Source organism: Pseudomonas sp. F-14 TE3482 (genome assembly GCF_053629455.1).
Genome location: NZ_JBRJII010000001.1, coordinates 5,860,377 through 5,916,740 on the forward strand (window position 1 = coordinate 5,860,377; position 56,364 = coordinate 5,916,740).

Genomic DNA, 56,364 nt, shown 5'->3' on the forward strand with positions numbered 1-56,364 from the left:
CGGGGCTTTTTAGTGCGCGTCGATCAGGGTTTCGATGCGAGGGCTTTCTCCACCGCCTCGATGAACTCGGGATTATCCGGCTTGGTCAGGCTGGAGAAATTGGCGATCACCTTGCCCTGGCGATCGACCACGTACTTGTAGAAATTCCACTTCGGCGAACTGCTTTGTTCAGCGAGAACCTTGAACAAATGCGTTGCGTCATCGCCGCGGACCTTCTGTGGCTCGGTCATGGTGAAGGTGACGCCGTAGTTCACGTAACAGACTTTGGCAGTCTCTTCGCCATCCTTGGACTCTTGCTTGAAGTCATTGGATGGAACACCCACCACCTCAAGCCCTTGATCCTTGTAACGCTGATACAGTGCCTCAAGGCCTTTGAATTGCGGAGCGAAGCCACAGAAACTCGCGGTATTGACCACCACCAGCGGCTTGCCGGCAAAGCGCTGGCACAGATCGATGGATTCCTTGGCGCGCAGCTTGGGCAAAGAGCCTTGTAGCAACTCCGGGCATTCTGCCGCCTGGGCCAGCCCGGTAAAAGCCATCAACAATGCGGGAACTGCAAGCCAGCGCATCAGCATGTCGGTGCATCCTTGAACAATCGTCAGAAAACGAAATTACTCGCCTTCGCCGCTCGCTAGCAAGCACCCATGCCCAGCTGCATCAATGCCAGGCCACCCTGATGCCAGCCCCACCATGCCAAGGCCAGTAACAATATGCCGACGCCGATAGCAGCCATCTGCGGCCAGAGACTGTTCATGCAGCACTCATCCGGGTTTGCAGACGCGCCACCGGCTGCTCGCGCACCGGCCAGTTCAGAGCTGCGGCCACCAGACTCAAGAGAATCGCCACTTGCCAGATCAAGTCGTAGCTCCCGGTTCGGTCATACACCACCCCACCCAACCAGCCGCCGAGGAACGAGCCGAGCTGATGGAAGAGGAAAACGATCCCACCGAGCATGGACAAATTTCGTACACCGAACAAGGTCGCCACCGTGCCATTGGTCAAGGGCACCGTAGACAACCAGAGAAACCCCATCGCCATGCCGAACAGATAAGCCGTGACCTGAGTGACCGGCGCCCAGAGGAACAGCACAATCACCACCGCCCGCAACAGATACAAACCAGTGAGCAAGCGCGGCTTGGACATCCGCCCGCCAAGCCAACCCGCCGTATAAGTACCGAAAATATTGAACAGACCAATCAGCGCCAGCACCGTGGTGCCGACGGAGGCTGGCAAGTGTTGGTCCACCAGATAAGCCGGCAAGTGCACGCCGATGAACACCACTTGAAAACCGCAGACAAAAAAACCGAACGCCAACAGCCAGAATCCTGAATGGGAACAGGCTTCGCGCAGCGCTTCAGAGAGGGTTTGCTCGTGTCCGAGAACCGGCAGCGGCTTGTCCTTGAGCATGCTCACCAGCGGCACGATCAGCGCCACCACCAGACCCAACACCAGCAATGCCGCAGACCAGCCAAGCCAGCCGATCAACCCCAGCGTGCCGGGCAACATGGCGAATTGACCGAAAGAACCGGCGGCGCTGGCGATCCCCATGCCCATGCTGCGTTTTTCCGGTGGCACGGCACGACCGACCACGCCGAGGATCACCGAAAACGAGGTGCCTGACAGGCCGATACCGATCAACAGCCCCGCGCTCAAGGACAAGGTCACCGCCGAATCGGACAGCCCCATGAACACCAGACCCAGGGCGTACAGAACACCACCGATCAACACCACCTTCGCAGCGCCAAAGCGGTCGGCCAGTGCGCCGGTGAATGGCTGGGCCAGGCCCCAGATCAGGTTCTGCAAAGCAATGGCGAAGGCAAACACTTCGCGACCCCAGCCGAACTCGGCACTCATGGGTGCCAAAAACAGCCCGAAGCCGTGTCGCACACCCAATGACAACGCCAGAATCAGCGCACTCCCCAACAGAACCCAACCGCATGTACGCCACATCGATGTCATTCTTGTTCTCCGGTAGCGGGTATATACCCGCTTAAGATCGAACAAACTGGCCTCAAGCCAGTTCATCCAGCAACTTCAGCAAAATTTCACGCTTCTCGGCACCCAGGCGATCGATCAACCGCTGCTGCGCCGCTTCCCAGGCTGGCAACGCCGCCGCCAGGCGTTCGCGGCCTGTCTCGGTGAGCAGGACGATGCGATTGCGCATGTCCTCGCCTTCAACCAGCGTCACCAGACCTTCGCCCTCCAGCACCCGCAGATTACGCCCGAGAGTGCTGCGATCCAGGCCCATGGCTTCGGCCAGGGACGAGATGCTTGGCTGATCCAGACGCTGCAGATTGCACAGCAGAGAATACTGGGCAACGTTAATCCCGAAGCCGTCGAGGGCGCCGTCGTAATGCCTGCTGACGCCACGAGCGGCGCGACGCAGGTTAGTGCACAAACATTGAGAAGGAAGCATAGTGCGTGTATATACCCGCGGTTAAATGAAAGCAAATCTTTCGATACATATTACCTGTAGGAGCGAGGCTTGCCCGCTCCTACAGGGGCTCAGAGCAGTGCAAGCCCCACCAGTACCGCCACCTCCAGCAATTCCAGCAACGCCCCCGCCGTATCGCCCGTCGTCCCGCCCAATCGTCGCACCATCACTTGCCGCAACCAGACAAACACCGCTGCCGCCAGTGCAAGCGCCCATACGGCGCTGAGGCCAGCCATCAGCACACAGGCCACCGCACTGATCACCAACACCTGTTTGCCGGCCAAACGCGGCAGATGATCGGCCAGCGCCTGCCCCAATCCACCGGGACGCACGTAAGGAGTGGAGAGGAATAAGCCCAGTAACGCGCTGCGGCCAAGCAGTGGAACGATGATCAGGGCCACGCTGTGCTGTTGCTCGATCAACGCCAGCAACGCGGCGAACTTGAGCAGCAACACCAGCACCAGCGTCACCACGGCGATCGGCCCGCTGCGCGGGTCTTTCATGATGGTCAAGGTGCGTTCACGGTCGCCGTAACCCCCGAGCCACGCATCGGCGCTATCGGCCAGGCCATCCAGGTGCAACGCGCCGCTGAGCACGACCCAAACACTGAGCAGCAGTGCGGCGTGAAGCAATAATGGCGTGCCCAGCAATAGCCAGTTCAGCCCCCACAGAATCACGCCAAACAGCAAACCGACCAGCGGATAAAACAGCAGCGACCGGCCCAGTTCCTCTGGCGTCGGCATACCCGGCAAACGAATTGGTAGGCTGCTCAAAAATTGCAGGGCGATCCAGAACGGCAACATGATCAGATCGCTTCCCTTAACAAGACGCCGGGTTCGACCGACAACGAGAACAACGCGCCGTGGCCGACTTCAACGTTGAGCAACTGCTCACGCGGCAATCCGCGCGCTTGAGCCAGCAACAAACGCATGACGCCGCCATGGCTGATCAGCAAGATCCGCTCACCGGCATAGGCCGTGTGCAGCCGTTCGATGGCCGCCAACACTCGCGCAGAAAAGTCCGCCACCGGCTCACCGTCTGGCGGCGTGAACGAATAAGGATCGGCCCAGAACAAGCCCAACGCCTCGGCACTGGTTTCCATCAACGCCGCGGCGCTCTGCCCTTCCCAGGCGCCGAAGTGTAGTTCTTGCAGATCCTTATCCAGTTGCACCGGCAACCCCAGTTGCGCCCCAAGCTCTTGCGCAAAGCGCGCGCAACGCTGCAACGGCGAACTGACCAGTCGATCCCAGGGCCCCTGCTCGATCACCGCGGCGCGCATCTGCGCCCAACCCTTGCCGGTCAGCGCATCGTCGAGGCTGCCGCGCAAACCGCCGCCGAGTTCGGTTTCGCCATGGCGCAACAGGTCCAGGCGCAAGGTCATGCCGGGCGATCCGCCACTGCGGCTTCGGCGAACGTCGCCATCTGCCCGTGCAGGTCGCAGGCCAGACGCAACAATGGCACGGCCAATGCCGCACCACTGCCCTCGCCCAGTCGCAGGCCAAGGTCCAGCAACGGTTCGGCGTTCAGGGTTTCGAGCACATGGCGATGGCCTGGCTCGGCGCCGCGATGACCGAACAGTAACCACTCACGGCAGGCCGGATTCAAACGCACCGCCACCAGCGCGGCGACGCTGCAAATAAACCCGTCGACCAACACCGCGATACCTTCCTGAGCACAGGCCAGGTACGCGCCGACCAGCGCAGCGATTTCGAAACCGCCGAGGTTGAACAAAGTTTGCAGCGCATCTCCACGCTGAGCGCCATGCAACACCAAGGCACATTCAATGACTTGGGCTTTATGGCTGACACCCGCCGCGTTCAATCCAGTACCCGGGCCAGCCAGATGCACCACCGGGCAATCGAGCAACGCACAGGCCAACGCGCTAGCCGCGGTGGTGTTGCCGATGCCCATTTCGCCACCGATGAACAACTGCGCGCCGGCTGCGATGGCGCGCTGCACACTGTCGCGGCCGGCCTGCAAAGCGAGTTCACCCTGAGCCTGAGTCATCGCCGGCCCCTGAACGAAATTCGCCGTGCCCGGGCCGATGTTCAGGTGACGCACACCCGGCAGGTTCAACGACGGCGTCACGGTGCCGAGGTCGACCACTTCCAGGGAAACCCCCAACTGCCGAGCCAACACGCTGATCGCCGCGCCGCCGCTGACAAAGTTGTGCAGCATCTGCCCGGTGACTTCCTGAGGAAACGCCGACACGCCTTCAGCAACCACACCATGGTCACCGGCAAAAATCGCAATCCACAGCTGATCGAGCGTCGGCTTGACCTGCCCCTGCAATCCGGCCAGTTGCACCGCCACCGATTCGAGCCGGCCGAGTGAGCCGGCAGGTTTGGTCAGTTGCTGTTGACGCGCCTGCGCCTGTTCGACCGTTTGAGCGTCGATGGGCTTGCACGGGTTCAGCCACCAGGCATGAGTCATAACGCAGTTCCTTTCAAAGTCAGGGGCAGACCGGCGACGGTCAGGACGACTCGCTGACAGCGCTCGGCCAAGGCTTGATGCAGCCAACCGGCTTCATCGACATAGCGGCGAGTCAATTCGCCCAACGGCACGACACCCATGCCGGTCTCGTTGCTGACAAAAATGATTTCACCCGGCAATGACGCCAGGCATTCCAGCAGGGCTTCGCGTTCGGCCGACAAGCGCTCGGCATCGTCGAGCATCAGCAGATTGGTTAGCCACAACGTCAGGCAATCCACCAGCAAGCAACGATCGGCACTGGCGTTTTCGCGCAGCACACGGGCGAGCTCCAGCGGTTCTTCGATCAATGCCCATTCGGCCGGACGACGGGCGCGGTGATGGGCCACCCGTTCGTTCATTTCACCGTCTTGAGATTGGCTGGTGGCGATGTAGGTGGCTATATAAGTGACTTGGAGCTGACTGTCTGTCGCCAGTTTTTCAGCCAGACGGCTTTTGCCGGAACGGGCGCCGCCGAGGATCAGTTGCAGCATGGTTTATTCCTTAAAATCTTCGGTGTCGGGACGGGCCTCATCGCGGGCAAGCCCGCTCCCACAAGGATCGAGGCTGTTCACAGATTTTTGTCTACCCACGAAACCTGTGGGAGCGGGCTTGCCCGCGATGGGGCCTGTGCAACCACCTCAAAACCCACAGAGCTCCCGCAACAACCCGGTATCCAGATGCATCTCCACCAGATCCGCCAGCCGTTCGATGTCACGCTCGCGCAAGGCGTGGTAATCCACTTCCTGCACATCCTGCAAACCGGCCCAGCGCAACAACGCACTGCACGCCGCCGGTGACTCGAACAGGCCATGCAGGTACGTGCCGAATATCTGCCCATCGACACTTTGCGCGCCATCGCAGCGACCATCGTCGAGCTTCACCGCGGCATTTTCCAGCGCCGCCCCGGTGGTCACGCCGGCATGAATTTCATAGCCGCTGACCTGCGCATCTTCCAGCGCCAGGCGCCCACGCACATTGCGCAACTGCTTCTCTTCTTCGAGCTGCGTTTCGAACGCCAGCAAGCCCAAGCCGGCACTGGAACCCGGCGCGCCTTCAAGGCCCAGCGGGTCGTGCACGTGCTCGCCGAGCATTTGCAGACCGCCGCAGATCCCCAGCACTTTTCCGCCGTAGCGCAAGTGCCGCGAGATCGCCGTGTCCCAACCGTTGGCTCGCAAGTATGCGAGGTCACTGCGCACGCTTTTCGAGCCAGGAAGAATGATCAGGTCGGCCGGCGGAATCGCCTGACCGAGGCCGATGAATTGCAGGTCCACTTGCGGATGCAGGCGCAACGGATCGAAATCGGTGTGGTTGCTGATGCGCGGCAGTACCGGCACCACCACGTTGAGTACCTGATCGGCCTTGTCGGTCTGCCGCTGATCGAGACCATCCTCGGCCTCAAGATGCAGGTCCATCACATAAGGCAAAACGCCAATCACCGGTTTGCCAGTGCGCGCCTCCAGCCAATCGAGGCCTGGTTGCAGCAAGGCGATGTCGCCGCGAAACCGGTTGATGATGAAGCCTTTGACCCTTGCCTGTTCGCTGGGGGACAGCAGCTCCAGCGTACCGACCAAATGCGCGAAAACTCCACCGCGATTGATGTCGGCGATCAGCACCACCGGGCAGTCCACCGCCTCGGCAAAACCCATGTTGGCGATGTCGCCGGCCCGCAGGTTGATCTCTGCCGGCGAACCCGCCCCTTCGACCATCACCACCGGATACGCCGCACTCAACCGCTCATGGGAGGCCAGTACCGCTTGCATGGCGATGGCTTTGTAGTCGTGATAGGCGACAGCATTCATGGTGGTGACCGCGCGACCATGAATGATCACTTGGGCGCCGGTATCGCTATTGGGCTTGAGCAGCACCGGGTTCATGTCGGTGTGCGGTTCAAGGTTGGCGGCCTGGGCCTGCACCGCTTGAGCGCGACCAATCTCGCCACCGTCAGCGGTCACCGCGCTGTTGAGAGCCATGTTCTGCGGCTTGAACGGCACGACGCTGACACCCTGGCGCGCAACCCAGCGGCATAGCGCCGTCACCAGTGTGCTTTTACCGGCGTCCGATGTAGTGCCCTGCACCATCAAAGTCGCGCCCTGCACCATCAACGTAGTCATTGCGCTTCCTTAACGTAGGCTTCAAGCGCTTGCTCAAGACGCAGCCAATCCGCTTCATCGGCGGGCAAGCCAAACCTCAGGCTGCTGTTGTGGGTGAACAACCGCAGCAGAATGCCGCGCCGGGCCATGAATTCGTGCAGTGCTTCGGCGCACTCGATGATCAGCCATTGGAACAATGCGCAACCGCCCTGGGGTTTGAGACCGTACTGTTCAAGCAGCAACGCCAGACGCTCGCCGGCCTCGTCAGTACGAATGCGCTGTCGGGTGTGCCCGTCCGTATCCGTCAGGCACGCCTGGCCCAGCACTCGGGTCGGCCCACTGACCGCCCAGGGTCCGACCTGTTCGGCCAGTAGCTTGAGCAACTTGCGCTCGGCCAGCACAAACCCCAGTCGCACACCGGCCAGGCCGAAGAATTTGCCGAAGGAGCGCAGCACGATCAAACCGATCTGATTGGCAAACGGCGCCAGGCTCAAATGCGGGGTGTTGTCCATGAACGCCTCGTCCACCACCAGCCAGCCACCGCGCTGGGCCAGCCGAGAATGCCAATCCAGCAGACGAGCCGGCGTCAGGCTCAACCCTGTGGGATTGTTCGGGTTGACCACCACCAGCACATCGAGGCTGTCGAGAAAGAAATCGACTTCCGACTCCAGCACTTCACGCACGATGTACCCGTTGCGACGCCAGGCTTGGGCGTGTTCGGCGTAACACGGCGACAGCACGCCGACCTTGCCGGCCCGGCGCAACCGCGGCAGCAACTGGATCGCCATTTGCGACCCGGCCACCGGCAACACCTGAGCCGCACCGTAATAGTCGCAGGCAGCCTGCTCCAGACCGTCATCGGTTTCTGGCAACCGCGCCCAGGCCCGCAGCGGGATGTCCGGAACCGGGAATGGCCAAGGCGCCAGGCCACTGGACAGGTCGAGCCAATCGGCTTCGGCAATGCCGTATTCAAGCGCCGCATTGCGCAAGCGGCCACCGTGTTCAAGCATAGAATTCAGCCCCCACGCAGAGAATCAGCAGCCATAACCATACCCCGCGCTGGACCAATTGCCAGCCACGGTCGATGGAATCGGCATCCGCCGGCACCCCTTCGCCCAATTGCGGACGCTGATGCAGTTCACCGTGATAAATCGCCGCCCCGCCCAACTCGACACCCAGCGCGCCAGCACCGGCCGCCATCACCGGCCCGGCATTCGGGCTGTCCCAGGTTGGGCCCTGGATACGCCAGCACTTCAGCGCCAGTCGGGTTTTACCCAGCAGCGCGTAGGTCAACGCCACCAGGCGTGCAGGAATGTAGTTCAGAACATCATCGATCTTCGCCGCAGCCCAACCGAAACGTTCGAAGCGATCGTTGCGATAACCCCACATCGCATCAAGCGTGTTGCTCAGGCGATAGAGCACCACGCCGGGCGCACCCGCCACGGCAAACCAGAACAGCGCGGCGAACACCGCATCGCTGCCGTTCTCCAGCACCGACTCGGTGGCGGCGCGGGCGACTTCGGTTTCATCCAGTTCGCTGGTCTGACGGCTGACCAGATAACCCACACGTTTGCGCGCCTCGATCAGATCATCGCTGCGCAGGGCCTTGGCCACCGGCTCGACGTGCTCGCCGAGACTGCGCATGCCGAGGGCACAATAGAGCAAGAGAATCTCGACAATCCAGCCAACGTAAGGCGCCCAGGAAAGTGCGGTGGCCAACAAGGTCAGCGGCACGACCGCCATCACCCAGGCCGTAACGCCGTGACTGCGCCAGCCGCGGCCACCGGAGTTGAAACGTTGCTCGATGCGATCGGCAAAACGACCGAACGCCACCAGCGGATGCCAGCGTTTGGGCTCACCCAGCAGCGCATCCAGCGCGACCGCGGCGACACTCAACAACGCCACACTCATTGACTCACTCCCCAATAATTTTCATACAGCAATTCGCTGAGTGGACGCGCCTGCGCCCAACCTTCGAGTACCAACATCGGCGCCGGGTAGAATTCCTTGACCGGCCCCAGACAAAGAACGGCCAAAGGCTTGGCCCCGGTCGGTAAACCCAGCAAGTCCGCCAGCGCTTGTGGCTCGAACAATGACACCCAGCCCATGCCAAGGCCTTCGGCGCGGGATGCGAGCCAAAGGTTCTGGATGGCGCAGGACAGCGAGGCCATGTCCATTTCCGGCAATGTACGACGGCCGAAGATATGCCGCTCACGATCGTCCATCAGCGCGGCGACCAGCACCTCGGCGCAGTCGTTGATGCCTTCGACCTTGAGCTTCATGAATTCGTCGGAGCGCTCGCCGAGGGCTTCGGCGGTGCGGATGCGTTCTTCTTCCACCAACTGCTGAATCTTGCCGCGCAGTACCCGGTCGCTGATGCGGATGAAACGCCAGGGCTGCATCAGGCCGACACTCGGCGCTTGGTGCGCGGCTTCGAGCAGACGTCTCAGTAACTCGGGTTCGACCGTGCCGCCGCTGAAGTGCCGCATGTCGCGGCGCTCGGCGATGGCTCGGTAAACGGCTGCGCGTTCGGCTTCGGAAAATGTGTTGTCGGTCATGGCCTCTTCGCGAGCAAGCCCGCTCCCACATTTGAATTGCATCCCCCTGTGGGAGCGGGCTTGCTCGCGAAGGCGTCCTCAAGGTCAGGCACAAACAGCGCTGCAATCGCCGATGGATTGGACGGAAAATAAAAATGTACATAAGAGGCCGTCATCCGCCCCTCACGATAAACCGCCTCCGCCCCTCGTCCGCCATTGGGGCTCAAACCTCGAGCAATCGGCTCAAGCCCGGTGCTGGTCAGCGAGTGGTGATAGGTGTGCCCACGCAGCAAACCTTCCGGCAATTCGACCGCCTGCAAGGCCAACGCGGCAAGACGCTTCTGCATCACCGCATCACCGGCCAGCAAGCCAACCAGTTCAGCGCGAGTGCCCTCGACATCGGTCAAGGAATCCAGCAGATACAGCATGCCGCCACACTCGGCCAGCAACGGTTTGCCCGCCGCGTGGTGAGCGCGGATCGCGGTCAGCATCGGCGTGTTTTGCGACAACGCTACATGGTGCAATTCAGGGTAACCGCCCGGCAGATAGAGGCTGTCTGCCTCAGGTAATTCGCTGTCGCGGATCGGCGAAAAGAAAGTCAATTCGGCGCCCATGGCCCGCAGCAGATCCAGGCTCGCGCCGTAGGTAAACGCGAAAGCTTCATCCCGGGCCACGGCAATCCGCACACCGGCCAGCAACGGTTCGGCTGCGATCATTTCAGGCGCGGCGAATTCCACGGCTGGCGGCAGCGCCACATCGCAACTGCTGGCTAATGAGTCGGCCGCCGCATCGAGACGCAGGTCGAGATCATTCAATTCACTGGCCTGAACCAGGCCGAGATGCCGACTTGGCAATTCGATGCCGGTCTCCCGGGACAACGCTCCGTACCAGCGCAAACCTTCAGTCAGGCTGCCTTCGAGCAATTGCGCATGGCGCACGGTGCCGACCCGATTGGCCAGCACACCGGCAAACGGCAAATCCGGCTGATAACGCGCAAGGCCCAGGGCCAGCGCGCCAAACGTCTGCGCCATCGCGGTGCCGTCGATCACGCCGAGCACCGGCACACCGAAGTGCCGCGCCAGATCGGCGCTGGATGGCGTACCGTCGAATAGCCCCATGACGCCTTCGATGAGGATCAGATCGGCTTCGCCAGCGGCTTCCCACAACAGCCGTCGACTTTCTTGCTCGCCGACCATCCACATGTCGAGTTGATAAACCGGTGCGCCGCTGGCGCGCTCGAGAATCATCGGGTCGAGAAAATCCGGGCCGCATTTGAACACGCGAACCTTGCGCCCCTGATTGCGATGCAAACGGGCGAGCGCGGCGGTGACAGTGGTCTTGCCCTGGCCGGAGGCCGGCGCGGCGATCAGTACCGCCGGGCATTGACGATGGCTATTCATAAAGTGCAGTTCACAACTCGACGCCTTTTTGCGCTTTGATTCCGGCCTGGAAGGCGTGCTTGATCATGCCCATTTCAGTGACAGTGTCGGCCAGTTCGATCATCTCGGGCTTGGCGCCGCGACCGGTGACCACCACGTGCTGCATCGGCGGACGGGCCTGCAAGTCGCTGAGCACCTGATCGAGATCGAGGTAGCCGTGCTTGAGGGCGATGTTCAATTCATCTAACACCACGAGGCCAATGGCCGGATCACGCAGCAATTCGCGGGACACTGCCCAGGCGGCTTCGGCGGCGGCGATGTCGCGCTGACGGTCCTGGGTTTCCCAGGTAAAGCCCTCGCCCATCACATGAAAACGCACTTGCTCCGGGAAGCGTCGGAAGAACAGCTCCTCGCCAGTGCTGGTGCGCCCCTTGATGAACTGCACCACGCCGCACTGCATGCCGTGGCCCATGGACCGCGCGAGCATGCCGAACGCCGAACTGCTTTTGCCTTTGCCGTTACCGGAAAGCACCAGCAGCAAACCGCATTCATTCGGCGAGTTGGCGATGCGTTCGTCGATCACCGCTTTTTTTCGCAGCATGCGCGCCAGATGGCGTTCGTCACGATCGGGAGTATCAGTCATGGGGGAGCTCTCCGTTGGGGCTGGATAACGGCGGGCAGGCACAAGAATAGACGGCAAGAAGCCTGGCATCGCCCACCGTGATGCCGTTGGATGAATCAGGCCGGTCTCCGGGCTCATGAGCGGCTTGCGCCTGACTGCGCGCCTTCCCATGTCGACAGTCGACACAGTGGCTAGGGCCTGATGACAGGCCCTCGCGCAGCTTTTACTCATTTACCGTTGCGGGGGCAGCGCCGGGATCGTGATCATTCTTCGCTGGAAGAAATTCACTCACCGGCTTCCCTGTTTCACTCTGTCGACCAAGGTCACAGAGCACCTGAAACAAGCCGCGAAGGTTAGAGGGTTGGGGATGGAGCGTCAATTAAAGCCGGGACACCGCTGAGCGAATAACTGCCGTCGATCAATTAACTGACGCCAATCTTGTGCCACACTGCCAGCAGTGATATCAAAGAGCCACAACCTGACAACACAATAACAAGGGTGAGCCACATGCAAGGCATGATCATCAGCAATCCGAAGCTGGAATTCCTGCGGCCGGTACTGGAACGCTGGTTTGACTGTATCGACCGCTACAACACCGTGCGCGGCGATAACGATACACCTTACTGGTACGACGAAAACGCCAACCTCGGTCTGCTCTGCGCCGCGGCCTGGATGGCAGAAATGGTCACGCTGGCACAGACGTCGACCCGCAAACAGATCGAAGAAGGCGAACGCAACGCCCGCGCCGATCTGTTTATCGCCAGCAGCGAAGAGCGCGCGTATCTCCAGGCCACCCAGCGCTGGCCACGGGTCAATAGCCTGAACCTGACTCAGGCATTGGCGGACATCACCAGTGACGCGAAGCGAATCAGCTACGCCAGCGATCTGAAACTCGGCTGTCTGTTTGTCGCGCCACAAAAAGCCCAACACAGCGCCACCCCGGAAGAACTCCAGGACATGGTCGACGACCTGCAAAAGGAACATACCTGCGCCGTGGCCTGGTATTTCCCTTACGCCTACCGCAAGTTGCGCAATGAAGCCGGCAACTACCATCCAGGCATCGCTGTTCTGCTCAAGGAAGCCCGCGGCTGACCGGTTGAACCATCGAACGTCTACGCTTCTCTATGATTACGTCAATGCATTCATAGGGAAGATCAGTAATGCGCAAACCCCAGCTCGTTTTCATCATCGCGCTCGCCGGAGGGCTCGCCGCCTGTGGTGAAACCTCCAGCCTGCAAGTCTCGGATGGCACAGGCCCCTCGCCCAAGCTGCCAGAACCGAATAAAACCCTGATCCCGACGGTGAACATCGCCCCGGCGATCGGCTGGCCTGAAGGCAAGAAACCTGTCGCCGCGACCGGGACTCAAGTGGTGGCGTTTGCCGAAGGCCTCGATCATCCGCGCTGGCTCTACGTATTACCAAACGGCGATGTGCTGGTGGCCGAAACCAATGCACCGCCTAAACCCGATGATGGTCAAGGCATTCGCGGCTGGGTCATGGGCAAAGTCATGGGCCGTGCCGGTGCTGGCGTCCCCAGCCCGAACCGCATCACCCTGTTGCGGGACAAGGACCACGATGGCGTTGCCGAAACCCGCACGGTATTCCTGGAAAACCTCAATTCGCCCTTCGGCATGACCCTGGTCGGCAATGACCTGTACGTCGCCGACACTGATCGCCTGCTGCGTTTCCACTATGAAAACGGTGAGACGGCGATCAAGTCGCAGCCCATCAAGGTGGTCGACCTGCCGGGCGGCACGCTGAATCATCACTGGACCAAAAACGTCATCGCCAGCAAGGATGGCAGCAAGCTGTACGTCACCGTGGGCTCGAACAGCAACGTCGGCGAAAACGGCATGGATCAGGAGGAAGGTCGCGCGGCGATCTGGGAAGTGGAACGCGCCACCGGCAACCATCGGATCTTCGCCTCGGGGATTCGCAATCCAAACGGCCTGGCCTGGGAACCGCAGAGCGGCGCACTGTGGACAGCCGTCAACGAGCGTGACGAAATCGGCAGCGACCTGGTGCCGGACTACATCACATCCGTGAAGGATGGCGGGTTCTACGGCTGGCCCTACAGCTATTACGGCCAGCACGTCGACATTCGCGTCGAGCCGCAAAACCCCGATCTGGTGGCCAAGGCGATTGCACCGGACTATGCGGTGGGGCCGCATACCGCGTCACTGGGCCTGACGTTCGCCGAAGGCAGCAAGTTGCCCGCGCCGTTCACCCAAGGCGCCTTCATCGGCCAACACGGCTCGTGGAACCGCAAACCTCACAGCGGCTATAAAGTGATTTTCGTGCCGTTCACCGCCGGCAAACCGACCGGGCAGCCGGTGGATGTACTCACCGGCTTCCTCACTGACGACGAAAAAGCCATGGGCCGGCCGGTGGGTGTTGTGATCGATCAGCAAGGCGGCTTGCTGGTGGCGGATGATGTGGGGAACAAGGTGTGGCGCGTTTCCGCGGCTAAATAATATGATCACTGCAAGACGAAAACCCTGTGGGAGCGGGCTTGCCCGCGATAGCGAAAGCCCAGACTACATCGATGTTGAATGTGCCGACGTCATCGCGGGCAAGCCCGCTCCCACAGGGGATCAGCGTTTACGGCAGAGCGTGCGAGCGGTCCTGACAACTTCCACTACGGATTATGTGCCAAGTGCTCGGGTTGCAAGACGCGCTTGGCGCTCAGGTAGGCTTTCTGCCAGTAAGCCTTGGACAAGCTGTCCAGCTTGACCGTGCCGCCCGTGGCTGGCGCGTGGACGAAGCGGCCTTCGCCGACGTAGATACCGGCGTGGCTGACCTGGGAGCCGCCATTGGTGGCGAAGAAAATCAGGTCGCCGGTTTGCAGGCCTTCCTTGCCGACACTGGGGGCTTGCATGCCAATCATCTCGCGGGTGGAGCGCGGCAAGGAAATGCCGGCGACATCGCGATACACATAACCGATCAGACCGCTGCAATCGAATCCGGAATCCGGCGTGTTGCCGCCCCAGCGATAAGGTGTTCCCACCAGGCCCAGCGCGCGAAACAGCACGTCTTCTGCCGCAGGGGAAAAGGCTTGGGAAGGACCGAAAACAATGGGAGCGCGAACCATCGGCGCAGGGGGCGGTGTGCGGCTGGCGCAGGCGCTGAGCAGCGCTGCGAAGAATATGAGTGCGAGGCGGGCCGACATCGTCATAAACAGAACATCCTGATCTGGCTGCGGCTTTTTCCACCGAAAAGGCAGAAAAGAAAACCGCCTGCGCAGAACGCAGGCGGTTTGCCATCAATAATAGATCAGGATTCTAGCGGCTACGCGGCAAACTTCAAGTAAGACTTTAAGTTCGCCTTACAAACTGTCCGCTTACTTGCGTGCCGTGACGATAGCCGGGGCCGCAGTCGGTGCCATCGCGAGTGCGCGCTTGGCTTCGATGAAGGTTTTGCTCCAGTAGCTGTCGCCCAGACTATCAATCCGGACACCACCGCTTTTGCGGCTGCTGGAGTGGATGAACTGGTTGTCACCCAGGTAGATCCCGGCGTGACTGACACGACCGCGACGACCATTGGTGGCGAAGAACAGCAGGTCACCCGGTTTGAGGGCGCTGCGAGCAACCAGAGGAGCGTCAACGTTGATCATTTCGCGGGTGGAGCGCGGCAGGTTCATGCCGGCCTCTTCACGAAACAGATAACCGATGAAGCCGCTGCAGTCGAAGCCGGCCTCGGAGGTGCCGCCGAAACGGTAACGGGTACCGATCAGGGACATGCCACGTTCGAGGATGCTGTCGGCGAGAACCGGAAGCTGGTACGACTTGCCGCCGGCGAAGTCTGCCAGTTCTTTATCGGTGACTAGCTCTTCCTGGAAAAGAACGGAAGAAGACTGCGCGGTAACTGAATTTGAAACCTGCTGTTTTGGCTCTTGCTGGGACACTGGAGAGTGGGCAGCGCAACCGAACAACAGGGTGACGAGTGCGAGAGGCACGAGGGGTGCGAAGCGATTTAGCATGGGCACGACCGTGGCTGATAGTTTCTAAAGAAGCCGCGACTATGCCCGCTATCGACCTCATTTGCAAATTCAATCGATCTGTATGTGACTTTTCGGTTTCTCGTTTACATCTAAGCGCTTAAGCCCATTTTGAACCTTTGCGCAGCCTGCCCTCTTGCAGGAAAGCGGGTTTGTTGACGCCTGGAATATGCCGAAACCCGTGTAAAACCTGAGTTTGATCAGGTTTTTTTACCAACCAAGGGTTTCTTTCAGGAACGGGATTGTCAGCTTGCGCTGGGCTTGAAGGGAGGCCTGATCGAGGCGTTCAAGCAGCTCGAAAAGCGCACTCATGCTGCGGGTACCGCGGGTCAAGATAAAATGCCCGACTTCATCGGTCAGGTGCAGGCCGCGACGGGATGCGCGCAACTGCAAGGCACGCAATTTGTCTTCGTCAGAGAGTGGGCGCATCTGGAAGATGAGTGCCAGTGTCAGCCGCGACTTGAGGTCTGCCAGCTTCACCGGCAGTTCACGCGGGGATGTCGAGGCGGCGATCAGCAGACGCCGGCCGCTGTCACGCAGACGATTGAACAGATGGAACAGCGCCTCTTCCCAATCGGCCTTGCCGGCGACCGCCTGCAGATCGTCCAGACAGACCAGTTCGTATTGTTCGAGGTTATCGAGGATTTCAATGCCGCGGTCCAACAACTCGGCCAACGGCAGGTACACCGCCGGCTCCCCCAGTTGTTCGAAGCGCAGACACGCCGCCTGCAACAAATGCGTGCGCCCTACCCCGTCCTTGCCCCAGAGGTAAATCAGGCTTTCCGTCCAGCCAGCGTCGGCTTCGCAGAGCCGCTCGACATAGCCGAGTGCAGCGGCATTGGCGCCTGGGTAGTAATTGATAAAGGTAGCGTCATCACGCAGACGCACACCTAGGGGCAGCTGAATCGGTTTCATGCTGACTGAACAGTTCCAAAGGAACCGTTAGTGGCCTCTGTGTAAAGTTTGCGAAGTTTATACCCGTGAGGCTGACCGCACAATGCGACAGACCACAAGCAAAATCAAAGGTTTGCGATAACACACTGGTTTTATGACCGTTTCTTTGGCGGCGCATGTGACAGCCACACGAGGGAGACGGGCAAACCTGGCACGCAACCAGACTGCCCGCTACGAGCGATCAAAAAACCTTACACCTCGGATTCGTCGACACCGCCGTAGATATCCGAATCCTTATACAAATCATGCATGTGGCGCACCAGGACCATGATCACCGCCGCCACTGGCAACGCCAGCAACACACCGGTAAAACCAAACAACTCGCCGCCAGCCAGGATGGCGAAGATCACCGCCACCGGGTGCAGGCCGATCCGGTCGCCCACCAGCAATGGTGTCAGGACCATGCCTTCCAGCGCCTGGCCGACCATGAACACCGCGACAATACCGATCATGGGATACAAATCACCACCGAACTGGAACAGGCCGGCAATCAATGCCGCACCAATTCCGATGACGAACCCCATGTACGGCACGATCGCCGCCAGACCGGCAATCAGACCAATCAACAGCCCCAGCTCCAGCCCGACGATCATCAAGCCTGCGGCGTAGATCACACCCAGCGCCAGCATCACCAGCAACTGCCCGCGCACGAAGGCCCCGAGCACTTCATGGCATTCTCCCGCCAAAGACATGACGCGCTCTTCACGATCACGGGGCAGCAGGCTGCGGATCTTGGCCATCATCAGATCCCAGTCGCGCAGCAGATAAAAACTCACCACCGGAATCAGCACCAGATTGGCCAGCAAGCCAATCAGTGCAAGACCTGAAGCTGTCGCTTGACTCAGCACCACGCCGACCACATCGGTGGTCTGGCCCATGTGCTCGCTGAACGCCGCCTTGAGCTTGTCGAATTTCCAGAAGCCGTCCGACAACCCCATCTTCGATTGCGCCCACGGCACGGCGGTGTGCTGCAACCAGTCAAGCATTTGTGGCGCCAGTTCATACAAACGAAACAGTTGCTTGGCGAGCATCGGCACCAACACCAACAGCAACGCGGTGACGAGCAATGTGAACAAGGCAAACACCGCCACCACGCCCCAGGTCCGTGAAAGGCCGTACTTTTCCAGCCGATCCACCAGCGGGTCGAACAGATAAGCCAGCAACAGCGCCACCAAAAAAGGCGTCAGGATCGGGTGCAACAGGTAAACAAACGCGCAAAGCAGGACCACCCCACCGAGCCAGAACCAACGCCGTGTATCGGCCATGTACCACTCCTGCTTCTATATAAAGAAAAACTACCAGCGAAAACGTAACTGCGGCGTCAGCGCCGGGGCTGGCGCTACGGCCGGTGTCGAGCCAACAACCACGGGCTGAACAGGCGCCGTCGGAGCCGGCGCCTCACCGGCCGGAATTTCCTGCAACCTGCCCAAAGACAACTGCGCCCGCAGCTGATCGGGGCTGCCGTTGACCCGATAAAGCACGCGGTCGCCGTCGACACTTTGCAGACGTGCGCCAAAAGGCTCCAGCAATCGCCCGAGCGTTGCATAACGCTCCAGGCTCATCCCTTGTACTTCCAGCAATTGCTCGCTCGAAGCGCCCGGTTTGGCGGCAAAACGCGGCGCCAGGCGTTGACTGACCGCCAGCATCACCGCATCGGCCAGCGCGGCGGTATCGGCGCCCTGCACGCTACCGGCTTCTTTCTGATCGCCCAACCATAAACGCCACTTGGCTTGCCATTGGCCACCCTCTTCACGGGCATGCACGGCGAGCAAAGCGTCGGCATTGTAACGGTCGGATGCGCCACGCAACGGTGCCGGGTCGGCACTTTCCAGATTCGGCGCAGTGGCGACAATCTGCTCGTTCAGGTCCGCCAGCGGCAAACGCAGCGGCAAACCACGATGTTGCGCCGCTCGAAGCAGTGGCGTGGCGCTGGCCTGGCCATCGCCGACCAGGCTCGAACCTTCAGTGGAATCGTTCAACCACCAACTGAGAATCGATGGCCGGTTCGCGCCCCACACGGCCAACCCGGCACGCCGCAAGGCCTGTTCGGTGGTGGCCGGATCGAAATCGACTTTCAGCACTTGCGGTGGCCCGGCCTCATAACCGAACTGACTGATGATCTGCTGAGGGTCTTTGCGCACGGTCGCCAGCCCCGGGCTCTGCGCCGCCTTTGGGTCGCCAGTCAGGCGCAACACCAACGTATCCAGCGCTCGCTGAGTCGCCTGATCGCGCTCCTCCGGTGTCTGGCTGCTGACGGGCTCGCGCACTTGATAGAGGCCTTTGACGGTTTCGGCATGACCGGTCAGGCTGACCATGGTTAAACAGCCCGCGAACAAGAATTTAAGAAAACGCATAAAAAGATTCCTGACGACAAGAGCGGCTGGAACAGACCGCGTGAAGATGAATGAACCAAGGGTCTGTTGACCACAGGTTCAAGCAAAACATTCACCCGATCCCGGTAAGTTTTCGCACTGTCATAACGATAGACGGTTAATGTCGATACCTTATACAGCCATCCGGGACGCCACCAACACGGGCAATATCGGTTTTTTTAACGCGATATGCCCCTGCCCGTCGGCACGAGGATGGCCGCTGCCCCTCAAGCCTGATAAAATCGCGCGCCTTCGCAGACCGGCAACAGCCGGGCGCCCTGAAATTCGCGTTTGGCAATTGCCCTTCGCCAGCTTCAGTGGCCCCACTGGACTCGGTCGTTACCCCTGAATCCCCCCTAAAGGCCTGGATCATGAGCAAGCAACCCTCCCTGAGCTACAAGGACGCCGGTGTAGACATCGACGCCGGTGAAGCATTGGTCGAACGCATCAAGAGCGTCGCCAAGCGCACTGCGCGCCCGGAAGTCATGGGCGGCCTGGGCGGTTTCGGCGCCCTCTGCGAAATCCCGGCCGGTTACAAACAACCGGTACTGGTCTCGGGCACTGACGGCGTCGGCACCAAGCTGCGCCTGGCGCTGAACCTGAACAAGCACGACAGCATCGGCATCGACCTGGTTGCCATGTGCGTGAACGACCTGGTGGTCTGCGGCGCCGAGCCGCTGTTCTTCCTCGACTACTACGCCACCGGCAAACTGAACGTTGAAACCGCGACCCAGGTCGTGACCGGCATCGGCGCTGGCTGTGAACTGTCCGGCTGCTCCCTGGTCGGCGGCGAAACCGCTGAAATGCCTGGCATGTACGAAGGCGAAGACTACGACCTGGCCGGCTTCTGCGTCGGCGTCGTGGAAAAGTCTGAAATCATCGACGGTTCCAAAGTCGCTGCCGGCGATGCCCTGCTCGCCCTGCCGTCTTCCGGCCCGCACTCCAACGGCTACTCGCTGATCCGCAAGATCATCGAAGTGTCCGGTGCAGACATCGAAAATATCCAGCTCGACGGCAAACCGCTGACCGACCTGCTGATGGCCCCGACCCGCATCTACGTGAAGCCGCTGCTCAAGCTGATCAAGGAAACCGGCGCCGTCAAAGCCATGGCCCACATCACCGGTGGTGGCCTGCTGGACAACATCCCGCGCGTTCTGCCAAAAGGCGCACAAGCGGTGGTTGACGTTGCAAGCTGGACTCGCCCTGCCGTGTTCGACTGGCTGCAAGAGAAAGGCAACGTCGACGAAAACGAAATGCATCGCGTGTTGAACTGCGGCGTCGGCATGGTTATCTGCGTTGCTCAAGAGCACGTTGAAACTGCGCTGAACGTATTGCGTGAAGCCGGCGAGCAGCCTTGGGTCATCGGTCAGATCGCCACCGCTGCCGAAGGCGCGGCCCAGGTTGAACTGAAGAACCTCAAGGCTCATTGATGTCCCAGACCTGTGATGTGGTGGTGCTGTTGTCCGGCACCGGCAGTAACTTGCAGGCCTTGATCGACAGCACGCGGACCGGCGACAGCCCGGCCCGCATCGCTGCGGTGATCTCCAACCGCGCCGACGCCTACGGCCTGCAACGCGCCAGGGACGCGGGTATCGACACCCGCACCCTGGATCACAAGGCTTTTGAAGGTCGCGAGGCCTTCGATGCCGCGCTGATCGAACTGATCGACGCCTTCAACCCCAAACTCGTGGTACTGGCCGGCTTCATGCGCATTCTCAGCGCTGACTTCGTGCGCCATTATCAGGGTCGCCTGCTCAATATCCATCCCTCGCTGCTGCCCAAATACAAAGGGTTACACACCCATCAGCGCGCGCTGGAGGCCGGCGACACTGAACACGGCTGTTCCGTGCACTTCGTCACCGAGGAACTCGATGGCGGACCACTGGTCGTACAGGCAGTAATACCGGTAGAGTTGCACGATTCGCCGCAGAGTCTGGCGCAGCGAGTCCATACCCAGGAACACCTGATCTACCCGATGGCCGTACGCTGGTTTGCCGAAGGTCGTTTATCACTCGGTGAACAAGGTGCTTTACTGGACGGACAGTTACTCGCGGCCAGCGGTCACTTGATTCGAACCTAGGAGATTTTATGCGTCGCGCCCTGCTCTTCGCTTGCGCTCTGCTCGCCCTGCCGTTTGCGCAGGCCGCAGACCTTCAACCTTTCTCCGCCAGCTACACCGCCGACTGGAAGCAGCTGCCCATGAGCGGCACTGCCGAACGCAGCCTGACCAAGGGAGCCAACGGCGTCTGGAAACTCAGCTTCAAGGCGTCGATGATGATCGCCAGCCTGACTGAAGAAAGTACCCTGACCCTGGACAAGGACACCCTGCTGCCGCAGTCCTACCACTTCGAACGTGGCGGTCTGGGCAAAGCCAAGAAGGCTGACCTGGACTTCGACTGGACCAACAAAATGGTCACCGGCACCGATCGTGGTGACGCTGTCAAGCTTCCACTCAACCGCGGCATGGTCGACAAGTCCACCTATCAACTGGCGCTGCAGCATGACGTGGCCGCCGGCAAGAAAAGCATGAGCTATCAGGTCGTCGATGACGGCGAAGTCGATACCTATGACTTCCGCGTGCTGGGTTCGGAGAAAGTCGACACCAAGGCTGGCCAGATCGATGCAATCAAGGTCGAGCGCGTGCGCGACCCGACACAAAGCAAGCGCATCACCGTCCTGTGGTTCGCCAAGGACTGGGATTACCTGTTGGTCCGCTTGCAACAGGTCGAAACCGACGGCAAGGAGTACAACATCATGCTCCTCGACGGTACGGTCAACGGCAAGACGGTCAAAGGCAGCTGATCCGCACCAACATGAAAGCCCCGCAAACGCGGGGCTTTTTTTCGTCTGGCATTTGGTTGGGCGAGAGAGCGATCAGCGCACGGTAAAGCGTTGCTGGGCCAGCAGACGGTCGCCCTGGAACACCATGAAACGCCATTCACCGGGAACGACTTCATGGCTTTCGGTGAACTCATACGCCATCACATCCTGCGGAGCACCGGGTACCAGTTTTTGAGTCACTTCCAGTTTGTCATGACGCGCGCCATCCGGAGTACGAATGCCCGGCGTGAAATAGAGCAACGTCAGTGGCTGGTCTTCGGCGACCTTGCCGGCCAACTGGTAGCGCATACCAAACTTGGTGCCGAGTTTGGCGGGGACGATTTCGGTTTGCTGGATCTGTTCATTGCTGCGGCGCAAAACTCGCTCGCCCGATTGCAGTTCGGCTTTCGGGCCAGCGAACACGCCGTATTCCACTGGGCCTTCGACGCGGACTTCGGCACTGGCCAGACTACTGACAAACGTCATTGTGGCCAGGGCGGCTAAACGGGTGAGGTGCATGGTGCGCTCCTTGATTGAGATGAGCGCGAGGGTATGACGCCGGGGTGACAGGACGATGACAAGTTCAGTGAAATCCTGTGGGAGCGAGGCTTGCCCGCGAAGAACGATGACGCGTAATGCCTGAAAAACCGCGGTGCATTCTTCGCGGGCAAGCCTCGCTCCTACAGGTTCTGCGTCTTAGTCGAATCCCCCAACAAGAAAGTGGAACGCGAATTTGAAGGGATGCTCTATAACTTCAGGGTCTTTTTTGATCGAATGACTTTTCCCATTGTCTGCGAGGTTTCTTATGACTGTTACCGTCAATACCGTCTCCGCCGAAGGTTTTCGTCACAGCGTCCAGATCGATGACCACGAGCTCTTTGCCGATGTGCCGAAAACCTCTGGCGGCGAAGGCACGGCGCCTGAACCCCACGACTACTTCGATGCAGCCCTCGGTGCCTGCAAGGCCCTGACGCTGAAAATGTATGCCAGAAAAAAGGGCATCCCGTTGACGGGCGTCGAGGTTGAGGTCACACGCGACAACAGTGAAGAGCAGAAAGGCAAATACGCCCTGCACGTCGAACTCACGCTCAAGGGTGTGCTCACCGACGCCCAGCGTGACGAACTGCACCGCGTGGCCGACCGCTGCCCGGTACACAAGCTGATGACCACTTCCGACATCAGCATCGAAACCCATCTGTCCGAAGGTGCGTTCAGCCAATAGCGGCAAGGGCTGCGCAAGCGGGTTATGCTCCCTGCGTCACCCGCTCAGCCTGGAATACACATGAACACGCCACTCGTGATTCGCCCTCGCGCCGAAGATGTCGAAGGCCAGCCGATTCTTCGCCCGTTGCCCTCGCCCAAATGCCGCAACGTCGGACCTTTCGTGTTTTTCGACCACATGCTCGAAACCCGTTACCCGGCGGGCAAAGGCATGAACATCCGTCAGCATCCGCACATTGGCCTATCCACCCTCACCTACCTGTTCGAAGGGCAAATCCAGCACAAGGACAGCCTCGGCTCCGACCAGGTGGTAAATGCCGGTGATGTCAGCTGGATGACGGCGGGTAGCGCAATCGCCCACGTCGAACGCACACCCGAACCATTGAAAGACAGCGGCTTTACGATGCACGGCTTACAGATCTGGCTGGCTTCGCCCAAGGATCGTGAACACGGTCCGGGACATTACAGTCACCACCCGGCTGCCACGCTGCCCGTCAGCGATAACCTTGGCGTGAAGATACGGATGATTGCCGGGTCAGGCTTTTGCCTCGAATCGCCGGTCCCGGTGCTTTCTCCTACGCTGTACGCCGAATTGAACCTGCAAACGGCGACCACATTGCTGATTCCCACCGAGCATGAAGAGCGGGCACTGTATGTGTTGAGCGGCGAGGTGCAACTGGATGGCGAGTTGCTGGAACCCCACTCGCTGGTGGTGTTGCCGGCCGGGGAAGAGATGACACTGTTCGCCGAGAGCGACTGTCATGCCGTGCTGTTTGGCGGCGCGCCGCTGGATGGACCACGGCGGATCAACTGGAATTTCGTGGCCAGTGATCCGGCATTGATCGATGAAGCGCGTCGGCGCTGGACGGCCGGGGATTGGCCGACAGTGCCGGGGGAAAGTGAGCGGATCGAACTGCCGAAACACCGAAGCCCGCCAACGCCCCTGTAATTGATCGGCTGATCGTTCCCACGCTCTGCGTGGTTGCAGCCCGTGACGCTCCGCGTCACTGGACGCGGAGCGTCCCTAGAGGCATTCCCACGCAGAGCGTGGGAACGATCAAAAAACCCGCCGAAGCGGTTTTTTTTACAACGGGGTTAAACCGACAGTTCAACCAGCAGCTTGTTCAGACGGCGCACATAAGCGGCCGGGTCTTTCAAGCTGTCGCCGGCCGCCAGGGCCGCCTGATCGAACAAAATGTGCGACAGGTCGCCGAAGCGCTCGTCGCTCTGCTCGTTGTCGAGTTTCTCGATCAGCGGGTGAGCCGGGTTGAATTCGAAGATCGGCTTCGAATCCGGAACCTTCTGACCGCTGGCTTCCAGGATCTGACGCATTTGCAGGCCCAGGTCCTGCTCGCCGATGGCCAGAATCGCCGGGGAATCGGTCAGACGATGGGACACCCGCACTTCAGCAACAGAGTCGCCCAATGCCGTCTTCAGACGCTCAACCAGGCCTTCTTTGGACTTGGCGACTTCTTCCGCGGCTTTCTTGTCTTCTTCCGAATCCAGATTACCGAGGTCCAGGTCACCGCGTGCCACGTCGACAAAGCTCTTGCCGTCGAAGTCGTTGAGGTAGCTCATCAGCCACTCGTCGATGCGGTCGGTCAGCAGCAGCACTTCGATGCCTTTCTTGCGGAAGACTTCCAGGTGCGGGCTGTTTTTGACTTGCGCGTAGGTTTCGCCAGTCAGGTAGTAGATCTTGTCCTGACCTTCCTTGGCGCGGGCCAGGTAGTCGGCCAGACCTACAACTTGCTCGCCGTCGTCGCCCTGAGTGGACGCGAAACGCAGCAGGCCAGCAATTTTCTCTTTGTTGGCGAAGTCTTCTGCCGGGCCTTCTTTCATGACCTGACCGAAGTTCTTCCAGAAGCCTTTGTATTGCTCAGGCTCGTTCTTCGCCAGTTTTTCCAGCATATCCAGAACGCGCTTGGTCAGCGCCGACTTCATGGAATCGATGATCGGGTCTTTCTGCAGGATTTCCCGCGACACGTTCAACGACAGGTCGTTGGAGTCGACCACGCCTTTGATGAAGCGCAGGTACAGCGGCAGGAACGACTCAGCCTGATCCATGACGAACACACGCTGCACGTACAGCTTCAGGCCTTTCGGCGCTTCACGCTGGTACAGGTCGAACGGAGCGCGGGTCGGTACATAAAGCAGCGAGGTGTACTCGAGCTTGCCTTCGACCTTGTTGTGGCTCCAGCTCAGCGGGTTTTCAAAATCGTGAGCAACGTGCTTGTAGAATTCCTGGTATTCCTCGTCCTTTACTTCAGTGCGAGGGCGAGTCCACAGGGCGCTGGCGCGGTTGACGGTTTCCCATTCAACGGCAGGCTTATCTTCACCTTCAACGGCTGCCACTTCTTTGGGCAACTCGATCGGCAAGGCGATGTGGTCGGAATACTTCTTGATAATGTTGCGCAGACGCCAGCCATCGGCGAATTCGTCTTCACCGGATTTCAGGTGCAGGACAATGCGCGTACCACGGTCAGCCTTCTCGACGGTGGCGATTTCGAATTCGCCTTCGCCTTTGGACGACCAGTGCACGCCTTCGCTGGCAGCGAGGCCGGCACGGCGACTGAATACGTCAACTTTATCGGCAACGATGAAGGCCGAGTAAAAACCGACACCGAATTGACCGATCAGGTGCGAGTCTTTTTTCTGATCGCCAGACAGGTGTTTCATGAAATCGGCAGTGCCGGACTTGGCGATGGTGCCCAGATGGGTCACCGCGTCTTCACGGCTCATGCCGATGCCGTTGTCTTCGAGGGTGACGGTTTTAGCGTCTTTGTCGAAGCTCACACGGATTTTCAGTTCAGCGCCGCCTTCCAGCAAGTCAGGCTTGGCGAGGGCTTCAAAGCGTAATTTATCGACAGCGTCAGAGGCGTTCGAGATCAATTCGCGAAGGAAAATTTCCTTGTTGGAATACAGCGAATGGATCATGAGGTGCAGCAGTTGCTTCACCTCGGTCTGGAAGCCCAGGGTTTCCTTTTGAGTTTCCACACTCATGGTCATCAAACTCCAATCAGATGGCATAAGCCGCGACCTTGAGGTCGACGGCGGGTTGTCCTCAGAGTTGGGGGCTGAGATCAGGATTTCAAGGGCTCTTCGATTTTGAAGTGAGCGCGGGCCGTGGCAATGGGCTCGGCCTCAGTGCTTTGCCAAGCGGTAATCGCCACGTTTGCCACCCGCCGCCCCTGTCGGCACACCTGGCATCTGGCCCAGGTATCGCGAAACTGCCCCGCGCGCAGGTAGTCGAGGGAAAAGTCGATAATCTTCGGCACGCCGGGCGAACCGGTGAAGATCAGCAGGTGCAGTGCCGCCGAGAGTTCCATGAACCCGGCAATCACCCCGCCATGAATCGCCGGCAATAAAGGATTACCAATGTTGTCCTTGTTGGCCGGCAGACGAAACAGCAGTTCATCCCCGACACGCGAACATTCGACGCCGATCAGTCTGGCGTAAGGAATCAGGTGCAGCAGAGAGGCGTAGTCCCCCTGCGCATGGGCCTGTTGAAGTTGCTCCTTGAACGAGTCGGTCATTTCGCACCTCCAGCTATGGCACCGGCAAAACCTTTGGTGCCTTTGATGCCCTTGCCCATACGCATGAAGGTACCCACCGCATGGGCGATGGGCTGTTCGGGGTCATCCTGATAGGCAAAACCGCGCGCAAAGATCACGTCGGTGGTCACTCGGTAGCATTGGGCGAAGCCGTACACGTCCTTGTGCGGCTCAGCGGCGTGCATGTAGTCGATGCGCAAGTCGAGCGTCGGACAGACTTCGAATTCGGGCAGCACGCAAAGGGTCGCCATGCCGCAGGCGGTGTCCATCAGCGAGGTCAACGCTCCACCATGAATGACCCCGGTTTGCGGGTTACCGACGATCTGCGGGCTGTACGGCAGAATCACCGTCAATCCTTCGCTGCTGGCGCTGTGAACGCGCATGCCGAGTACCTGACAATGCCGCAACGCCGACAGGAATCGCGTCGCACGCTCAAAAACGGGGTTTTCGGCCATTGGATTAAACTCTTCTTAGTGTCTGGGCAAAGTAGCAGGCAAGAAGGAAAAAGTTCCGCTGCAAAACAAACTTATATATCTGTGCGAATTGAGGAACTTAACCCTATTCGCCGTGCTCGAAAGGCCAGTAGATATTTTCCATCAGGAGAAACACCCCATGCGTAAGACTTTAGCTATTGCCTTGATGTTGACCGCTTCCCTCGGTCTCGCTGCCTGCGATAAAAAATCCGAGGACAAAGCTCAAGATGCTAACCAACATGCCGAGCAAGCTCAGGAAAAAATGAGCGAAGCTCAGGATAAAGTGAACGAGGCAGCAAAAGAAAACGCCGAAGCTGCCAAAGCTCAGGCCGAATCGAACGCAGCAGCGACAAAAGAAGCCGCGCCAGAAGCACCTAAAAACTAAAAGCGTTTTTAGTGATAAAAGAAAACCCGCCAAGTGCGGGTTTTCTTTTATCTGCGGCTTTTGTTTGCAATGCAGTATTAGATCAAAATCGTCCTAAAAGTCGGACTAATCATCAGCAACAACGAACACACTAAGCCGACGAACCACACCAGGCTGCGCTGCCAGGCCAAGTCCGCCCAATAGCACAACAGATATATGATGCGCGCGATCACAAAGACGATCGCCAGCGCATCGATCAGCCATCCCGCCGTCTGCGTGGTGTGCGCCACCAACACCCCCACCGCAAAGATCATGAACGCCTCGAAACTGTTCTGATGGGCCGCCAATGCACGGGCACCGAAGCCTGTAAGTTGCGCCTGCTGTTGGCGCGGCAGGTGATTGTTGTAACCACCCTGCTCGTTCATGGCTTTGGCCACCGGGATCTTTGCCACGAAAATCAACAATGCACTGATAAACACACACCAGAACGGAATACTCATCAAGCAGCCTCCTTGTTAACTTCAGGCAATGGCGCCTCTGTGGGGGTATAGACCATCACATCGAGAACGTCGGAGTGAAATTCGCGGCGATACAACACCAGCACGACGCCGGCACTCATCAACATAAACAACCAGGGACTGACGAACCACGCCAGCATGGTCATGCCGAAGTAATAGGAACGCAGACCGAAGTTGAACTGGTTGGCCGCCATGGAAATGACACGTGCCGCTCGGGAAGCAAAGGCTTTACGCTCTTGCTCGGACACATGGCGCTCGCCGATCATCGGTGCCGAGCCCACGAGAATAGCCGCAAAGTTGTACTGACGCATGCACCAGCTGAACGTAAAGAACGCATAGACAAACACCAGCGCCAGGCACAACAACTTGATCTCCGACATGCCCTGGGAAGCCTGTTGCACCATCGGGATATCCGCCAGCAACGACACGGCTCTGTCGGACGCACCCAATACCGTGAGAATACCGGCCAGGATAATCAGCGTGCTGGAAGCGAAGAACGAGGCATTGCGCTCCAGGTTACCGATCACACTGGCATCGGCAATGCGGTTGTCGCGCAACAGCATGCGGCGCATCCAGTCTTCGCGATACAGGTGCAACACGCTGGCCAGGCACGCGGTGTCGCGGCCTTTCCATGTCGCGTAACGGGTGTAACCGCCCCAGCAGATGACAAACCAGAGCGCGGCGAGGATGTGGATCAGATTGGCGTGGATGAACGACATGCAATTCCCTGTGAGACATTGGCATTGGTAAACCTTGTAGGAGCGAGCGATGCGGCGATCCTACAGGTAGTGCTTCGACGTTAGCGCAAGGAAAAAGACACTGCATCACACGCATAAAAAATGCCCCGTATCGATTGATACGGGGCATTTCCATTTTTGCCAGGACTCAGCGCAAGGCCCGCTTATGACGGGCCATGAAGCAGCTTAAGCCAGCGCTTCGGCGCGCTTGCCCAGCAGACGATCGCAGACCACCGCGACCACCAGGGTCATGACCGCTGGCACCAGCCACGCCAGACCCTGCTCGCTCAGCGGCAGGTGAGTCAGCTGAGTCGGCATCCAGCCTGCCAGACCGGCGCCCTTGAGGGCATCGATCAGACCGAAGATGAACGACACCAGCATCACCGGACCGACGATGCGGCCCTGCTCATGCCAGAAGTCCTTGCAGAAGCTCAGCGCTACCAGGGCGATGCACGGCGGGTAGATGGCGGTCAGCACCGGGATCGAGAACGCGATCAGCTTGGTGAGGCCCAGATTGGACACCAACAGGGAGAACGCAGCCAGGATGATCACCAGCGTCTTGTAGGACAGTGGCAGTACACGGCTGAAGTATTCGGCACAAGCGCACGTCAGACCGACCGCTGTCACCAGGCAGGCCAGGGAGATCAGCACCGCAAGGAAACCGCTGCCCAACGAACCAAACGTGTGTTGAACATACGCGTGCAATACCGCCGCGCCATTGGCAGCACCAGCGGCCACCTCATGGCTGCCCGAACCGAGACGGAACAGACTGACGTAAACCAGCGCCAGGCCCACGCCGGCAATCAGACCGGCGATGATCGCGTAACGGGTGATCAGCGCTGGTGATTCCACGCCTCGGGAGCGGATCGCATTGACAATGACAATGCCGAATACCAGCGCACCCAGGGTATCCATGGTCAGGTAACCATTGATAAAGCCTTGGGAGAACGGTGCTGCGACATATTCAGGCGTGGCCACGCCGATATCACCGGCCGGCAACGCAAACGCGGCGATGCCAAGAACGGCCAGGGCGATGATCTTCAGCGGTGCAAGGAAACGTCCTACGGTGTCGAGCAGGCGACCCGGGTAGAGCGAGATGAAGAACACCACCAGGAAGTACACCGAGCTATAGAGAAACAACGCCAGCGGGCTCTCGCCAGTCAGCGGCGCCAGGCCCACTTCGAACGACACGGTCGCGGTGCGCGGCGTCGCGAACAACGGGCCTACAGCGAGGTAGCACGCGGCTGCCAGCAGGCCACCGGCGACTTTACCGATCGGGCTGCTCAAGGCATCCATTGCACCACCGACCTTGGCCAGGGCGACAACGGTGATCACCGGCAAACCAACCGCGGTGATCAGAAAACCCAGCGCCGCCATCCAGACATTAGGCCCGGACTGCAAACCGACGATAGGCGGGAAGATGATGTTGCCAGCCCCGACGAACAGGGCAAATGTCATAAAACCCAGTGCCAGGATGTCCTGGCCTTTCAACACTTTCATTAAGGAAATACCACACTACTGAATCGGAATTTAGAGAGGGATTTCCCTTATGGGTGAGGGAAATGCTGTCGGCCCGTATAGGACTAACCCGTTTAGCGCGTCGCTGCCTTGTGGGCCGCGGACGCAAAAATGGCTGCTAGCCTAACGAATTTGCACGACAAACGCACTGTTACAGGGCGAACTATCCGATACGCGACATTTCAATGTCGCGTTTTTGCATTTTATTGCGTTGTGCCTGTAATTCCGTCATCGCGGGCAAGCCCGCTCCCACAGTTGACCGGGTCGTTCGCAAAAATTGAATACGGCACAATACCTTGTGGGAGCGGGCTTGCCCGCGATGGCGTCCGCATGATCGACGCAAACCCCGGAAACGACAAAGGCCACCCGAAGGTGGCCTTTGTTTGGCGAAGCGTCAGTTAAGCGCGAGGCTTACTTGATCGCCCAACCGGTCAGCTCGGACAAAGCCTTGCCGATGTCTGCCAGCGAACGCACGGTTTTAACGCCTGCGTCTTCCAGGGCAGCAAACTTCTCGTCTGCAGTGCCTTTGCCGCCAGAGATGATTGCGCCAGCATGGCCCATGCGCTTGCCCGGAGGAGCAGTAACACCAGCGATGTAGGAAACAACCGGTTTGGTCACGTGTGCCTTGATGTAGGCAGCCGCTTCTTCTTCAGCCGAACCGCCGATCTCGCCGATCATCACGATCGCTTCGGTCTTCGGGTCTTCCTGGAACAGCTTCAGGATGTCGATGAAGTTCGAACCCGGGATCGGGTCACCACCGATGCCGACGCAAGTCGACTGACCGAAACCGGCGTCAGTAGTCTGCTTCACAGCTTCGTAGGTCAGGGTGCCGGAACGGGAAACGATACCGACCTTGCCTGGCAAGTGAATGTGACCAGGCATGATGCCGATCTTGCATTCGCCTGGAGTGATCACGCCTGGGCAGTTAGGACCGATCAGGACTACGCCCAGCTCGTCGCACTTGACCTTGGCATCCAGCATGTCCAGGGTAGGAATGCCTTCAGTGATGCAAACGATCAGCTTGATGCCGCCGAATGCCGCTTCCAGGATGGAGTCCTTGCAGAAAGGAGCTGGAACGTAGATCACGCTGGCGGTGGCGCCAGTGGCGGCTACAGCATCTTTCACGGTGTTGAACACTGGCAGACCCAGGTGTTCGGTGCCGCCTTTGCCTGGAGTTACACCACCAACCATCTTGGTGCCGTACTCGATGGCTTGCTGGGTGTGGAAACTACCTTGCGAACCGGTAATACCCTGGCAGATAACTTTGGTGTCTTTATTGATCAGGACGCTCATTATTTGCCCTCCGCAGCTTTGACAACTTGTTGAGCAGCGTCGGTCAGGCTGGTAGCAGCGATGATGTTCAAACCGCTTTCTGCCAGTACTTTAGCGCCCAGCTCAGCGTTGTTGCCTTCAAGGCGAACAACAACCGGGATTTTCACGCCGACTTCTTTCACTGCGCCGATGATGCCTTCGGCAATCATGTCGCAACGAACGATGCCGCCGAAGATGTTGACCAATACTGCAGCGACGTTAGTGTCGGACAGGATGATCTTGAACGCTTCGGTAACGCGTTCTTTGGTAGCACCGCCGCCCACGTCGAGGAAGTTGGCTGGTTTGCCGCCATGCAGGTTGACGATGTCCATGGTACCCATGGCCAGGCCAGCACCGTTGACCATGCAACCGATGTTGCCTTCCAGTGCTACGTAGTTCAGTTCGAACTTGGCAGCGTGCGCTTCGCGCGGATCGTCTTGCGACGGATCGTGGAAAGTCTTCAGCTTAGGCTGACGGTACATGGCGTTGGCGTCGATGTTGATCTTGGCGTCGAGGCAATGCAGATCGCCGTCAGCCTTGATCACCAGCGGGTTCACTTCCAGCAGAGCCAGGTCGTGATCCTTGAACAGCTTGGCCAGACCTACGAAGATCTTGGCGAACTGAGCAACTTGCTTGCCTTCCAGACCCAGCTGGAATGCCAGCTCGCGACCCTGGAATGGCTGAGCGCCAACCAGTGGATCGATAGTGGCCTTGAGGATTTTCTCAGGGGTGTCGTGAGCGATTTTCTCGATGTCCACGCCACCTTCGGTGGAAGCCATGAACACGATGCGACGGCTCGAACGGTCAACGACAGCGCCCAGGTACAGCTCTTTAGCGATATCAGTGCACGACTCAACCAGGATCTTGGTGACTGGCTGGCCATTGGCATCAGTCTGGTAAGTCACCAGACGCTTGCCCAACCACTGTTGAGCGAATGCTTTGGCGTCTTCTTTGCTGCGAACCAGCTTTACGCCGCCCGCTTTACCGCGACCACCAGCGTGGACCTGGGCTTTGACAACCCACTCAGTGCCGCCGATTTTGTCGCAAGCTTCTGCTGCTGCTTCCGGGGTGTCTACTGCGTAGCCGGTGGAAACTGGCAGGCCGTATTCAGCGAACAGCTGCTTACCCTGATACTCGTGAAGATTCATGCTTATTACCGTCTTCGTTAGGTACTGCGCATTCGGTGCTGCACCGTTCTGGTGCCGCACCACCTGTGACTGCTGCTTGCGTAGCTTTCCAGTTACCCGGTGCAGCTACGCAAGACTGCGTCCAGCGGACATTCCGCGGTGAGTCTTGCACGCAAGGCTCACGACGGGCCGTACCGCCGTGGTTTCTTATTGTCTTAACGCTTCTTGCGGTTGGCGATGTGGATGGCGCCGCCATTCACAGCCAAAGCTGCTTCGTGCAAGGCTTCAGACAGGGTCGGATGGGAGAAAACCATCATGCCCAGGTCTTCAGCGCTGGTGCCGAATTCCATACCGATCGCGCCCTGCTGAACCAGTTCTGCAGCGCTCGGGCCAATCACGTGGACGCCCAATACGCGGTCAGTCTTGGCATCGGCAATGACTTTCACGAAACCGCCGGTGTCGTTGGCTGCCATGGCACGGCCACTGGCTGCGAACGGGAAGGTGCCAACGTTAACTTCAACGCCTTCAGCCTTCAAGGCCTGCTCGGTTTTGCCGACCCACGCGATTTCCGGGTGAGTATAAATAACTGACGGGATCAAGTCATAGTTCATCTGGGCTTTGTGGCCCTTGATGCGCTCGACAACCATGATGCCCTCTTCCGAGGCCTTGTGTGCCAGCATCATGCCGCGAACCACGTCACCGATGGCGTAAACGCCCGGTACAGTGGTGGCGCAGTGATCGTCAACGTGCACGAAACCGCGCTCGTCCAGGGTCACACCGCAATCGGCAGCCAGCAAATCAGTGGTCACCGGACGGCGACCAACGGCTACGATCAGCTTGTCGAAAGTGATGTTCTGTTCGCCGTTGGCATCGGTGTAGTTCACAACGACTTCGTCGCCGTTCACTTTGGAACCGGTAACGCGAGCACCCAGCTTGATGTCCAGACCTTGTTTGGTCAGGGTTTTCAGCGCTTCCTTGGAAACGGCAGCGTCAGCGGCCATCAGGAAGGTGTCCAGCGCTTCGAGAACGGTAACTTCTGCACCCAGACGGGACCAGACCGAACCCAGTTCCAGACCGATCACGCCAGCGCCAATCACGCCCAGACGTTTTGGAACCGATTGGAATTCCAGCGCGCCAGTCGAATCAACAATCACATTCTGGTCGACAGGAGCCGGTGGAATGTCGATCGGACGCGAACCTGGAGCCAGAATCACGTTCTCGGCTTCAATGATTTCTACCGAACCGTCAGGCTTGGTGACTTCGACTTTCTTGCCGGCCAGCAGTTTGCCGTGGCCCTGGATCGAGGTCACACCGTTTGCCTTGAACAGGGTGGCAACACCCGAGGTCAGGCCTTTGACGATGTTGGCTTTACGGCCGACCATTGCTGGCACGTCCATGGTCACGCCAGCGTGGTTGATACCGTGGATCGCGAAGCCGTCTTGGGCTTCGTGGAACTTCCAGGAGCTGTCCAGCAGCGCCTTGGATGGAATGCAGCCGACGTTCAGGCAAGTACCGCCGAGGGCCAGTTTGCCTTCCTTGTCGGTGTATTTCTCGATGCAGGCAGTGGAGAGGCCCAATTGCGCTGCTTTGATGGCAGCCACGTAGCCACCAGGGCCCGCGCCAATCACTACCACGTCGAATTTCTGAGTCATGTGTCATTCCTTCTCGAATCAAACCGGACGGCCCCTTTTGGGGACCGTCGTGGGACGAAGCTGGTCATTACAGAAGGGCCGTCCATCACTGAGCGGCCCGTGCAACGAAATCAGATATCCAGCAGCAAACGAGCCGGGTCTTCCAGCAGGTTCTTGATGGTAACCAGGAAGGTCACAGCTTCTTTGCCGTCGATCAAACGGTGATCGTAGGACAGAGCCAGGTACATCATCGGACGGATAACGACTTGGCCGTTGATCGCCATAGGACGCTGCAGAATGTTGTGCATGCCCAGGATGGCCGCTTGTGGCGGGTTGACGATCGGAGTCGACATCATCGAACCGAAGGTACCACCGTTGGTGATGGTGAACGTACCACCGGTCATTTCGTCCATCGACAGCTTGCCGTCACGAGCCTTCTTGCCGAAGGTGGCGATGCCGCCTTCGATTTCAGCCAGGCTCATCAGTTCGGCGTTACGCAGAACCGGTACAACCAGGCCGCGGTCGCTGGAAACAGCAACACCGACGTCGGCGTAGCCGTGGTAAACGATGTCAGCACCGTCGATCGACGCGTTGACAGCCGGGAAGCGTTTCAGCGCTTCGGTGGCAGCCTTGACGAAGAACGACATGAAGCCCAGGCGCACGCCGTTGTGGGACTTCTCGAACAGATCCTTGTACTTCGAACGCAGGGCCATGACTTCGGTCATGTCGACTTCGTTGAAAGTGGTCAGCATCGCCATGTTCGACTGAGCTTCAACCAGACGCTTGGCCACGGTGGCGCGAACGCGGGTCATCGGTACGCGCTTCTCGATGCGATCGCCGGCAGCGAACACTGGAGCAGCAGCGGCAGGCGCAGCAGCCTTGGCAGGCGCGGCAGCCGGAGCGGCTTTCTTGGCAGCTACAGCGGCAACCACGTCTTCCTTGGTCACACGACCGCCTTTGCCAGTACCGGCAACGGAAGCGATGTTGATGCCGTTTTCTTCAGCCAGCTTGCGAGCAGCCGGTGCAGCAACAGGATCGTCTTCGCCCGCTTCGGCAGGAGCAGCGGCAGCAGCAGGTGCAGCAGCGGCGGCAGGAGCAGCGGCGGCAGCACTGCCCTCACCGATGGAGCCCAGAACTTCGTCGGACAGAACGGTGTCGCCTTCGTTCTTGACGATAGCGCCCAGCACGCCATCAGCGGTGGCCAACACTTCCAGTACGACTTTGTCAGTTTCGATGTCGACGATCAGTTCGTCACGCTTGACGGCGTCGCCCGGTTTTTTGTGCCAGGTGGCAACGGTGCCATCGGCAACCGATTCCGGGAAAGTGGGGGCTTTGATTTCGATAGCCATTATCTGTGGGTCCTTAAATTCGGTTTCAGGTGCGCGAAGGCGTTAAACAGTAAAGGCGTCTTGCAGCAGTTGTTCCTGCTGCTCAGCGTGCATCGATGCATAACCACAAGCAGGTGCAGCAGAAGCCTCACGGCCCGCGTACTCGAGTACGAGAGACTTGTTGAGCGTACTGATGCTACGACGCAAGTGGTGTTGGCTGCAGTACCAGGCACCCTGGTTCATCGGCTCTTCCTGACACCAAACGGCATGCTTGGCGTTGGTGTAAGGAGCCAGGACTTCTTTCAGGTCGTCCTCAGGGAATGGGTACAGCTGCTCGATACGCACGATGGCGATGTCATCACGACCTTCGGCACGGCGTTTTTCCAGCAGGTCGTAGTAGACCTTGCCGCTACACAGAACAACGCGCTCGACCTTTTTCGGGTCCAGGGCATCGATTTCCGGGATAACGGTCTGGAACGAACCTTCGGCCAGATCTTCCAGGGTCGAGATGGCCAGTTTGTGACGCAGCAGCGACTTCGGAGTCAGGACGATCAACGGCTTGCGCAGCGGGCGAATCACCTGACGACGCAGCAAGTGGTAGATCTGAGCCGGGGTGGTCGGGACGGCAACCTGAACATTGTGCTCGGCGCACAGTTGCAGGTAACGCTCCAGACGAGCCGAAGAGTGCTCCGGACCCTGACCTTCATAACCGTGCGGCAGCAGCATGGTCAGACCGCAGAGACGGCCCCACTTGTGCTCGCCACTGGTGATGAACTGGTCGATAACCACTTGGGCACCGTTAGCGAAGTCGCCGAACTGGGCTTCCCAGATCACCAGCGCCTCAGGCGTAGTGGTCGAGTAACCGTATTCGAACGCCAGCACGGCTTCTTCGGACAGGAACGAATCGTACAGGTCGAAACGTGGCTGGCCCTTGTACAGGTTTTGCAGCGGGACGTAGGTACCCGCGTCTTTCTGGTTGTGCAAGACAGCGTGACGGTGCGAGAACGTACCGCGACCGATGTCCTGACCCGTCATGCGAATCGGGTGACCTTCGAACGCCAGGGTCGCGTACGCCATGGTTTCGGCGTAACCCCAGTTGATCGGCAGGCCGCCGGCTTGCATTTTCTGACGGTCTTCGTAGATTTTCGAGACCTGGCGCTGAACCACGAAGCCTTCCGGAATTTCCAGCAGCTTGGCGGACAGTTCCTGCAAGGTTTTCAGATCGAAACGAGTGTCGTGACGCGCGGTCCAGGCATGGCCCAGATACGGACGCCAGTCCACGAACAACTCTTTGTTCGGCTCTTTGACCAGGCTTTTTACAACATGCAGACCGTTGTCCAGCGCATTGCGGTATTCGTCGACTTTCGCCTGAACACGCTCTGCGTCCAGCACACCGCTCTGGGTCAGACGATCGGCATACAGCTCACGGGTGGTGCGCTGTTTGGTGATCTGCTGGTACATGATTGGCTGGGTGCCGCTAGGCTCGTCGGCCTCGTTGTGGCCACGACGACGGTAGCAGACCATATCGATTACCACGTCACGCTTGAACTGCATGCGGTAGTCGATGGCCAGTTGGGTCACGAACAACACGGCTTCCGGATCATCACCATTCACATGGAGGATCGGCGCCTGGATCATCTTCGCAACGTCGGTCGCGTACTCGGTGGAGCGCGAGTCCAGCGGGTTGCTAATGGTGAAACCGACCTGGTTGTTGATCACGATGTGCACGGTGCCGCCGGTCTTGAAACCGCGGGTCTGCGACATCTGGAAGGTTTCCATGACCACACCTTGACCGGCGAATGCCGCGTCACCGTGGATGGAGATCGGCAGAACCTTCTCGCCGGTAGGGTCGTTACGACGATCCTGACGGGCGCGAACCGAACCCTCGACCACCGGGGAAACGATTTCCAGGTGGGAAGGGTTGAAGGCCATGGCCAGGTGAACTTCACCACCGGTGGTCATCACGTTGGACGAGAAGCCCTGGTGATACTTGACGTCACCGGAACCCAGCTCGACCTTCTTCTTGCCTTCGAACTCGTCGAACAGCTCGCGCGGGTTCTTGCCGAAGGTGTTGACCAGCACGTTGAGACGGCCACGGTGGGCCATGCCAATCACGATTTCCTTGGTGCCATAGGAACCGGAACGCTGGATCAGCTCGTCGAGCATCGGAATCAGGCTCTCGCCGCCTTCCAGACCGAAACGCTTGGTACCCGGGTATTTGGTCCCGAGGTATTTTTCCAGGCCTTCGCCAGCGGTGACGCGCTCAAGCAGGTGGCTCTTGATGTCGACGGAGTACGTCGGACGGCCGCGCACGCTTTCCAGACGCTGCTGGAACCACTGGCGCTGCTCGGAATCGGTGATATGCGTAAATTCAGCGCCGATGGTGCGGCAATATGTCTGCTGCAACGCTTCGTGAATTTCGCGTAGGCTCGCCTCCTCTTTGCCGATGAACAGGTCGCCGGCACGGAAGGTCGTATCAAGATCGGCATTGGTCAAGCCGTAATGATTGATTGACAGGTCTGCAGGTGCAGGACGCTGCCACAGCCCCAGCGGGTCAAGCTGGGCTGCCTGGTGGCCACGCATACGGTAGGCCTGGATCAATCGCAGCACTTCAACTTGCTTCTTCTCGTGCTCACTGCTCACGCTACCGGCGGAAACCGGTTGGGCGCGGCGCTGGTTCTTTGCCAGCAAGACGAAATGATCGCGAATTGTGGAGTGCGAAACATCGGTGACAGGGTTGCCATCAGCAGGCAACTTCTGGAAGTAGGTGCGCCACTCTTCTGGCACAGCGTTAGGGTCGTGCAGGTAGAGCTCGTAGAGCTCTTCCACATAGGCAGCGTTACTACCGGATAGGTAGGCGCTGTTCCACATGCGCTGCATCACGCTTTCTTGCATGCTTGGTCACCCTCGGTTAGGGGAACACCACCGGCGTCGACACCGAGCAAACTTGCAGAAGTCCGAATGCAGCGACTAAAACAAGCCACTTAGGATCACGCTGATAGTCCGGGTACCAGCCCGGATGCCCCTGCTTGTCTCATTTCTTCAAAATAAGAGCGGCAGCCTTTTAAGCTGCTGCTCAGGTTAAAACTACGGCGCCGGTTGAAGCCTGCGCCGTAGCATCTACGGGTACAGCGGTCCTACGGGTACAGCAGCTGAATCACACGCCGCTTTGCAGCAGCATGTTACGGATGTGACCGATGGCCTTAGTCGGGTTCAGGCCTTTCGGACAAACGTTGACGCAGTTCATGATGCCCCGGCAGCGGAATACGCTGAACGGGTCATCCAGCGAAGCCAGACGCTCGGATGTCTTGTTGTCGCGGCTGTCTGCCAGGAAGCGATAGGCTTGCAGCAGAGCAGCCGGACCCAGGAACTTGTCCGGGTTCCACCAGAAGGACGGGCACGAAGTCGAGCAGCAAGCGCACAGGATGCACTCGTACAGACCGTCGAGCTTTTCACGCTCTTCAGGGGACTGCAGACGCTCGATGGCCGGAGCCGGCGTGTCGTTCTGCAGGTATGGCTTAACCTTTTCATATTGCTTGTAGAAGATGCTCATATCGACGACCAGGTCACGGATAACCGGCAAACCTGGCAGCGGACGAACGATCAGCTTGTTACGTTTTACGACGGCAGACAGCGGCGTGATGCATGCCAGACCGTTTTTGCCGTTAATGTTCATGCCGTCGGAACCGCAAACACCTTCACGGCAAGAGCGACGATAGGAGAAACCTTCGTCCTGCTCTTTGATCAGGGCCAGCACGTCCAGCACCATCAGGTCTTTACCACCGGTATCAACCTGGAATTCCTGCATGAACGGCGCAGCGTCCTGATCAGGGTTGTAACGATAAACACTGACTTGCAACATGGCGGCCACCCTTAATAAGTCCGAATCTTAGGTTCAAAAGTCGGAACAGTCTTCGGCGAGAAGTTCACAGCACGCTTGGTAACGCGCTTGTCACCCGGGAAGTACAGGGTGTGGCACAGCCAGTTTTCATCGTCACGGTCTTCGAAGTCTTCACGGGCGTGAGCACCGCGGGACTCTTTGCGCACTTCTGCAGCGATGGCAGTGGCTTCGGCCACTTCCAGCAGGTTCTGCAGTTCCAGCGCTTCGATACGCGCCGTGTTGAACGCCTGGCTCTTGTCGTTGATCTTGACGTTGGCGATGCGCACGCGCAGATCAGCCAGCTGAGCAATACCCTTCTGCATGTATTCGCCGGTACGGAACACACCGAAGTAGTTCTGCATGCAGCTTTGCAGTTCGCGACGCAGGGTTGCCACGTCTTCACCTTCAGTACGCTCGTTCAGAGCGGACAGACGTGCCAGGGCAGCGTTGATGTCGGCGTCGGTGGCGTCATCGTATTCGATACCGTCGCTCAGCGCTTTTTCCAGGTGCAGGCCGGCAGCGCGGCCGAATACCACCAGGTCAAGCAGCGAGTTGCCGCCCAGACGGTTGGCGCCGTGAACCGATACGCACGCCACTTCACCCACTGCGAACAGGCCAGGGATGATTTCGTCGACGCCTTCGTCGTTCTGGGTGATTGCCTGACCGTGAATGTTGGTCGGAACGCCGCCCATCATATAGTGGCAGGTCGGAACGACCGGAACCGGAGCAACAACCGGGTCAACGTGTGCGAAAGTCTTGGACAGTTCGCAGATGCCTGGCAGACGGCTGTGCAGCACTTCCTCGCCCAAGTGGTCGAGTTTGAGCATTACGTGGTCGCCATTCGGACCGCAACCGTTGCCGGCGATGATCTCTTTAACCATCGAACGAGCAACGACGTCACGACCGGCAAGGTCTTTGGCGTTCGGAGCATAACGCTCCATGAAACGCTCGCCGTGCTTGTTGATCAGGTAACCACCTTCACCACGGCAACCTTCGGTAACCAGTACACCGGCGCCGGCGATACCGGTCGGGTGGAACTGCCACATTTCGATGTCTTGTACCGGTACGCCGGCGCGCAGCGCCATACCAACGCCGTCACCGGTATTGATCAGGGCGTTGGTGGTCGAAGCGTAGATACGACCTGCACCGCCGGTGGCCAGTACGGTAGCCTTGGCGCGGATGTAGGTGGTTTCGCCGGTTTCGATGCAGATGGCAATAACGCCGACGAATGCGCCGTCCTGGTTCTTCACCAGATCAACAGCGTAGTACTCGTTCAGGAACGTGGTGCCGGCTTTCAGGTTGCCCTGATAAAGGGTGTGCAGCAGCGCGTGACCGGTACGGTCGGACGCGGCGCAGGTACGGGCGGCCTGGCCACCTTTACCGTAATCCTTCGACTGTCCGCCGAATGGACGCTGATAGATACGGCCTTGCTCGGTACGGGAGAACGGCAGACCCATGTGGTCCAGTTCGAAAACTGCAGCCGGGCCTTCCTGACACATGTATTCGATAGCGTCCTGGTCACCGATATAGTCGGATCCCTTGACGGTATCGTACATGTGCCAGCGCCAGTCATCGTTCGGGTCCGCAGAAGCGATAGCGCAGGTGATGCCACCCTGAGCCGATACGGTGTGCGAACGGGTCGGGAAAACCTTGGTGATCACGGCAGTCTTGTGACCGCCTTGTGCCAGTTGCAGCGCTGCGCGCATGCCGGCACCGCCGCCACCAATAATGATGGCGTCGAAAGAAATCGTTGGAATGTTAGCCATGGATCAGATACCCCAGAGAATCTGCACACCCCAGACGAAGTAAGCGAACATCGCAACGCCGCATACTGCCTGGAAAAGGAAACGTACTGCAGTCGCGGACTTGCCCAGCGCCATCGGCGTCAGGTAGTCAGTCGCGATGGTCCACATGCCGACCCAGGCGTGAGCGCCCAGGGCTACAAGGGCCAGCAGACTGAAGATACGCATCCAGTTGCTTGCGAACAGTTCGTGCCATTGGGTGTAGCCAATGCCAGGATTCGCAACGAGGTATCCGATCAGGAAGATGAAATAAGCCGCGAGAACGACCGCAGACACACGCTGTGCCATCCAGTCATAGAGGCCCGAACGCGACAGGTTCGTAACGCTGGTTACCATATCCAAACTCCCGCCAGAACGATCAACACCGCAGATACGGCGATAATGATTTGCGAGCCCAGTTTGCCGCCTTCCAGCGTCTCACCGATGCCCATATCCATAATCAAATGGCGCACACCGGCTACCAGGTGATACAGAAGAGCGGACAGGAGGCCCCATGCTACGAACTTGGCCAGCGGGCTGGTCAAGCATGCCTTCACCTCGGCAAAACCTTCCTCGGAACCCAGAGACTTGCCCAATGCATAAAGCATGAAGCCAAGGCCCAGGAAGAGGATGATGCCGGAAACACGGTGAAGAAACGACGTAACGCCGGTGATGGGGAGTTTGATGGTCCTTAGGTCTAGGTTTACAGGTCGTTGGCTTTTCACGGCTTTTTTTCACACTGAAGAGCCCCTAACAATCAGGGCAAAGTTGTTGGGGAGTGCACTGGTCAGGTAACCACCACCCAGGGATGCGACCCCCAATAAAGCAGGCCCAAAAGCCCCTGGCGGTCGGTGGCCGAGTATAGACAGTTAGGCTACTAATGACAACGCGTTCACCTTCCCCTAATAGCTGATTGCACAAGTGACATAAAAGGCGTAAATGGCAGTCAATTTCGAGGAAAAAGTCCGGTTAAAGCCTTCTGGAGCAAGACTTTAGGCAAATTGACATTCGAATTTATCTCACTATAGTGGTGCGGGCCCTGCGTGGGGGGTCTGTCTGATGATTTCAAGCATAAATAGGAGGCCACATGGCTGACAAAAAAGCGCAGTTGATCATCGAGGGCGCAGCCCCCGTCGAGCTGCCCATTTTAACCGGCACCGTTGGTCCCGATGTTATCGACGTTCGGGGCCTGACGGCCACGGGCCGTTTCACCTTTGACCCTGGTTTCATGTCGACTGCCTCCTGCGAGTCGAAGATCACCTATATCGACGGCGACAACGGCATTTTGCTGCACCGCGGCTACCCGATCGAACAGCTGGCTGAAAAGTCGGACTACCTGGAAACCTGCTATCTGCTGCTCAATGGCGAATTGCCGACCGCAGAACAAAAGGCCCAGTTCGTCGGCACCGTGAAGAACCACACCATGGTTCACGAGCAATTGAAGACCTTCTTCAACGGCTTCCGTCGCGACGCCCACCCGATGGCCGTCATGTGCGGCGTAGTGGGCGCCCTCTCGGCCTTCTACCACGACTCCCTCGACATCAATAACCCGCAGCATCGCGAAATCTCCGCGATCCGTCTGGTTGCCAAGATGCCGACCCTGGCCGCAATGGTTTACAAGTACTCCATGGGCCAACCCATGATGTACCCGCGCAACGACCTGTCGTACGCGGAAAACTTCCTGCACATGATGTTCAACACCCCGTGCGAGATCAAACCGATCAGCCCGGTACTCGCCAAGGCCATGGACCGGATCTTCATCCTCCATGCCGACCACGAGCAGAACGCATCGACTTCTACCGTACGTCTGGCCGGCTCGTCGGGTGCCAACCCGTTCGCCTGTATCGCCGCCGGTATCGCTGCACTGTGGGGCCCTGCCCACGGCGGTGCGAACGAAGCCGTTCTGACCATGCTTGACGAGATTGGCGATGTTTCGAACATCGACAAGTACATCGCCAAGGCCAAGGACAAGAACGATCCGTTCAAACTGATGGGCTTCGGTCACCGGGTTTACAAAAACCGCGACCCACGTGCCACCGTCATGAAGCAGACCTGCGACGAAGTACTGAAAGAACTGGGCATCACCAACGATCCGCAACTCGAACTGGCCATGCGCCTGGAAGAGATCGCCCTGACCGATCCGTACTTCATCGAACGCTCGCTGTACCCGAACGTCGACTTCTACTCGGGGATCATCCTCAAGGCAATCGGCATTCCAACCAGCATGTTCACCGTGATCTTCGCTCTGGCGCGGACTGTCGGCTGGATTTCCCACTGGAAAGAAATGCTCTCCAGCCCGTACAAGATTGGCCGTCCGCGTCAGCTGTACACTGGCTATGAGTCGCGTGATATCACTCGGCTTGAAGACCGCTGATAAGCGCTGTCTTGCGATAACGTCTTGAGCTTTACCGGAAACGGCCTCTATTGGATAGGGGCCGTTTTTGTTTGTGCCTGACGTTGAGTTACGCGGCAGCCTGAGGGCCGACCGGGCTCTGTGGTTGTGTACATATCCGTTTCTTCGGTTGCGCCGGCTGGCGGTTCCGCTCTTACAGCGGGTCACTTTGGAAAAGCGCCAAAGCAACCAAAACGCTCTTGCCCCTTTCGCTCGGTGCCTCGCCCAGGCTCGGCATTCCCTCGCTCCGGTCCTGCTCCGTGGGCCCGCCGCGATCAGCCATCCATGGCCGGGCGCGGCCACCCGGCATCCATGCCGGGTTGCCCACTGCGCAGAACCTCCACTCGGCCTCTCGAGGGGGCGGTGCATCAAGATCAAAAGCTGCAGGCGAGCTAACGCTCGGCCTATATAGTGGTGAAAAGAAGAGCGGATGGCTCTGATTTTGGATGTGCTCTGATTTTTTGTGGGAGCGGGCTTGCTCGCGAAGCTGTTGATCTTGCTGTTGCTTTGGCTTTTGATCTTGATCTTTCGCCCCTTTCCCAGAGGCCGAACGCAGGCATTGCGTAGGGGGCACCGCGGCAAGGATGCCGCGGTAGCCGCCCCCGGCCATGGATGGCCGATGGCGGCGGGCCCCCGGAGCAATGCCTTCGTTATGGCATGCCGAGCCTAGGCGAGGCACCGAATGGAGGGGTAAGAGCCCTTTGGTTACTTTGGGGCTTTTCCAAAGTGACTCGCTGTAAAAGCGAAACCAATAGAAGCCGTAACCGCAGAAACGGATATGTACACGATCAAAGAGCCCAGTCGACTATCAGGCCACCTTCGCGAGCAAGTCAAACAAGGGCCGATAACCGCCCAATAAAAAAATGCCCCAATCTCTCGACCAGGGCATTTTGTGTAGCTCAGCTTATATATAGAAACTCAAAGCCTTAGTGCGAAACCGCCCCGCTCGCCCCCAATCCAGTCTGCGAACGAACAAACTGCGGGAAGAACAGCGCCCGCTCGTTCACACCCTCGGCCGACTTATCGGTGATCGAGAAGAACCAGATCCCGACAAACGCAATGGCCATGGAGAACAGCGCCGGGTATTCATACGGGAAGATCGCCTTCTCGTGACCCAGGATCTGCACCCAGATGGTTGGCCCCAACACCATCAAGCCAACGGCACTGACCAGACCCAGCCAGCCGCCGATCATCGCACCGCGAGTCGTCAGCTTCTTCCAGTACATGGAAAGCAGCAGTACCGGGAAGTTGCAGCTTGCCGCGATGGAGAACGCCAGGCCCACCATGAACGCGATGTTCTGCTTCTCGAACAGAATACCCAAGCCGATCGCCAGCACCGCCAGAGCGATGGTGGTGATTTTCGAGACGCGGATCTCGTCCTTCTCGTTGGCCTTGCCCTTCTTGATCACACTGGCGTACAGATCATGGGACACCGCCGAAGCACCGGCCAGGGTCAGACCAGCCACCACCGCCAAGATGGTTGCGAACGCCACCGCCGAGATGAAGCCCAGGAAGATACTGCCACCCACCGCGTTGGCCAAATGCACCGCCGCCATGTTGTTGCCGCCCATCAGCGCACCAGCCGCATCTTTAAAGGCCGGGTTAGTGCTGACCAGCAAGATCGCGCCGAAGCCGATGATGAAGGTCAGGATGTAGAAGTAGCCAATGAAGCCGGTTGCATACAGCACGCTTTTACGCGCTTCTTTAGCGTCGCTCACGGTGAAGAAGCGCATCAGGATGTGCGGCAGGCCAGCGGTACCGAACATCAGTGCCAGGCCGAGGGAGAACGCCGAGACCGGATCCTTCACCAGGCCGCCCGGGCTCATGATCGCTTCACCTTTAGGGTGAACCTTGATCGCCTCGGAGAACAGCGCGTTGAAGTCGAAGTTGACGTGCTTCATCACCATCAGTGCCATGAACGAGGCACCGGACAGCAACAGCACCGCCTTGATGATCTGCACCCACGTGGTCGCCAGCATGCCGCCGAACAGCACGTACAGGCACATCAAGATACCGACCAGGATCACCGCAACGTGATAGTCGAGACCGAACAACAGCTGAATCAGCTTGCCAGCACCCACCATTTGCGCGATCAGGTAGAACGCCACCACCACCAGCGAACCGCATGCCGACAGCGAGCGGATCTGGGTTTGCCCGAGGCGGTAGGACGCCACGTCGGCAAAGGTGTATTTGCCCAGGTTGCGCAGGCGCTCGGCGATCAGGAACAGAATAATCGGCCAACCCACCAGGAAGCCGATCGAGTAGATCAGACCATCGTAGCCGGAGGTGAACACCAGGGCGGAAATACCCAGGAAGGACGCCGCGGACATGTAGTCACCGGCAATCGCCAAGCCGTTCTGGAAACCGGTGATCTTGCCGCCCGCCGCATAGTAGTCGGCGGCCGAGTTGTTTTTCTTGGAAGCCCAGTAAGTGATGCACAGGGTTGCACCCACGAATGCCACGAACATCAGGATCGCGGAAATGTTGAGTGGTTGTTTCTGTACCGCACCCGTCAGGGCTTCAGCCGCCCAGGCGCCAGGTGCGAAGGCTGCGATGCTCAATAGAGCCATTAGACGCCGGATCATTGCTGAGCCTCCTTGAGAATCGCATTGTTCAAGTCGTCGAATTCGCCGTTGGCGCGTCGCACGTAGATGCCCGTGAGGACAAAGGCCGAAACGATCAGCCCGACACCGATCGGAATGCCCCAGGTAATTGAGGACTCGGGGCTGATTTTTGCGCCCAGGATATGCGGTCCGTAAGCAATCAAAAGAATGAATCCGGAGTACAGCCCAAGCATGATCGCTGAAAGAATCCAGGCGAATCGTTCTCTCTTGCTGACCAGCTCCTTGAAGCGCGGGCTGTTTTGAATCGAGAGGTAAATGCTGTCGTTCATTGTTTTTATCCTCGCAGCACAGATTTAGTTGGAACGGTATCCACTCTATGCGGCTGCCGGACAGGTTCCAGACGACCTTAGTATTAGAACGACATGACAGAGTCGCCATTTCTCATGCATGCGTTAAACACATAAAAAAGCAAAAGGCCCCTTGGCATAAATGCCAAGGGGCCTCGAGAGGTACTGACTAGACGCTTCTAATCAAATCATTTGACCCAGTCGGCAACGCGATCCGGGTGTTTGGCCACCCAATCCTTCGCTGCGGCTTCAGGCTTGGCACCCTCCTGAATCGCCAACATGACTTCGCCGATTTCGTCTTTCGACGCCCATTGGAAGTTCTTCAGGAACTTCGCGACTTCAGGTGCTTTGGCATCCAGGCCCTTGCTACCGATGCTATTTACGGTTTCAGCCGCACCGTAAACGCCTTTCGGATCTTCCAGGAAACGCAGTTTCCACTTGGCGAACATCCAGTGCGGCACCCAACCGGTGACGGCAATGGATTCGTTTTTCTTCTCGGCACGGGTCAGCTCGGCAATCATGCCGGCGCCGGAACTGGCCTTGAGGGTATAGCCGTCCAGGCCATAGTCCTTGATCGCCTGCTCGGATTTGAGCATCACGCCTGAACCGGCATCGATACCGACGATACGATTTTTGAAGCTGTCGTCGGTTTTCAGATCGGCAATAGACTTGGCCTTGACGTACTCCGGCACGATCAGGCCGATTTTTGCATCCTTGAAGTTCGGGCCGTAATCGACGACCTGATCCTTGTTCTTGGTCCAGTATTCACCGTGGGTCACGGGCAGCCACGCCGACAGCATGGCGTCGAGTTTGCCAGTGGCCACACCCTGCCACATGATCCCGGTGGCAACCGCTTGCAGCTTCACGTCATAACCGAGTTTCTGTCTGATCACTTCCGCGGCCACGTTGGTCGTGGCGACGCTGTCCGACCAGCCGTCTACATAACCGATCGTCACTGCCTTGCCTTCAGCACTGGCCATCGTAGAACTGATCGCCAGCACCAAAGCGGCACCTGCGCCCAAGAGTCGTCGCATCTTCATCGTTACTTCCCCGAAAGTGCTGCGCTCGACGGATGCCGAGCCGCTCAACGTATTGTTATGGTGCACAGCGCCCCCATCACGCCTCACCGCAAACTCGTTCAAACATCAGCGGAGTACTGACGATTGGATGATCAACCTGACGCCCACTGCGACCTGCTCTGCCAGCGACCTCAAGGCATCGAGAAACGACATCAGAAGGCCATTAATTGCAACCGTCGCAAATCCATCCGCCACCCCGCCTGAACTTTGCATGTCAAAATTATGCGGGCCACCAAGCGCGGGACAAATGCAGGTAACATGCGCGGCTTTGTTCCCAGACGGCCTGACCATGCCCGCGACATCCCGCTTTCCTCTTCTTGCTTATTTATTTGCCTGCTTGCTGGGGCTTTTTGCCCTCGGTGGCTTCTGGTATGGACTCGGCAAACCGGTGATCCTGCCGGACGTGGCCAGCGCAACACACAAGCTGCAATGCGCCTCCTACACTCCGTTCGACAAAGACCAGTCGCCGTTCGATGTGCCGTTCAAACTGCGCCCCGAGCGCATGGACGCCGACCTCGCACTGCTGGCAACCCGTTTCGAATGCATCCGCACTTATTCCATGACCGGCCTCGAGGCTCTGCCCGATCTGGCACGCAAGCACGGCTTGAAGCTGATGATCGGCGCCTGGGTCAACAGCAACCCGGTGGACACCGCCAAGGAGGTCGACCTGCTGATCGCCTCGGCCAATGCCAACGCCGATGTAGTGACCTCGGTGATCGTAGGCAATGAAACCCTGCTGCGCAAGGAAGTCACCGGCGCACAGTTGGCAACGCTGATTAACAAGGTCAAAAGTCAGGTCAAACAACCGGTGACCTACGCCGACGTCTGGGAATTCTGGCTCAAGCATCCCGAAATCGCTCCGGCGGTGGACTTCCTGACCATTCATTTGCTGCCGTACTGGGAAGACGATCCGTCGAACATCGACGCCGCGCTGCAGCATGTGGCCGAAGTGCGTCAGGTGTTCGGCAACAAATTTGCGCCCAAAGACGTGATGATTGGCGAAACCGGCTGGCCGAGCGAAGGCCGTCAGCGCGAAACCGCTTTGCCGAGCAGGGTCAACGAAGCCAAGTTCATTCGTAGCTTTGTGATCATGGCCGAACAGCAAGGCTGGCATTACAACCTGATCGAGGCATTTGACCAGCCCTGGAAACGCGCCAGCGAAGGTGCGGTCGGGGGTTACTGGGGATTGTTCGACGCCGATCGTCAGGATAAGGGCGTACTCGCCGGGCCAGTCTCGAACGTGCCGTACTGGTCGCAATGGCTGGCGCTGGGTGGGTTGATCTTCATCGGCACACTGATCCTCGGCGGTCGCGTTCGCAGCACCCGTGCGGCGCTGGTACTGCCGCTGCTCGGCGCGCTGGCGGCCTGTTCGATTGGCGCCTGGGGCGATCTGGCTCGGGTCACCACACGGTTTGCCAGTGAATGGCTGTGGGTCGCTTTGCTGACGGGGTTGAATCTGTTGGTGCTGGCCCATGCTGCGCTGACCTTGAGCGCTCGTACCGGCTGGCGTGAACGCGCCTTCAATGCACTGGAGCGTCGCGCTGGCTGGTGGCTGGCAGCGGCAGGTTTTGCCGCGGCGGTGATGATCCTGGAGCTGGTGTTCGATCCGCGTTATCGCAGCTTCCCGAGTGTTGCGTTCATCCTGCCGGCGCTGGTGTACCTGTGCCGTCCGGTCAGTGTGCCGCGCCGGGAAATTGCCCTGCTGACCTTCATCATCGGCGCCGGCATTGCGCCGCAGTTGTATCAAGAAGGTTTGCAGAACCAGCAGGCCTGGGGTTGGGCGCTGGTGAGTGTGTTGATGGTGGCGGCGTTGTGGCGCAGCTTGCGGGTTCGCAAGGGCTGATCTTCAGCGTGCTTGCGGGCCTCTTCGCGGGCAAGCCTCGCTCCTACAGATTTATGTCGACCGTGATAATTGCGAACGACTCTAAACTGTAGGAGCGAGGCTTGCCCGCGAAGGCTGCCCATTAGGCGCTACGAGAAGCCCGGACCAGCCGCAAAGCAGCAATCACCACCGCAAACACCGCCAACGTGGTGTTGTACAACGCCAGCGCCGGAAACCCGAACACCAGCGCCAGCACCGCCAGCCACCACCCCACTCGCCCTGGCAGAACAAAACCAATCACGGCGGCAGCCATTGCCGTCCAGCCCAACACCTTGAAATGAATCATCAAGCCCAGGTTCGACCGAATCTGGCATTCCCAGCGACTGGCCTCATCCACGCAGATGCCGACCCATTGCGCATCCTCCATGAAGCCATAACGCGCGCCATAACTGGCGGCCAGCCATAACGGCAGAAGAACGAGCAACAGGATCACGGGCAGACGGCGGGACATGAAGCACTCCAATAAACGAAATCGGCGGCCAGCTTAATCCCCCGCCCGCGGTAAGCAAGTGACATCAACAGATAACTGTTCATCAAATAGCTGCAAAGTGTATCGTCCAGCTACCGTTGCTCCGAAATCAGGCCTGATTGGTACCCATCATGGCACTTTGGCGCAAATCCTGTGGTCATAGCCTGCGAACTTCATCCGGCACCTTCCTCTAAGGGATCTAGTCATGCTCCGTTCCTTGCGCTGCGCCGCCCTGTTTGGCGGCTTGATTTTAAGTGCGTCCGCACTGGCGGCCGACATTGATGCCGCCAGTTACGGCTACCCCCTGACCAACCCGTTCGAGGCGACTATCGCCACGACACCGCCGGAGTTACGCCCGGAGTTGCCGCTGGACGACGATATCAATCAGGAGGATCGCAGCGTCACATTGCGCCCGGAGCGTGAATTCAGCCTGCCGGAAAATTTCTGGCCGGTGAAGAAACTCACCTACCGCATCGCCACGCAAGATCAAGCGGCACCGTTGATCTTCCTGATCTCCGGCACGGGTGCACGCTATGACAGCACCCTCAACGAGTACCTGAAAAAGCTCTACTACAAGGCCGGCTATCACGTGGTGCAGCTATCGTCGCCCACCAGCTTCGACTTCATGACCGCCGCCTCGCGCTTTGCCACCCCCGGCGTGACCAAGGATGATGCCGAAGACATGTACCGGGTGATGCAGGCCGTGCGGGCGCAGAACCCGAAGCTGCCGGTCACCGATTATTTCCTGACCGGTTACAGCCTTGGCGCACTGGATGCGGCATTTGTCGCGCACCTGGATGAAACCCGTCGCAGCTTCAATTTCAAGAAAGTCTTGCTGCTCAACCCTCCGGTCAACCTTTACACCTCGGTCACCAACCTGGACAAGCTGGTACAGACAGAGGTAAAGGGCATCAACAACAGCACCACCTTCTATGAACTGGTACTGGACAAACTGACCCGCTACTTCCAGCAGAAGGGCTACATCGACCTCAACGACGCCCTGCTCTACGACTTCCAGCAGTCCAAACAGCACCTGAGCAACGAGCAGATGGCCATGCTGATTGGCACTTCGTTCCGTTTCTCGGCGGCTGACATCGCTTTCACCTCGGACCTGATCAATCGTCGCGGCCTGATCACGCCACCGAAATACCCGATCACCGAAGGCACCACCCTCACGCCGTTCCTCAAACGCGCGCTGCAATGCGACTTCGACTGCTACCTCACCGAACAGGTCATTCCGATGTGGCGCGCCCGCACCGATGGCGGCAGCCTGCTGCAACTGATCGATCAGGTCAGCCTGTATGCACTCAAGGATTACCTGCACGACAGCCCGAAAATCGCCGTCATGCACAACGCCGACGACGTGATCCTCGGCCCTGGCGACCTAGGGTTTCTGCGCCGGACCTTTGGCGACCGTTTGACTGTTTATCCATTGGGCGGCCATTGCGGCAACCTCAACTATCGCGTCAACAGCGACGCCATGCTGGAGTTTTTCCGTGGCTAAATACCCCCTGCTGATCGCAGCGTTACTCTGTGCAGGCGTCGCCAACGCCGACAACAGCAAAGCCAATGCACCTGTGGTGGTCGATAGCGACGGCTTCAAGCAACCACTGAGCAAACTCAAATTCAATCCAGGGCTGGATCAACGCGAATTCGAACGTTCGACGCTCAACGCATTGAACGTTTACGACCCGCTGGAAGAGTGGAACCGCCGCGTCTACCACTTCAACTACCGTTTCGACCAATGGGTGTTCCTGCCCGTGGTCAACGGCTATCGCTACATCACCCCAAGTTTCCTGCGCACCGGCGTCAGCAACTTCTTCAACAACGTCGGCGATGTGCCAAACCTGGTGAACAGTTTGCTGCAATTCAAAGGTCAGCGTTCGATGGAAACCACCGCGCGCCTGCTGCTCAACACCACCATCGGTGTCGCCGGACTGTGGGACCCGGCCACCGCCATGGGGCTGCCGCGCCAGAGCGAAGACTTCGGTCAGACACTGGGCTTCTACGGCGTACCGGGCGGCGCCTACTTCGTGCTGCCGATCCTCGGCCCGTCGAACCTGCGCGACACCGCGGGCCTGGTAGTGGATTACACCGGCGAATCGGCGATCAACTTCCTGAACGTGGCCGAAGTCAGCTCCAACCATCCGGAAGTCCTGGCACTGCGCATCATCGACAGGCGCTATCAGAACAGCTTCCGCTACGGTCAGCTGAACACGCCGTTCGAATATGAAAAAGTGCGTTACGTGTACACCGAGTCGCGCAAGCTGCAGGTTGCCGAGTAATTCCGTCGGCAACAAAAAAGGCCATTCGATTTGCGTCGAATGGCCTTTTTCATGCGCGGTGTATCAAACACCATCAACCGAATGTGGGAGCGAGCAGGCTCGCTCCCACAGGTTCAGGCTTTCACCGTTTTCCAAAGCTTGCCGACAGCCATTACGCCCACCAATACCGCCGCACCGGCAATAATCCCGGCCACCGCATTCAGCAACGTCGGCACGATAAACCCGGCCCCACCAGCACCCGCGCTGACACTCTCGATCCAGTGATGAACCACCGGCACGCCATGGGTCAGAATCCCGCCGCCGACCAAGAACATCGCCGCGGTACCGATCACCGACAGGCTTTTCATCATGTACGGCGCTGCACGCAGAATCCCGCCGCCGATGCTTTTGGCCATTTGCCCAGGCTTCAGGGCCAGCCACTGACCGAGGTCATCGAGCTTGACGATACCGGCCACCAAGCCGTAGACACCGATGGTCATGACGATGGCTATGCCCGAGAGCACGATCACTTGCTGGGTCAGCGAAGCGTCAGCCACGGTGCCCAGGGTGATGGCGATGATTTCCGCCGAGAGAATGAAGTCGGTACGGATCGCTCCCTTGATCTTGTCCTTTTCGAACGCCACCAGATCGACCGTCGGGTTGGCCACAGCCTCGACCAATTCTGCGTGTTCAGCCTGATCTTCAGCTTTGCTGTGCAGGAACTTGTGGGCGAGTTTCTCGAAGCCTTCAAAGCACAGGTAAGCGCCACCGACCATCAACAACGGCGTGACCAGCCACGGAATGAACGCACTGATGGCCAAGGCCGACGGCACCAGGATCAGCTTGTTGAGGAACGAGCCTTTGGCCACGGCCCACACCACGGGGATTTCCCGCTCGGCACGGACGCCGGAAACCTGCTGGGCATTGAGCGCCAGATCGTCGCCAAGCACGCCAGCGGTCTTCTTCGCGGCCATTTTGGTCATCAACGCCACATCGTCCAGTACAGTGGCGATGTCGTCGATCAGCACCAGCAAACTGCTTCCCGCCATGAATCAGGTTTCCTTCTTGAATGAATGGTGCGCAGCATAGCGCGAGCCGAGGCCAGACGGGGCATTCTTGAGCGCCGCGCGAGGCCGGTGCTACCATGCGCAACCGCCAGAACAGGCAAGGAACTCCTTGGTTTATGAGCACCATCCGCGAGCGCAACAAAGAACTGATCCTGCGTGCCGCCAGTGAAGAATTTGCCGACAAGGGCTTCGCTGCGACCAAAACCAGTGACATCGCGGCCAAGGCCGGGCTACCCAAGCCTAACGTCTACTACTACTTCAAATCCAAGGAAAATCTCTACCGCGAGGTCCTGGAAAGCATCATCGAGCCAATCCTGCAGGCCTCGACGCCGTTCAACGCCGACGGCGTGCCCAGCGAAGTGCTGAGCGGCTACATTCGCTCGAAAATCCGCATTTCCCGTGACCTGCCCTTCGCCTCCAAAGTGTTCGCCAGCGAAATCATGCACGGCGCCCCGCACCTGAGCCCCGACCTGGTTGAGCAGCTCAACGGCCAGGCCAGGCACAACATCGACTGCATCCAGACCTGGATCGACCGCGGCCAGATCGCCCCGATCGACCCCAACCACCTGATGTTCAGCATCTGGGCTGCGACCCAGACCTATGCCGACTTTGATTGGCAGATCTCTGCGGTTACCGGTAAAGCCAAGCTGGATGAGGCCGACTATGAAGCGGCGGCGCAGACGATTATCCGGTTGGTGCTTAAGGGGTGTGAGCTGGACTGATAGACTGAGCGAACCCCAATCGCGGGCAAGCCCGCTCCCACAGGTTCGGTGGTGTACACAAAATATGTGAACACCCTCAATCCTTGTGGGAGCGGGCTTGCCCGCGATGAAGGCGACTCTATCTAAATTCTTAAAGCCAGATGGCATCCCACAACGGATAGTCGCCAAGCCGCTCTACAAGACCTGCCCGCAATGGATTGGCCACTACATACCGTGCCATCTTCACCAAGTCTTCTTCTCGCCTCAATGCCCGGTCGTGATAGCCCTGCTGCCAAAGTGGTCCGTTCCTGTTACTGGAAATATTCACCTCCCGCGTAATCAGTGACTTGGTTTGACGCATCAGGTTACTAAGCGAACAGTTCTCCAACTCGACAAGCCAATGGAAGTGATCAGGCGTGACGACCCACGCCAGCGAATTCACTAACCCTGTGTTCTGTGCTTGGCGAAATTGATGAACAACCAACCTGCCCAATGCGAAATCCGCAAATACCGGCTCGCGATCAAGTGTATTGGTAGTCAGTAAGTAGATTCGATTAGGTTCGGCATAGCGCCCCTTTCTTAGGCGATGTGAAGCAGGAAGATCAGGCAATCCGTTGCCCCTTCATGATGGATTCATCAGAAGACTAGACCTCAGCGGCCCATAGACCGCGACAGTCCGTTATCCAGATGTGTCCATGAGGCCGCCATCGCGGGCAAGCCCGCTCCCACAAGGATCGAAAGTGTTCACAGATTTTGTGTTCACCTACAAGGATCGAGGGTGTTCACAGATTTTGTGTTCACCTACAAGGATCGAGGGTGTTCACAGGTTTTGTGTTCACCAGCAGGAACCTGTGGGAGCGGGCTTGCCCGCGATGACATTCGATCAGCCGCTGAAGATCAACCAACCACCCCCGCATCCGCCCTCAACCCCTGCGCCTCGATCGCTCTGATCGCACATTGCTCATCAACATCAGACAAATCGCCACTGATGCCCACCGCCCCCAACACATTCCCATCCTGATCCCGAATCAACACGCCGCCCGGTACCGGGACGACGCTGCCCTGCCCGAGGCTATTCAGCGCGGCGAAGAACGCCGGGCGTTGTTGGGCGTCCTGGGCCAGCAGGCGTGAGCCCTTGCCCAAGGCGATCGCGCCCCAGGCTTTGCCGATGGCGATCTGTGGGCGCAGCAAGCTGGCGCCGTCTTCGCGCTGCAGCGTTATCAAGTGCCCGCCGGCGTCCAGCACGGCAACGGTCAAGGGCGCGGCAGAGATTGCACGGCCTGCGGAGATGGCCTGGTTGGCCAGGTTGACTGCGACGTTCAAGGTTAAAGCGCTCATGGTGCCGTCCTCATTTTGTTATTTGGAAAGCCGTTGGATTGCTTTCTGTTGCGCAATCCGATGCAACAAATAGAACACAATGAATTATTTTTTTGTATACAATAATTATAGAAAAGCGCCACATGCGACGAAAAGCCACAGTCCTTCGGGCTTCCGACGAATGAAACAGCTGCTTGAGAAAATGGATTGACCTGCGCCATCCGTCGTGAATACACTCTGCGCAAAGCCACTTGTATACAATTACAAAACGTAAGAGGCACAAAACCATGAGCAAAATGAGAGCAATCGAAGCCGCCGTTCTGGTGATGCGCCGTGAAGGGGTTGATACCGCTTTTGGCATCCCGGGCGCCGCGATCAACCCGCTGTACTCCGCCTTGCAGAAGGTCGGTGGCATCGATCACGTCCTCGCTCGCCACGTTGAAGGCGCCTCGCACATGGCCGAGGGCTACACCCGCACCAAGGCCGGCAACATCGGCGTGTGCATCGGCACCTCCGGCCCGGCCGGCACCGACATGGTCACCGGGCTCTACAGCGCCTCGGCCGACTCGATCCCGATCCTGTGCATCACCGGCCAGGCACCCCGGGCCCGGATGCACAAGGAAGACTTCCAGGCCGTCGATATCACCAGCATAGTCAAACCGGTCACCAAGTGGTCGACCACCGTCATGGAGCCGGGCCAGGTGCCTTACGCGTTCCAGAAAGCCTTCTATGAAATGCGCTCCGGCCGCCCAGGCCCCGTGCTGATCGACCTGCCGTTCGACGTGCAGATGGCTGAAATCGAATTCGACATCGACGCTTATGAGCCGCTGCCGCTGGCCAAGCCGACCGCTAACCGCGTGCAGATCGAGAAGGCTCTGGCCATGCTCGATCAGGCTGAACGTCCATTGCTGGTCGCCGGTGGTGGCATCATCAATGCCGACGCCAGCGAGTTGCTGGTGGAGTTCGCTGAGCTGACCGGCATTCCAGTGATCCCGACCCTGATGGGCTGGGGCTCCATCCCGGACGATCACCCGCTGATGGTTGGCATGGTCGGTCTGCAAACCTCACACCGTTACGGCAACGCCACGATGCTGAAGTCGGACGTGGTGCTGGGCGTCGGTAACCGTTGGGCTAACCGTCACACCGGTTCGGTCGACGTTTACAC

Annotated in this window: 56 protein-coding genes and 1 riboswitch (1 of these 57 cut by a window edge); of the genes, 14 read left to right on the top strand and 42 right to left on the bottom strand. The window is 58.9% G+C overall.

The genetic code is table 11. The features are described 5' to 3' along the window. Positions 1–23: 23 nt before the first annotated feature. From AB7M26_RS26550 to cobO, 14 genes are all read right to left on the bottom strand, one after another. Positions 24–575 carry a glutathione peroxidase gene (locus AB7M26_RS26550; RefSeq protein ID WP_123496179.1) on the bottom strand — a complete coding sequence of 184 codons (552 nt, stop codon included), beginning with the start codon at positions 573–575 and terminating at the stop codon, positions 24–26. Between the two features lie 56 nt (positions 576–631). Then, positions 632–754, bottom strand: coding sequence for a hypothetical protein (locus tag AB7M26_RS26555; protein WP_008071541.1), 123 nt, complete (start codon positions 752–754; stop codon positions 632–634). After that, entirely contained in the window at positions 751–1,959 is a 1,209-nt protein-coding gene (locus AB7M26_RS26560; RefSeq protein ID WP_008013905.1) for an MFS transporter, read from the bottom strand. Before AB7M26_RS26560 ends, AB7M26_RS26555 begins: the two co-directional genes overlap by 4 nt. A gap of 52 nt (positions 1,960–2,011) precedes the next feature. Further along, positions 2,012–2,416: a MarR family winged helix-turn-helix transcriptional regulator gene (locus AB7M26_RS26565; RefSeq protein ID WP_095051845.1), complete on the bottom strand. Its 405-nt coding sequence runs from the start codon at positions 2,414–2,416 to the stop codon at positions 2,012–2,014. Positions 2,417–2,505: 89 nt separating this feature from the next. After that, positions 2,506–3,237, bottom strand: a complete 732-nt coding sequence (locus AB7M26_RS26570; protein WP_123496177.1) for an adenosylcobinamide-GDP ribazoletransferase — start codon at positions 3,235–3,237, stop codon at positions 2,506–2,508. A gap of 2 nt (positions 3,238–3,239) precedes the next feature. Continuing rightward, the gene (gene cobC, locus AB7M26_RS26575) at positions 3,240–3,815 is read right to left on the bottom strand and encodes an alpha-ribazole phosphatase family protein (RefSeq protein ID WP_123496175.1); all 576 of its coding nucleotides are present in this window, start codon (positions 3,813–3,815) and stop codon (positions 3,240–3,242) included. Then, a complete protein-coding gene (cobT, locus tag AB7M26_RS26580; protein ID WP_123496173.1) occupies positions 3,812–4,867 on the bottom strand; it encodes a nicotinate-nucleotide--dimethylbenzimidazole phosphoribosyltransferase in 1,056 nt (351 codons plus the stop codon). Before cobT ends, cobC begins: the two co-directional genes overlap by 4 nt. Continuing rightward, positions 4,864–5,397, bottom strand: a complete 534-nt coding sequence (cobU, locus tag AB7M26_RS26585) for a bifunctional adenosylcobinamide kinase/adenosylcobinamide-phosphate guanylyltransferase (RefSeq protein WP_123496171.1) — start codon at positions 5,395–5,397, stop codon at positions 4,864–4,866. Before cobU ends, cobT begins: the two co-directional genes overlap by 4 nt. Positions 5,398–5,544: 147 nt before the next feature. Continuing rightward, a complete protein-coding gene (locus AB7M26_RS26590; protein ID WP_123496663.1) occupies positions 5,545–7,005 on the bottom strand; it encodes a cobyric acid synthase in 1,461 nt (486 codons plus the stop codon). Positions 7,006–7,013: 8 nt separating this feature from the next. Next, positions 7,014–8,006 (bottom strand): threonine-phosphate decarboxylase CobD, encoded by a 993-nt coding sequence (gene cobD / locus AB7M26_RS26595; protein WP_123496169.1) that lies wholly within the window; start codon positions 8,004–8,006, stop codon positions 7,014–7,016. Further along, entirely contained in the window at positions 7,999–8,907 is a 909-nt protein-coding gene (cbiB, locus tag AB7M26_RS26600; RefSeq protein WP_123496167.1) for an adenosylcobinamide-phosphate synthase CbiB, read from the bottom strand. Before cbiB ends, cobD begins: the two co-directional genes overlap by 8 nt. After that, the gene (bluB, locus tag AB7M26_RS26605) at positions 8,904–9,554 is read right to left on the bottom strand and encodes a 5,6-dimethylbenzimidazole synthase (RefSeq protein ID WP_123496165.1); all 651 of its coding nucleotides are present in this window, start codon (positions 9,552–9,554) and stop codon (positions 8,904–8,906) included. Before bluB ends, cbiB begins: the two co-directional genes overlap by 4 nt. Continuing rightward, positions 9,551–10,933, bottom strand: coding sequence for a cobyrinate a,c-diamide synthase (locus tag AB7M26_RS26610; RefSeq protein ID WP_123496163.1), 1,383 nt, complete (start codon positions 10,931–10,933; stop codon positions 9,551–9,553). Before AB7M26_RS26610 ends, bluB begins: the two co-directional genes overlap by 4 nt. 10 nt (positions 10,934–10,943) lie before the next feature. Further along, on the bottom strand, positions 10,944–11,555 hold the full coding sequence (gene cobO, locus AB7M26_RS26615; RefSeq protein ID WP_008071512.1) for a cob(I)yrinic acid a,c-diamide adenosyltransferase: 612 nt from the start codon (positions 11,553–11,555) through the stop codon (positions 10,944–10,946). A gap of 81 nt (positions 11,556–11,636) precedes the next feature. Further along, a riboswitch (cobalamin riboswitch) is annotated at positions 11,637–11,887 on the bottom strand. A gap of 154 nt (positions 11,888–12,041) precedes the next feature. Between cobO and AB7M26_RS26620 the strand changes: the two genes are divergently transcribed. Together AB7M26_RS26620 and AB7M26_RS26625 are read left to right on the top strand one after the other, a co-directional pair. After that, on the top strand, positions 12,042–12,626 hold the full coding sequence (locus tag AB7M26_RS26620) for a hypothetical protein (RefSeq protein WP_123496161.1): 585 nt from the start codon (positions 12,042–12,044) through the stop codon (positions 12,624–12,626). Between the two features lie 68 nt (positions 12,627–12,694). After that, a complete protein-coding gene (locus AB7M26_RS26625; RefSeq protein ID WP_123496159.1) occupies positions 12,695–14,008 on the top strand; it encodes a PQQ-dependent sugar dehydrogenase in 1,314 nt (437 codons plus the stop codon). A gap of 164 nt (positions 14,009–14,172) precedes the next feature. Here the strand turns inward: AB7M26_RS26625 and AB7M26_RS26630 are convergent, their stop codons facing one another. The 5 genes from AB7M26_RS26630 to AB7M26_RS26650 all read right to left on the bottom strand — a co-directional run bounded on the left by AB7M26_RS26630 (position 14,173) and on the right by AB7M26_RS26650 (position 18,839). Next, entirely contained in the window at positions 14,173–14,709 is a 537-nt protein-coding gene (locus AB7M26_RS26630) for a C40 family peptidase (protein WP_123496157.1), read from the bottom strand. A gap of 165 nt (positions 14,710–14,874) precedes the next feature. Then, positions 14,875–15,513, bottom strand: coding sequence for a C40 family peptidase (locus AB7M26_RS26635; RefSeq protein WP_123496155.1), 639 nt, complete (start codon positions 15,511–15,513; stop codon positions 14,875–14,877). 228 nt (positions 15,514–15,741) lie between these two features. Next, the gene (hda, locus tag AB7M26_RS26640; protein ID WP_007898944.1) at positions 15,742–16,446 is read right to left on the bottom strand and encodes a DnaA regulatory inactivator Hda; all 705 of its coding nucleotides are present in this window, start codon (positions 16,444–16,446) and stop codon (positions 15,742–15,744) included. 230 nt (positions 16,447–16,676) lie between these two features. Beyond that, positions 16,677–17,750, bottom strand: a complete 1,074-nt coding sequence (locus AB7M26_RS26645; protein WP_123496153.1) for an AI-2E family transporter — start codon at positions 17,748–17,750, stop codon at positions 16,677–16,679. Between the two features lie 30 nt (positions 17,751–17,780). After that, positions 17,781–18,839: a DUF2066 domain-containing protein gene (locus AB7M26_RS26650; protein WP_123496151.1), complete on the bottom strand. Its 1,059-nt coding sequence runs from the start codon at positions 18,837–18,839 to the stop codon at positions 17,781–17,783. Positions 18,840–19,228: 389 nt separating this feature from the next. Between AB7M26_RS26650 and purM the strand changes: the two genes are divergently transcribed. Genes purM through AB7M26_RS26665 form a run of 3 tightly spaced genes read left to right on the top strand, consistent with a single transcriptional unit; the run spans position 19,229 to position 21,659 of the window. Then, positions 19,229–20,287, top strand: a complete 1,059-nt coding sequence (gene purM, locus AB7M26_RS26655; protein ID WP_008013877.1) for a phosphoribosylformylglycinamidine cyclo-ligase — start codon at positions 19,229–19,231, stop codon at positions 20,285–20,287. Next, positions 20,287–20,937, top strand: a complete 651-nt coding sequence (gene purN / locus AB7M26_RS26660) for a phosphoribosylglycinamide formyltransferase (protein WP_018925121.1) — start codon at positions 20,287–20,289, stop codon at positions 20,935–20,937. The genes purM and purN overlap by 1 nt, the downstream gene beginning before the upstream one ends. An 8-nt stretch (positions 20,938–20,945) precedes the next feature. Further along, positions 20,946–21,659 carry a DUF3108 domain-containing protein gene (locus AB7M26_RS26665; RefSeq protein ID WP_123496149.1) on the top strand — a complete coding sequence of 238 codons (714 nt, stop codon included), beginning with the start codon at positions 20,946–20,948 and terminating at the stop codon, positions 21,657–21,659. 72 nt (positions 21,660–21,731) lie between these two features. Here the strand turns inward: AB7M26_RS26665 and AB7M26_RS26670 are convergent, their stop codons facing one another. Further along, positions 21,732–22,196: a DUF3859 domain-containing protein gene (locus tag AB7M26_RS26670; RefSeq protein ID WP_123496147.1), complete on the bottom strand. Its 465-nt coding sequence runs from the start codon at positions 22,194–22,196 to the stop codon at positions 21,732–21,734. Between the two features lie 286 nt (positions 22,197–22,482). On the opposite strand from AB7M26_RS26670, the gene AB7M26_RS26675 reads away from it, so the two are divergent. Further along, positions 22,483–22,899: an OsmC family protein gene (locus AB7M26_RS26675; RefSeq protein ID WP_123496145.1), complete on the top strand. Its 417-nt coding sequence runs from the start codon at positions 22,483–22,485 to the stop codon at positions 22,897–22,899. A 60-nt stretch (positions 22,900–22,959) separates the two neighbouring features. Beyond that, the gene (locus AB7M26_RS26680) at positions 22,960–23,847 is read left to right on the top strand and encodes a pirin family protein (RefSeq protein ID WP_123496143.1); all 888 of its coding nucleotides are present in this window, start codon (positions 22,960–22,962) and stop codon (positions 23,845–23,847) included. Between the two features lie 146 nt (positions 23,848–23,993). On the opposite strand, the gene htpG is transcribed toward AB7M26_RS26680, so the two are convergent. From htpG to AB7M26_RS26695, 3 genes are all read right to left on the bottom strand, one after another. Beyond that, positions 23,994–25,898: a molecular chaperone HtpG gene (gene htpG, locus AB7M26_RS26685; protein WP_123496661.1), complete on the bottom strand. Its 1,905-nt coding sequence runs from the start codon at positions 25,896–25,898 to the stop codon at positions 23,994–23,996. Positions 25,899–25,978: 80 nt separating this feature from the next. After that, positions 25,979–26,431 (bottom strand): PaaI family thioesterase, encoded by a 453-nt coding sequence (locus AB7M26_RS26690; RefSeq protein ID WP_007898966.1) that lies wholly within the window; start codon positions 26,429–26,431, stop codon positions 25,979–25,981. Continuing rightward, positions 26,428–26,904 (bottom strand): PaaI family thioesterase, encoded by a 477-nt coding sequence (locus AB7M26_RS26695; RefSeq protein WP_123496141.1) that lies wholly within the window; start codon positions 26,902–26,904, stop codon positions 26,428–26,430. The genes AB7M26_RS26690 and AB7M26_RS26695 overlap by 4 nt, the downstream gene beginning before the upstream one ends. A gap of 157 nt (positions 26,905–27,061) precedes the next feature. Here AB7M26_RS26695 and AB7M26_RS26700 point away from each other — a divergent pair, with 157 nt between their 5' ends. Next, positions 27,062–27,307 carry a hypothetical protein gene (locus AB7M26_RS26700; RefSeq protein ID WP_123496139.1) on the top strand — a complete coding sequence of 82 codons (246 nt, stop codon included), beginning with the start codon at positions 27,062–27,064 and terminating at the stop codon, positions 27,305–27,307. Positions 27,308–27,384: 77 nt separating this feature from the next. On the opposite strand, the gene AB7M26_RS26705 is transcribed toward AB7M26_RS26700, so the two are convergent. The 12 genes from AB7M26_RS26705 to sdhC form a co-directional block, all read right to left on the bottom strand. Beyond that, positions 27,385–27,786, bottom strand: a complete 402-nt coding sequence (locus AB7M26_RS26705; protein WP_123496137.1) for an MAPEG family protein — start codon at positions 27,784–27,786, stop codon at positions 27,385–27,387. Continuing rightward, a complete protein-coding gene (locus tag AB7M26_RS26710) occupies positions 27,786–28,523 on the bottom strand; it encodes a DUF599 domain-containing protein (protein WP_095634532.1) in 738 nt (245 codons plus the stop codon). The genes AB7M26_RS26705 and AB7M26_RS26710 overlap by 1 nt, the downstream gene beginning before the upstream one ends. 204 nt (positions 28,524–28,727) lie before the next feature. Then, positions 28,728–30,041, bottom strand: coding sequence for a branched-chain amino acid transport system II carrier protein (gene brnQ, locus AB7M26_RS26715; protein ID WP_123496135.1), 1,314 nt, complete (start codon positions 30,039–30,041; stop codon positions 28,728–28,730). Between the two features lie 429 nt (positions 30,042–30,470). Further along, the gene (gene sucD, locus AB7M26_RS26720; protein ID WP_123496133.1) at positions 30,471–31,352 is read right to left on the bottom strand and encodes a succinate--CoA ligase subunit alpha; all 882 of its coding nucleotides are present in this window, start codon (positions 31,350–31,352) and stop codon (positions 30,471–30,473) included. Then, positions 31,352–32,518 (bottom strand): ADP-forming succinate--CoA ligase subunit beta, encoded by a 1,167-nt coding sequence (gene sucC / locus AB7M26_RS26725; RefSeq protein WP_007898980.1) that lies wholly within the window; start codon positions 32,516–32,518, stop codon positions 31,352–31,354. The genes sucD and sucC overlap by 1 nt, the downstream gene beginning before the upstream one ends. Before the next feature lie 194 nt (positions 32,519–32,712). Further along, positions 32,713–34,149: a dihydrolipoyl dehydrogenase gene (gene lpdA / locus AB7M26_RS26730; RefSeq protein WP_123496131.1), complete on the bottom strand. Its 1,437-nt coding sequence runs from the start codon at positions 34,147–34,149 to the stop codon at positions 32,713–32,715. A gap of 110 nt (positions 34,150–34,259) precedes the next feature. Next, complete coding sequence (gene odhB / locus AB7M26_RS26735) at positions 34,260–35,477, bottom strand: 2-oxoglutarate dehydrogenase complex dihydrolipoyllysine-residue succinyltransferase (protein WP_008071474.1); 1,218 nt, start codon at positions 35,475–35,477, stop codon at positions 34,260–34,262. 42 nt (positions 35,478–35,519) lie between these two features. Then, positions 35,520–38,351, bottom strand: a complete 2,832-nt coding sequence (locus AB7M26_RS26740) for a 2-oxoglutarate dehydrogenase E1 component (RefSeq protein ID WP_192345752.1) — start codon at positions 38,349–38,351, stop codon at positions 35,520–35,522. Between the two features lie 262 nt (positions 38,352–38,613). Next, entirely contained in the window at positions 38,614–39,318 is a 705-nt protein-coding gene (locus AB7M26_RS26745; RefSeq protein WP_007898989.1) for a succinate dehydrogenase iron-sulfur subunit, read from the bottom strand. An 11-nt stretch (positions 39,319–39,329) separates the two neighbouring features. Next, the gene (gene sdhA, locus AB7M26_RS26750) at positions 39,330–41,102 is read right to left on the bottom strand and encodes a succinate dehydrogenase flavoprotein subunit (RefSeq protein WP_123496127.1); all 1,773 of its coding nucleotides are present in this window, start codon (positions 41,100–41,102) and stop codon (positions 39,330–39,332) included. A gap of 3 nt (positions 41,103–41,105) precedes the next feature. Further along, positions 41,106–41,474: a succinate dehydrogenase, hydrophobic membrane anchor protein gene (gene sdhD, locus AB7M26_RS26755; RefSeq protein ID WP_052967227.1), complete on the bottom strand. Its 369-nt coding sequence runs from the start codon at positions 41,472–41,474 to the stop codon at positions 41,106–41,108. Then, positions 41,468–41,842, bottom strand: coding sequence for a succinate dehydrogenase, cytochrome b556 subunit (gene sdhC / locus AB7M26_RS26760; RefSeq protein ID WP_032830362.1), 375 nt, complete (start codon positions 41,840–41,842; stop codon positions 41,468–41,470). Before sdhC ends, sdhD begins: the two co-directional genes overlap by 7 nt. A gap of 362 nt (positions 41,843–42,204) precedes the next feature. Here sdhC and gltA point away from each other — a divergent pair, with 362 nt between their 5' ends. Next, the gene (gltA, locus tag AB7M26_RS26765; protein WP_008071464.1) at positions 42,205–43,491 is read left to right on the top strand and encodes a citrate synthase; all 1,287 of its coding nucleotides are present in this window, start codon (positions 42,205–42,207) and stop codon (positions 43,489–43,491) included. Positions 43,492–44,435: 944 nt separating this feature from the next. On the opposite strand, the gene AB7M26_RS26770 is transcribed toward gltA, so the two are convergent. The 3 genes from AB7M26_RS26770 to AB7M26_RS26780 all read right to left on the bottom strand — a co-directional run bounded on the left by AB7M26_RS26770 (position 44,436) and on the right by AB7M26_RS26780 (position 47,460). Next, entirely contained in the window at positions 44,436–46,094 is a 1,659-nt protein-coding gene (locus tag AB7M26_RS26770) for a cation acetate symporter (protein WP_123496123.1), read from the bottom strand. Beyond that, complete coding sequence (locus AB7M26_RS26775) at positions 46,091–46,402, bottom strand: DUF485 domain-containing protein (protein WP_007939152.1); 312 nt, start codon at positions 46,400–46,402, stop codon at positions 46,091–46,093. The genes AB7M26_RS26770 and AB7M26_RS26775 overlap by 4 nt, the downstream gene beginning before the upstream one ends. A 206-nt stretch (positions 46,403–46,608) precedes the next feature. Continuing rightward, positions 46,609–47,460: a glycine betaine ABC transporter substrate-binding protein gene (locus AB7M26_RS26780; RefSeq protein ID WP_123496121.1), complete on the bottom strand. Its 852-nt coding sequence runs from the start codon at positions 47,458–47,460 to the stop codon at positions 46,609–46,611. 286 nt (positions 47,461–47,746) lie between these two features. On the opposite strand from AB7M26_RS26780, the gene AB7M26_RS26785 reads away from it, so the two are divergent. Then, entirely contained in the window at positions 47,747–49,342 is a 1,596-nt protein-coding gene (locus AB7M26_RS26785; protein ID WP_123496119.1) for a glycoside hydrolase family 17 protein, read from the top strand. A 121-nt stretch (positions 49,343–49,463) separates the two neighbouring features. Here AB7M26_RS26785 and AB7M26_RS26790 read toward each other — a convergent pair whose 3' ends face one another. Beyond that, a complete protein-coding gene (locus AB7M26_RS26790) occupies positions 49,464–49,832 on the bottom strand; it encodes a hypothetical protein (protein WP_123496117.1) in 369 nt (122 codons plus the stop codon). Positions 49,833–50,055: 223 nt separating this feature from the next. Here AB7M26_RS26790 and AB7M26_RS26795 point away from each other — a divergent pair, with 223 nt between their 5' ends. Next, a complete protein-coding gene (locus tag AB7M26_RS26795) occupies positions 50,056–51,354 on the top strand; it encodes a serine/threonine protein kinase (RefSeq protein ID WP_123496115.1) in 1,299 nt (432 codons plus the stop codon). Then, the gene (locus AB7M26_RS26800) at positions 51,347–52,135 is read left to right on the top strand and encodes an MlaA family lipoprotein (RefSeq protein WP_123496113.1); all 789 of its coding nucleotides are present in this window, start codon (positions 51,347–51,349) and stop codon (positions 52,133–52,135) included. Before AB7M26_RS26795 ends, AB7M26_RS26800 begins: the two co-directional genes overlap by 8 nt. 113 nt (positions 52,136–52,248) lie before the next feature. Here the strand turns inward: AB7M26_RS26800 and AB7M26_RS26805 are convergent, their stop codons facing one another. Next, on the bottom strand, positions 52,249–53,163 hold the full coding sequence (locus AB7M26_RS26805; RefSeq protein ID WP_123496111.1) for a DUF808 domain-containing protein: 915 nt from the start codon (positions 53,161–53,163) through the stop codon (positions 52,249–52,251). A gap of 134 nt (positions 53,164–53,297) precedes the next feature. Between AB7M26_RS26805 and AB7M26_RS26810 the strand changes: the two genes are divergently transcribed. After that, positions 53,298–53,903, top strand: coding sequence for a TetR/AcrR family transcriptional regulator (locus tag AB7M26_RS26810; RefSeq protein WP_030131738.1), 606 nt, complete (start codon positions 53,298–53,300; stop codon positions 53,901–53,903). A 130-nt stretch (positions 53,904–54,033) separates the two neighbouring features. On the opposite strand, the gene AB7M26_RS26815 is transcribed toward AB7M26_RS26810, so the two are convergent. Both AB7M26_RS26815 and AB7M26_RS26820 read right to left on the bottom strand, forming a co-directional pair. After that, complete coding sequence (locus tag AB7M26_RS26815) at positions 54,034–54,492, bottom strand: REP-associated tyrosine transposase (protein WP_429386930.1); 459 nt, start codon at positions 54,490–54,492, stop codon at positions 54,034–54,036. Between the two features lie 287 nt (positions 54,493–54,779). Continuing rightward, entirely contained in the window at positions 54,780–55,220 is a 441-nt protein-coding gene (locus AB7M26_RS26820) for a GlcG/HbpS family heme-binding protein (protein WP_123496107.1), read from the bottom strand. A 266-nt stretch (positions 55,221–55,486) separates the two neighbouring features. On the opposite strand from AB7M26_RS26820, the gene gcl reads away from it, so the two are divergent. Beyond that, positions 55,487–56,364, top strand: the 5' end (the start) of a protein-coding gene (gene gcl, locus AB7M26_RS26825; protein WP_429377459.1) for a glyoxylate carboligase. The gene runs 898 nt beyond the window's last position; 878 of the gene's 1,776 nt are visible here — the first part of the coding sequence; it begins with the start codon at positions 55,487–55,489; its stop codon lies off the right edge, out of view.

Excerpts from the sequence above, each read along its gene's own strand:
- AB7M26_RS26550 (WP_123496179.1), bottom strand. The coding sequence starts at position 575 with ATGCTGATGCGCTGGCTTGCAGTTCCCGCATTGTTGATGGCTTTTACC.
- AB7M26_RS26555 (WP_008071541.1), bottom strand. The coding sequence starts at position 754 with ATGAACAGTCTCTGGCCGCAGATGGCTGCTATCGGCGTCGGCATATTG.
- AB7M26_RS26560 (WP_008013905.1), bottom strand. The coding sequence starts at position 1,959 with ATGACATCGATGTGGCGTACATGCGGTTGGGTTCTGTTGGGGAGTGCG.
- AB7M26_RS26565 (WP_095051845.1), bottom strand. The coding sequence starts at position 2,416 with ATGCTTCCTTCTCAATGTTTGTGCACTAACCTGCGTCGCGCCGCTCGT.
- AB7M26_RS26570 (WP_123496177.1), bottom strand. The coding sequence starts at position 3,237 with ATGTTGCCGTTCTGGATCGCCCTGCAATTTTTGAGCAGCCTACCAATT.
- cobC (WP_123496175.1), bottom strand. The coding sequence starts at position 3,815 with ATGACCTTGCGCCTGGACCTGTTGCGCCATGGCGAAACCGAACTCGGC.
- cobT (WP_123496173.1), bottom strand. The coding sequence starts at position 4,867 with ATGACTCATGCCTGGTGGCTGAACCCGTGCAAGCCCATCGACGCTCAA.
- cobU (WP_123496171.1), bottom strand. The coding sequence starts at position 5,397 with ATGCTGCAACTGATCCTCGGCGGCGCCCGTTCCGGCAAAAGCCGTCTG.
- AB7M26_RS26590 (WP_123496663.1), bottom strand. The coding sequence starts at position 7,005 with ATGGTGCAGGGCGCGACTTTGATGGTGCAGGGCACTACATCGGACGCC.
- cobD (WP_123496169.1), bottom strand. The coding sequence starts at position 8,006 with ATGCTTGAACACGGTGGCCGCTTGCGCAATGCGGCGCTTGAATACGGC.
- cbiB (WP_123496167.1), bottom strand. The coding sequence starts at position 8,907 with ATGAGTGTGGCGTTGTTGAGTGTCGCCGCGGTCGCGCTGGATGCGCTG.
- bluB (WP_123496165.1), bottom strand. The coding sequence starts at position 9,554 with ATGACCGACAACACATTTTCCGAAGCCGAACGCGCAGCCGTTTACCGA.
- AB7M26_RS26610 (WP_123496163.1), bottom strand. The coding sequence starts at position 10,933 with ATGAATAGCCATCGTCAATGCCCGGCGGTACTGATCGCCGCGCCGGCC.
- cobO (WP_008071512.1), bottom strand. The coding sequence starts at position 11,555 with ATGACTGATACTCCCGATCGTGACGAACGCCATCTGGCGCGCATGCTG.
- AB7M26_RS26620 (WP_123496161.1), top strand. The coding sequence starts at position 12,042 with ATGCAAGGCATGATCATCAGCAATCCGAAGCTGGAATTCCTGCGGCCG.
- AB7M26_RS26625 (WP_123496159.1), top strand. The coding sequence starts at position 12,695 with ATGCGCAAACCCCAGCTCGTTTTCATCATCGCGCTCGCCGGAGGGCTC.
- AB7M26_RS26630 (WP_123496157.1), bottom strand. The coding sequence starts at position 14,709 with ATGACGATGTCGGCCCGCCTCGCACTCATATTCTTCGCAGCGCTGCTC.
- AB7M26_RS26635 (WP_123496155.1), bottom strand. The coding sequence starts at position 15,513 with ATGCTAAATCGCTTCGCACCCCTCGTGCCTCTCGCACTCGTCACCCTG.
- hda (WP_007898944.1), bottom strand. The coding sequence starts at position 16,446 with ATGAAACCGATTCAGCTGCCCCTAGGTGTGCGTCTGCGTGATGACGCT.
- AB7M26_RS26645 (WP_123496153.1), bottom strand. The coding sequence starts at position 17,750 with ATGGCCGATACACGGCGTTGGTTCTGGCTCGGTGGGGTGGTCCTGCTT.
- AB7M26_RS26650 (WP_123496151.1), bottom strand. The coding sequence starts at position 18,839 with ATGCGTTTTCTTAAATTCTTGTTCGCGGGCTGTTTAACCATGGTCAGC.
- purM (WP_008013877.1), top strand. The coding sequence starts at position 19,229 with ATGAGCAAGCAACCCTCCCTGAGCTACAAGGACGCCGGTGTAGACATC.
- purN (WP_018925121.1), top strand. The coding sequence starts at position 20,287 with ATGTCCCAGACCTGTGATGTGGTGGTGCTGTTGTCCGGCACCGGCAGT.
- AB7M26_RS26665 (WP_123496149.1), top strand. The coding sequence starts at position 20,946 with ATGCGTCGCGCCCTGCTCTTCGCTTGCGCTCTGCTCGCCCTGCCGTTT.
- AB7M26_RS26670 (WP_123496147.1), bottom strand. The coding sequence starts at position 22,196 with ATGCACCTCACCCGTTTAGCCGCCCTGGCCACAATGACGTTTGTCAGT.
- AB7M26_RS26675 (WP_123496145.1), top strand. The coding sequence starts at position 22,483 with ATGACTGTTACCGTCAATACCGTCTCCGCCGAAGGTTTTCGTCACAGC.
- AB7M26_RS26680 (WP_123496143.1), top strand. The coding sequence starts at position 22,960 with ATGAACACGCCACTCGTGATTCGCCCTCGCGCCGAAGATGTCGAAGGC.
- htpG (WP_123496661.1), bottom strand. The coding sequence starts at position 25,898 with ATGAGTGTGGAAACTCAAAAGGAAACCCTGGGCTTCCAGACCGAGGTG.
- AB7M26_RS26690 (WP_007898966.1), bottom strand. The coding sequence starts at position 26,431 with ATGACCGACTCGTTCAAGGAGCAACTTCAACAGGCCCATGCGCAGGGG.
- AB7M26_RS26695 (WP_123496141.1), bottom strand. The coding sequence starts at position 26,904 with ATGGCCGAAAACCCCGTTTTTGAGCGTGCGACGCGATTCCTGTCGGCG.
- AB7M26_RS26700 (WP_123496139.1), top strand. The coding sequence starts at position 27,062 with ATGCGTAAGACTTTAGCTATTGCCTTGATGTTGACCGCTTCCCTCGGT.
- AB7M26_RS26705 (WP_123496137.1), bottom strand. The coding sequence starts at position 27,786 with ATGAGTATTCCGTTCTGGTGTGTGTTTATCAGTGCATTGTTGATTTTC.
- AB7M26_RS26710 (WP_095634532.1), bottom strand. The coding sequence starts at position 28,523 with ATGTCGTTCATCCACGCCAATCTGATCCACATCCTCGCCGCGCTCTGG.
- brnQ (WP_123496135.1), bottom strand. The coding sequence starts at position 30,041 with ATGAAAGTGTTGAAAGGCCAGGACATCCTGGCACTGGGTTTTATGACA.
- sucD (WP_123496133.1), bottom strand. The coding sequence starts at position 31,352 with ATGAGCGTCCTGATCAATAAAGACACCAAAGTTATCTGCCAGGGTATT.
- sucC (WP_007898980.1), bottom strand. The coding sequence starts at position 32,518 with ATGAATCTTCACGAGTATCAGGGTAAGCAGCTGTTCGCTGAATACGGC.
- lpdA (WP_123496131.1), bottom strand. The coding sequence starts at position 34,149 with ATGACTCAGAAATTCGACGTGGTAGTGATTGGCGCGGGCCCTGGTGGC.
- odhB (WP_008071474.1), bottom strand. The coding sequence starts at position 35,477 with ATGGCTATCGAAATCAAAGCCCCCACTTTCCCGGAATCGGTTGCCGAT.
- AB7M26_RS26740 (WP_192345752.1), bottom strand. The coding sequence starts at position 38,351 with ATGCAAGAAAGCGTGATGCAGCGCATGTGGAACAGCGCCTACCTATCC.
- AB7M26_RS26745 (WP_007898989.1), bottom strand. The coding sequence starts at position 39,318 with ATGTTGCAAGTCAGTGTTTATCGTTACAACCCTGATCAGGACGCTGCG.
- sdhA (WP_123496127.1), bottom strand. The coding sequence starts at position 41,102 with ATGGCTAACATTCCAACGATTTCTTTCGACGCCATCATTATTGGTGGC.
- sdhD (WP_052967227.1), bottom strand. The coding sequence starts at position 41,474 with ATGGTAACCAGCGTTACGAACCTGTCGCGTTCGGGCCTCTATGACTGG.
- gltA (WP_008071464.1), top strand. The coding sequence starts at position 42,205 with ATGGCTGACAAAAAAGCGCAGTTGATCATCGAGGGCGCAGCCCCCGTC.
- AB7M26_RS26770 (WP_123496123.1), bottom strand. The coding sequence starts at position 46,094 with ATGATCCGGCGTCTAATGGCTCTATTGAGCATCGCAGCCTTCGCACCT.
- AB7M26_RS26775 (WP_007939152.1), bottom strand. The coding sequence starts at position 46,402 with ATGAACGACAGCATTTACCTCTCGATTCAAAACAGCCCGCGCTTCAAG.
- AB7M26_RS26780 (WP_123496121.1), bottom strand. The coding sequence starts at position 47,460 with ATGAAGATGCGACGACTCTTGGGCGCAGGTGCCGCTTTGGTGCTGGCG.
- AB7M26_RS26785 (WP_123496119.1), top strand. The coding sequence starts at position 47,747 with ATGCAGGTAACATGCGCGGCTTTGTTCCCAGACGGCCTGACCATGCCC.
- AB7M26_RS26790 (WP_123496117.1), bottom strand. The coding sequence starts at position 49,832 with ATGTCCCGCCGTCTGCCCGTGATCCTGTTGCTCGTTCTTCTGCCGTTA.
- AB7M26_RS26795 (WP_123496115.1), top strand. The coding sequence starts at position 50,056 with ATGCTCCGTTCCTTGCGCTGCGCCGCCCTGTTTGGCGGCTTGATTTTA.
- AB7M26_RS26805 (WP_123496111.1), bottom strand. The coding sequence starts at position 53,163 with ATGGCGGGAAGCAGTTTGCTGGTGCTGATCGACGACATCGCCACTGTA.
- AB7M26_RS26810 (WP_030131738.1), top strand. The coding sequence starts at position 53,298 with ATGAGCACCATCCGCGAGCGCAACAAAGAACTGATCCTGCGTGCCGCC.
- AB7M26_RS26820 (WP_123496107.1), bottom strand. The coding sequence starts at position 55,220 with ATGAGCGCTTTAACCTTGAACGTCGCAGTCAACCTGGCCAACCAGGCC.